The organism is Burkholderia catarinensis, assembly GCF_001883705.2.
GTDB classification, from domain to species: domain Bacteria; phylum Pseudomonadota; class Gammaproteobacteria; order Burkholderiales; family Burkholderiaceae; genus Burkholderia; species Burkholderia catarinensis.
This window is the reverse complement of record NZ_MDEQ02000004.1, coordinates 1-56,986: the sequence shown is the minus strand read 5'-3', so window position 1 is coordinate 56,986 and position 56,986 is coordinate 1. Positions and strand designations below refer to the sequence as shown.

Here is a 56,986-nt window from a genome sequence, read left to right as displayed (position 1 = left end):
ATCTCGCCGTGCGTCGAGTACGACGTCGCCGCTGCGATCCAGTCGCACATGCCGCCCGCTTCGTTGATGCCTTCCTGCAGGATCTGGCCGGTTTCCGATTCCTTGTAGAACATCAGCTGGTCGGAATCTTCCGGCACGTACTTCTGGCCTTCCTGGTTCCAGATGCCGATCTGGCGGAACAGGCCTTCCATGCCGAACGTACGCGATTCGTCCGGGACGATCGGCACGACGCGCTTGCCGAGCGCCTTGTCCTTCAGCAGGATGTTCAGGACCCGCACGAACGCCATCGTCGTCGAGATCTCGCGGCCTTCGCCCGTGCCCTTCAAGAGCGGCTCGAACGCGTCGAGCGCCGGCACCGGCAGCGACGTCGCCTTCTCGCGGCGGTGCGGCAGGTAGCCGCCGAGGTCCATGCGCTTCTGGCGCATGTATTCGAGTTCCTTCGAGCCTTCCTCGAACTTGAGGTACGGCACGTCGGCGATCTGCTCGTCGGTGATCGGCAGGCGGAACTGGTCACGGAACTTCTTCAGTTGCTCGACCGGCAGCTTCTTCTGCTGGTGCGTGATGTTCATCGCCTGGCCCGACTCGCCCATCCCGTAGCCCTTGATGGTCTTCGCGAGGATGACGGTCGGCGCGCCCTTCGTGTTCGTGGCTTCGTGGAAGGCCGCGTAGATCTTGTGCGGATCGTGGCCGCCGCGGTTCAGCGCCCAGATGTCGTCGTCCGACCAGTCGCCAACGAGCGCCTTCAGTTCAGGCGTGTTGAAGAAGTGCTCGCGAACGAACGCGCCCGACTCCGACTTGTACGTCTGGTATTCGCCGTCGACGACTTCCATCATGCGGCGCATCAGCGCGCCCGACTGGTCGCGTGCGAACAGCGCATCCCAGCGGCTGCCCCAGATGACCTTGATCACGTTCCAGCCGGCACCCCGGAATTCCGATTCGAGTTCCTGGATGATCTTGCCGTTGCCGCGCACCGGGCCGTCGAGACGCTGCAGGTTGCAGTTGATCACGAACACGAGGTTGTCGAGCTTCTCGCGGCTCGCCATCCCGATCGCGCCGAGCGATTCCGGTTCGTCCGTCTCGCCGTCGCCGAGGAACGCCCACACCTTGCGGCCGTCCGTCTTCGCGATGCCGCGCGCCTGCAGGTACTTCATGAAGCGCGCCTGGTAGATCGCCATGATCGGGCCGAGACCCATCGACACGGTCGGGAACTGCCAGAAGTCCGGCATCAGCCACGGGTGCGGGTACGACGAAATGCCCTTGCCGTCGACTTCCTGGCGGAAGTTGTCGAGCTGCTCCTCCTTCAGGCGGCCGAGCAGGAACGCACGCGAGTACACGCCCGGCGACGAGTGGCCCTGCACGAACACGAGATCGCCGCCGTGCTGGTCGGACGCTGCGTGCCAGAAGTGGTTGTAGCCGACGTCATAGAGCGTCGCGGCCGATGCGAACGATGCGATGTGGCCGCCGACGTTCGTGTCCTTGCCTGCGCGCAGCACCATCGCCAGCGCGTTCCAGCGCGTGTACGAACGGATGCGGTGCTCGAGGTCCTGGTCGCCCGGAATCTTCGCCTGGGCGGAGACCGGAATCGTGTTGATGTACGGGGTGTTGGCGGAGAACGGCAGGTGTTCGCCATGCATGCGGGCGAACTCGATCTGCTTTTCGATCAGGTAATGCGCACGGCCGGTGCCCACGGAGGAGATCACGCCGTCGAGCGACTCGAGCCATTCAACGGTTTCTTGCGGGTCGTCGTCACGTTCGGCGGCGACATATTTCATCACTTCATTCGGTACAGCGGACATTCTCGTCTCCTGGGTCCTGGAATGTGAGGATCGCTCTCATGCAGACGACGCGACGCGACCGGCTGCGGGCAAGCTCAGCGGATTGTAATGAGCGTGCACGGGCCTGCGCAACAAAATTTTCGAATCGTGAGATCTTTTCTCACTATACGGAATATTGCTGCGCCGCACCCATATTTCAGGGCTCTCGGGCACGTCCCGGCTGAACAAATCCGTTTCCGTTCAACATATCCGGTATAGGTTTTCCATGTATTGCGCTGCGCTACAATCCTGCCATGTTGACCGATCGGCTTTTCGCACGCTCGGCGCGACCGTCGGGCCCGCCGGCGGAGTCGCAGCCGTCCCGTTGGCACCACGGACCGTGGTGGTCCAATTCCTATTTGCTGACGCCGCTGCTGTCGATCCTCGTGTTCCTCGTGGTGATGAGCCTCATTTTGTGGAGCCTCAATCGCCGCGAACAGCAGCAGCAGGAAGACACCCTCTTTCGTAACGTCGCGTGGGCGCAGCAGCAGATCCGCCTGTCGATGACGGGCGCGCAGGAGCAGCTCCAGGCGCTGTCGCGCGATCTGGCGTCCGGCCGCCTCGACCAGAACGCGTTCCAGATGGCCGTCGCGGACGTGATGCAGACGCATCCGGAAATCCTCTACCTGAACTGGTACACGGCGCCCGGCGTGCAGCGCTGGCCGGCCGTGCATCCGCCGCTGCTCGGCCAGCGGCTCGCGAAGCCCGGCGACGCGCAGCTGCAGGACGCCGTGCGCGGCGCCTACGGCGAAGCGCGCGGCACGCGCCGCCAGGCCTATTCGCCGCTGATCTACGACGACTTCGGCAACGGCTTCATCACGCTGCAGACGCCCGTGATGCGCGGCGACCGCGAATATCTCGGCTCGATCGCCGCGGTGTTCTCGGTCGAAGGCATCCTGAAGCACGACATCCCGCAAGAGCTGTCGTCGAAGTACAAGATCTCGATCACCGACGCGAACAACCGCGAGCTGTCGTCCACGTCGACGCGCCCGCGCCTGCCGCGCGACTCGCACTACGACCTGCCGCTCGATCCGCCCGGCCAGGGGCTGACCGTGCGCGTGTACGCGTTCCCGCAGCTCACGAACCTGACCAACAACACGCTCGTGTGGCTCGTGGCAGGCCTGTCGTGCTTCGTGCTGTGGAGCCTCTGGAGTCTGTGGAAGCACACGCGCCAGCGCTTCGAGGCGCAGCAGGCGCTGTACGCGGAAGCGTTCTTCCGCCGCGCGATGGAAAACTCGGTGCTGATCGGCATGCGCGTGCTCGACATGCACGGCCGCATCACGCACGTGAACCCCGCGTTCTGCCGGATGACCGGCTGGGACGAAACCGACCTCGTCGGCAAGGTCGCGCCGTTCCCGTACTGGCCGCGCGACGCTTACCCGGAAATGCAGCGCCAGCTCGACATGACGCTGCGCGGCAAGGCGCCGAGCTCGGGCTTCGAGCTGCGCGTGCGGCGCAAGAACGGCACGCTGTTCCACGCGCGCCTGTACGTGTCGCCGCTGATCGACAGCTCCGGCCGTCAGACCGGCTGGATGTCGTCGATGACCGACATCACCGAGCCGAAGCGCGCGCGCGAGGAGCTCGCGGCCGCCCACGAGCGCTTCACGACCGTGCTCGAAAGCCTCGACGCCGCGGTGTCGGTGCTGGCCGCCGACGAGGCCGAGCTGCTGTTCGCGAACCGCTACTACCGCCACTTGTTCGGCATCCGCCCGGACGGCCATCTCGAGCTGTCGGGCGGCGGCTTCGACCACGCTCAGGCATCGTCCGACTCGATCGACATGGTCGACGCGTTCGCCGGCCTCCCGGCCGCCGCGCTGACGAGCAGCAGCACCGCGGATGCGCAGGAGGTGTACGTCGAGAGCATCCAGAAGTGGTTTGAGGTGCGGCGCCAGTACATCCAGTGGGTGGACGGCCACCTCGCGCAGATGCAGATCGCGACCGACATCACGACCCGCAAGAAGGCGCAGGAACTCGCGCACCAGCAGGAAGAGAAGCTGCAGTTCACGAGCCGATTGATGACGATGGGTGAAATGGCGTCGTCGATTGCTCACGAACTGAATCAGCCGCTCGCCGCGATCAACAACTACTGCTCGGGTACGCTCGCGCTCGTCAAGAGCGGCCGCGGCACGCCCGAGACGCTGCAGCCCGCGCTGGAAAAGACCGCGCAGCAGGCGCTGCGCGCGGGGATGATCGTCAAGCGGATCCGCGAATTCGTGAAACGCAGCGAGCCGAAGCGCCAGCCGGCGCGGGTCGCGGACATCGTCGCCGACGCGGTCGGGCTCGCCGAAATCGAGGCCAGGAAGCGCAGGATCCGGATCGTCACGGAAATCCTCGCAAGAATGCCTATTATTTATGTCGACCCCGTGCTGATCGAGCAGGTGCTGATGAACCTGATGAAAAACGCGGCCGAGGCGATGGCCGACGTGAAGCCGGCGTCGGCGGACGGCGTGATCCGCGTCGTCGCCGACATCGATGCGGGCTTCGTCGACATCCGCGTGATCGACCAGGGCCCGGGCGTCGACGAAGCGACCGCCGAGCGCCTGTTCGAACCGTTTTACAGCACCAAGTCCGATGGTATGGGCATGGGGCTGAACATTTGCCGTTCGATCATCGAATCGCATCGGGGGCGTCTGTGGGTGGTCAACAACGTCGAGCCGGATGGCCGCATTTCCGGCGCGACGTTCCACTGCAGCCTGCCCATTGGGGAACCCGCTGATCTCGGCCAAGGGGGGCGCGAGGCATCGGCATCACATACCGTTACGGGAGAACTATGAATAGCCCTGTCACCACCACTCAGGAAACCGTCTTTGTCGTCGACGACGACGAGGCCGTACGGGACTCGCTGCGCTGGCTGCTGGAGGCGAACGGCTATCGCGTGCAATGCTTCTCGAGCGCCGAGCAATTCCTCGATGCGTACCAGCCTGCCCAGCAGGCCGGTCAGATTGCGTGCCTGATCCTCGACGTGCGGATGTCGGGCATGAGCGGCCTCGAACTGCAGGAACGCCTGATTGCCGACAATGCCGCGCTGCCGATCATCTTCGTCACGGGTCACGGCGACGTGCCGATGGCCGTATCGACGATGAAAAAGGGTGCGATGGACTTTATCGAGAAACCGTTCGACGAAGCCGAGTTGCGCAAGCTCGTCGAGCGGATGCTCGACAAGGCCCGAAGCGAAAGCAAGAGCGTCCAGGAACAGCGTGCGGCGACCGAACGCCTGTCGAAGCTGACCGCGCGCGAGCAGCAGGTGCTCGAACGGATCATCGCGGGCCGCCTGAACAAGCAGATCGCCGACGATCTCGGCATCAGCATCAAGACGGTCGAGGCGCACCGCGCGAACATCATGGAAAAGCTCAACGTCAACACGGTGGCCGACCTGCTGCGCCTCGCGCTGTCCAAGAAGCAGGCCTGAGCGTTCGCCGGCCGCGGCGGCGCTGCCCGCCAGGCCCCCGGGGCCCGTGCATGCTGATAGCGTGCCGGCCCTCGCCGCCCCGCGCGATGCGGCCCACTCGCGCGGCGGCGGCCTTCCTCCCGGCGCGCGAGCGCCGCGGCCATGACGCTTCTCGCTGATTCGCTGTCGGACGGCAGCAGGCGAACGGTATAATTGCGTGCTTTGCTGCGGCGCTTCGCGCGCCGCACGCCCGCATTCCAACTTCCCGGCAGGACCCACCACCATGACAGCCCTCCTCATCGACGGCAACGCCCTTTCGAAGACCCTGCGCGCGCAAGCTGCCGAACGTGCCGCCGCCCTGACCGCTCGCGGCCACCAGCCCGGTCTCGCGGTGATCCTCGTCGGCGAAAACCCGGCGAGCGAAGTCTATGTGCGCAACAAGATCAAGGCTTGCGAGGACAACGGTTTCTTCTCGCTGAAGGATGTGTACCCGGCAACGCTGTCGGAGGCCGACCTGCTCGCGCGCATCGACGAGCTGAACCGCGACCCGAAGATCCACGGCATCCTCGTCCAGCTGCCGCTGCCCGCCCACATCGACAGCCACAAGGTGATCGAGGCGATCGCGCCGGAGAAGGACGTCGACGGTTTTCACGTCGCGAACGCCGGCGCGCTGATGACCGGCAAGCCGCTGTTCCGTCCGTGCACGCCGTACGGCGTGATGAAGATGTTCGAGGCGCACGACATCGCGCTGCAGGGTGCGAACGCAGTCGTGATCGGTCGCTCGAACATCGTCGGCAAGCCGATGGCGATGCTGCTGCTCGAAGCCGGCGCGACCGTGACGATCTGCCACAGCAAGACGCGCGACCTCGCCGCGCACACGCGTGAGGCCGACATCGTGGTCGCCGCGGTCGGCAAGCGCAACATCCTGACCGCCGACATGGTGAAGCCCGGCGCGACGGTGATCGACGTCGGCATGAACCGCGACGACGCGGGCAAGCTGTGCGGCGACGTCGACTTCGCGGGCGTGAAGGAAGTGGCCGGCCACATCACGCCGGTGCCGGGTGGCGTCGGCCCGATGACCATCACGATGCTGCTGATCAACACGATCGAAGCCGCCGAGCGCGCCGCCGCCGCGGCCGCCTGACCGCCTGCCCGTTCAGCCGGCGCGCGGTTCCGTGCGCCGGCGCCTCGCCGGCCTCGCTGCGCCGGCCGCACGTCGCCCCGCATCCGCCCCTGCGTCAATCGCGCCGTTAGAAACTAACGATTGGAAAGCGCACGATGCGCCCCAATAATGTCGGTATCGGGCGCCGTCGCGCCTCGCCGCCGTTACCCTTTTCATCCCGGTTCATCCGGCAACAGACAGGGAGTCTTATGTCCGCCAGCGCCAATACCAATCCGCTCCTCGACTTCTCCGGCCTGCCCCGCTTCGGCGAGATCCGCCCGGAGCACGTCACGCCCGCGCTCGATACGCTGCTCGATGCCGCCGGCCGCGCGGTCGAGGCCGCGAGCGCGCCCGCGACGCCGGCGACCTGGGCCGCCGTCGTCGAGACGGTCGAGTACGCGACGGAGCCGCTCGGCCGCGCGTGGGGCATCGTCGGCCACCTGAATGCGGTCGCCGATACGCCCGAACTGCGGGCCGCATACGGCGAGAACCTGCCGCGCGTGACCGAGTTCTGGTCGAGCGTCGGCCAGAATCTCGCGCTGTACGAGAAATACAAGGCGATCGCCGCCAGCGCCGAATACGCAACGCTGTCCGCCGAGCGCAAGAAGATCCTCGACAACGCGCTGCGCGACTTCCGCCTGTCGGGCGCCGAGCTGCCGGAGGACCGCAAGCCACGCTTCGCGGAACTGCAGGAACAGCAGGCCGCGCTGTCGAAGGCGTTCTCCGACCACGTGCTCGACGCGACCAACGCGTACGCGTACTTCGTGCAGGACGAAGCCGAGCTGGCCGGCCTGCCCGGCGACGCAATCGAGGGCGCCCGCGAAGCCGCGCAGAAGGACGGCAAGGACGGCTGGAAATTCACGCTGCACTTCCCGTCGTACTTCCCGGTGCTGCAGTACGCGGACAACCGCGCGCTGCGCGAGACGCTCTACCGCGCCTATGCAACGCGCGCGTCGGAACTCGGGCCGCAGTACGGCGACGGCAAGGCCGAATGGGACAACACGGCGATCGTCGCCGACGAGCTGAAGCTGCGCCGCGAAGAGGCGCAGATGCTCGGCTACCGCAACTTTGCCGAAGTGTCGCTCGCGCCGAAGATGGCCGAATCGCCGCAGCAGGTGATCGCGTTCCTCGAGGATCTCGCGACGCGCGCGCGCCCGCACGCGGACAAGGACTGGGACGAACTGCGCACGTTCGCCGCGAAGGAACTCGGCCTCGCGGAACTCGCGCCGTGGGACGTCGCGTACGCGGCCGAAAAGCTGCGCCAGCAGCGCTATGCGTTCTCGGAAAACGAGGTCAAGCAGTACTTCCCGGAACCGGCCGCGCTGAAGGGCCTGTTCACCGTCACCGAGACGCTGTTCGGCGTGCGGATCAAGCCGGACGACGCGCCGGTGTGGCACAAGGACGTGCGCTTCTTCCGCGTCGAGAACCGCGACGGCTCGCTCGTCGCGCAGTTCTATCTCGACCTGTACGCACGCGAAGGCAAGCGCGGCGGCGCATGGATGGACGACGCGCGTTCGCGCGCGAAACGCGGCAGCGACGTGCAGACGCCCGTTGCCTATCTCACCTGCAACTTCTCGGCGCCGATCGGTGGCAAGCCCGCATGCTTCACGCACGACGAAGTCATCACGCTGTTCCATGAGTTCGGCCACGGGCTGCACCACATGCTCACGCGCGTCGACGAGCTCGGCGTGTCGGGCATCAACGGCGTCGAATGGGATGCGGTCGAGCTGCCGTCGCAGTTTATGGAAAACTTCTGCTGGGAGTGGGACGTGCTGTCGTCGATGTCGTCGCATATCGATACGGGCGCCACGCTGCCGCGCGCGCTGTTCGACAAGATGATCGCCGCGAAGAATTTCCAGAGCGGCCTCGGCACGCTGCGCCAGATCGTGTTCTCGATGTTCGACATGCTGCTGCACGTCGACTTCGACCCGGCGGGCGCCACCGGCGTGACCGCGTTCGCGCGCGAGATCAACGAGCGCTACCACGTGATCCCGCAGGCGGCGTTCTCGCGCTGGCCGAACACGTTCAGCCACATCTTCGCGGGCGGCTACGCGGCCGGCTACTACAGCTACAAGTGGGCCGAGGTGCTGTCGGCCGACGCGTACGCGGCGTTCGAGGAAGCCGCCGCCGCGAGCGGCAGCGTGCTCGACGCGGCGACCGGCACGCGCTATCGCCGCGAAATCCTCGAGGTCGGCGGCAGCCGCCCGGCGATGGAATCGTTCAAGGCGTTCCGCGGCCGCGAGCCGCAGATCGATGCACTGCTGCGCCACAACGGGATGGCCGCGCCCACGCACTGAGCGCGCCGCCCAGCCCAGCCCGGCCCTTCCGGGCGCATCGAAAGGCACCGCTTCGGCGGTGCTTTTTTCATGGCGCCGACGGTTCGTCGTCGAACAGCGAGAACTGCCCGTGGCGCTCGGCCGTATCCTCGTCGATGCGCACGCCGACGCCGAGCAGCCGCACGGGCTGCGCGCGCCGTTGCAGCCCCTTCGCGAGCAGCGTGACGGCCGTGTCCGCATTCGTCGCGTCGGCCACGCACTCGACCGTCGTGCGCTGGAAATCGGCGAAGCGGATCTTCACGTACAGCTTGCGGACCGACCGCGCGGCGCCCGCGCGCGCGATCCGCGCGTCGAGCTGCACGACGAGGCGGCGGATTTCCTCCGCGCATTGCTCGAGCGTCGTCAGGTCGGTCACATAGGTCGTCTCGACGCTGACCGACTTGCGCTCCTGGTCGGCCTGCACGGGCCGGTCGTCAATTCCGCGCGACAGTTCGTACAGCCGCCGCCCGAACGCGCCGAACTCGCGGTGCAGGTCGATCAGCGGCCAGTCGCGCAATTGCGCGCAGGTCTGGATGCCGAGCCGGTCGAGCCGCGTGGCCGTCACCTTGCCCACGCCATGCAGCTTGCGCACCGGCAGCGCCGCGACGAACGCGTCGATCTCGTGCGGCCGCACGACGAACAGGCCGTCCGGCTTGTTCCAGTCGGACGCGATCTTCGCGATGAACTTGTTCGGCGCGACGCCGGCCGACACGGTCACGCCGACCGTGTCGTGCACGCGCTGGCGGATCTCGCGCGCAATCAGCGTCGCGCTGCCCTGGCACCGCTCCGACCCGCTGACGTCAAGGTACGCCTCGTCGAGCGACAGCGGCTCGACGTCGGGCGTGTAGTCGCGATAGATCGCCATGATCTGCCGCGACGCCGCACGGTACTTGTCCATCGCGGACGGCAGGATCAGCAGGTCCGGGCACTTGCGCATCGCCAGCGCCGACGACATCGCCGAATGCACGCCGTAGCGGCGCGCCTCGTAGTTGCAGGTCGCGATCACGCCGCGCTGGTCGGGCCGGCCGCCGACCGCGAGCGGCCGGTTGCGCAGCGACGGGTCGTCGCGCATCTCGACCGACGCGTAGAAACAGTCGCAGTCGCAGTGAATGATCTTGCGCATGCGCGGCAGCGCGTCGGCCGGCGGCGGCACGTGCGGATCGGCAGGCGGAATGATGGTCGGGTTCACGGTGCCGATACTGTACAAAAACACAGTGCCGGTTTCAACTGTCGCGTGCGACCCCGCCCGGCTGCGCCGTACCGGTCCGCTTCGCGCGGATCGTACCGCCGTGCGCACGCACCGGCCCCTATACTCGACTGTCACGACATACGAAACGCAAAGGTGACGGATGAAGACGATCGGACTGATCGGTGGAATGAGCTGGGAATCGTCGGCCGAGTACTACCGGATGATCAACCGCCACTCGAAAGCGCTGCACGGCGGACACCACAACGCGAAGAGCGTGCTCGTGACGGTCGATTTCGCGGAGATCGAAGCGCTGCAGCGCACGCACGACTGGGCCGCGCTCGGCGAACGGATGGCCGGTGCCGCGCGACAGCTCGAAGCGGCCGGCGCCGATCTCGTCGTGCTGACGACCAACACGATGCACCGCGTGCACGACGCGATCGAAGCCGCGGTGGCGCTGCCGTTCCTGCACATCGCCGATCCGACCGGCGCCGCGCTGCGCGAAGCGGGCGTCGAGCGCGTCGCGCTGCTCGGCACGCGCTACACGATGGAGTTGCCGTTCTATGCGGAGCGGCTGCGCGGGAAATTCGGCATGGAGGTGCTCGTGCCTGACGAACGCGGGCGCGACGACGTGCACCGGATCATCTACGACGAGCTGTGCCACGGCGTCATCTCGCCGGAATCGCGCGCGACGTATGTGACAATCATCGAGGAACTGGCGCAGCGCGGCGCGCAGGCCGTGATCCTCGGCTGCACGGAAATCACGCTGCTGATCGGCGCGGACGACTCGCCTCTGCCGGTGTTCGACACGACCGCGTTGCATGCGAAGGCGGCAGTCGAATGGGCGGCGCGCTGATTGCGCACGCAGAAAACAAAAAACCCGGCACGGGGCCGGGTTCTTGTCGACGAAGCGCGCATCGGTCAACTGCGCTGCACATCGTCAGGTGTGCTTGGTTGCGGGGGTAGGATTTGAACCTACGACCTTCGGGTTATGAGCCCGACGAGCTGCCAGACTGCTCCACCCCGCGTCAGAGAAATAAATTATAGGGTGAGGGAGTACTCACGTCAATACCTTTGTCACAATTTCTTCGCGGGTCGTCGATATCGCGATGCGCGGCGCGTGCTTCGCATCGCGTATCGCGCGCGTTCGCGCCCCGTGCTCGCGGTAAGATGGCGGCCTTCGCATTCACCCCGCACGCACTCCCGTTCATGAAAATCGCCACCTGGAACGTCAACTCGCTCAACGTCCGCAAGCAGCACGTGCTCGACTGGATCGCGCAAAGCGGAACCGACGTGCTGTGCCTGCAGGAACTGAAGCTGCCGGACGAGAAGTATCCGCGCGCCGATCTCGAGGCCATCGGCTACCGCAGCTGGTTCACGGGCCAGAAGACCTACAACGGCGTCGCGATCCTCGTGCGCGACACGCTCGCCGTCGACGAATCGGACATCGTGCGCAACATCCCCGGCTTCGACGATCCGCAGCAGCGCGTGGTCGCCGTGACGGTCGAAGGCGTGCGCATCGTATCCGCGTATTTCCCGAACGGCCAGGCGCCCGACTCCGACAAGTTCGTCTACAAGATGCAATGGCTCGACGCACTGCATGCGTGGCTGAGCGCCGAGATGCAGCGCTATCCGAAGCTCGCGCTGCTCGGCGACTACAACATCGCGCCGGAAGACCGCGACGTGCACGACCCCGCGAAATGGGAAGGCCAGAACCTCGTGTCGCCGCAGGAGCGCGCGCACTTCGCGAAGCTGATCGAGCTCGGCTTCGTCGATGCGTTCCGCCGCTTCGAGCAGCCCGAGAAGACCTTCACGTGGTGGGACTACCGGATGATGGCGTTCCGCCGCAACGCGGGGCTGCGCATCGACCACATCCTGCTGTCGCCGGCGCTCGCGCAAACCTGCACGTCGTGCGAGGTCGACCGTACGCCGCGCACGTGGGAACAGCCGTCCGACCACACGCCCGTCATCGCGGTCGTCGGCTGATCGTTCGATCGGCCCGCGCGCGATCAGCGCCGCGCGGGCGCCGGCCCGAGATGGGCCCACAGGAACCCGAATTCGGCCGCGTCGGCTTCCGCACGCTCCAGATCGTCGGCACTGCCGTGGCCGCCGTCGGTGTTCTCCCAGTACCACACCCGTTCGTGACCGAGCGCATGCATGCGCGCGGCCATCTTGCGCGCATGCGCGGGATGCACGCGGTCGTCGCGCGTCGACGTCGTCAGCAGTAAAGGCGGATACGCGACGCCTTCGCGCACGCGGTGATACGGCGAATACGCGGCCAGCGCCGCGCCTTCGCGCGGATCGTCCGGGTCGCCGTATTCGTCGAGCCACGCGGCGCCCGCATGCAGCTTCGGATAGCGCCGCATGTCGAGCAGCGGCACGCGGCAGAGCACCGCGCCGAACAGCTCCGGCCGTTGCGCCATGCACGCGGCGACCAGCAGCCCGCCGTTGCTGCCGCCCTCGATCCCGAGCTGCGCGGCCGTGGTCACGCCGGTCGCGGCCAGATCCTCGGCCACCGCGATGAAATCGTCGAACGAACGCTGCCGGTGTTCGCGCTGTGCGTCGACGTGCCAGCGCGGCCCGAACTCGCCGCCGCCGCGGATATGCGCGAACGCCATGACGCCGCCGCGCTCGAGCCACGCGATGCCGAACGCGTCGCTGTAGCCCGGCAGGTTCGGGATCGCAAAGCCGCCATAGCCCGACAGCAGGCACGGCCGAGCGACGCGTGCGGCGCCTTCCGGTGCATCGAGCGCATCGCGCGGCCCGATCAGCGTGTACGGCACCGCCGTGCCGTCTTGCGAGCGCGCGCTCGCGCGCCGCACGACGAGCCCCGCCGCATCGAACTGCACCGGCGGCCGGTCGAGCAACACGCGGCGCGACGGCGCATCGTCCGCGCGATCGGCAAGATCGGCCAGCCAGCATTCGGGCGGATCGAGATAGGTATCGACGTCCACGTAAATCTCGTCGTTCAGCGTCGCTTCGACGGGCTCGACGTCGATCTGCGCGTCGCCCGGCCAGTCGAACGGCCGCGCGTCCCACGTCCAGGTGCCGTCGTCGGCCTGCCGCGGCTGCCATAGCATCGTGCGGTTGTGCACGTCGTCGAGCCAGCTCGCGATCAGCGTCGTGCGCGTGTGCGTCCACGTGCACGCGGACGTCGACGGCTGCGGCGCGAACAGCGTCGTGAATTCGCGCGCCCCGGCCAGGAATGCCTGTTCGCGGATCGCGAGCAGCGAGCCGCCCGCGTGGTGCACGCCATCGCAATCCCAGTCGAGGCGCGGCTCCAGCACGAGCCAGCCTTCCCAGAACCCGACCTCGACATGCGTCGGCACGTCGTAGCGCGCCCACTCGCCCGTGTCGGTCAGCCGGTACGCATGCGCGTCGAAGAAGTCGACGCTGCGCCACGCGACGTGGCGGTTGTCGATCGGATCGAACCCTGCGCCCGCGCTGATGTCGTCGGGTTCGCCGCGAAATACGACGGGTGCATCGGCGAGCGGCGTGCCGCGCACCCAGCGCCGCGCTTCATACGGATACCCGGCGGCGGTCGCATGCGCTTCGCCGCGATCCCAGCTCACGTAGACGGTGTCGCGGTCGATCCAGCCGACCGTGTGATGCCCCGGCTCGTCGATCGTGAAACCGCCGTCGACGAAACGGCGCTCGACAAGATCGAATTCGCGCACGACGACCGCATCGGCGCCGCCCGGCGACAGCGACAGCAGCGCGCGATCGCCGTCCGGATACAGGATCGCATCCTGCTCGAACACCCACGACTCGCCCTCTTCGGCACCGAGCGCGTCGACGTCGAGCAGCGTTTCCCACGCCGGCCGGCCGGCGCGCCAGTCATCCCAGCGCGTGCGGCGCCACAGCCCCTTCGGATGGAGATCGTCCTGCCACAGGTCGTAGGCCCAGTCGCGCCAGCGGGTCGGGATCACCGGGCGTTCGCGCGGCAGATACGCTTTCGCGAGACGCGCCGTGAGCGCGCGATACGCGTCGTCGTCACGCAGCGCGGCGCGCGTGCGCGCATTCTGCTCGTCGACCCACGTGCGGGCGCGCTTGCTGTCGAGCGCTTCGAGAAAACGGAACGGGTCGGCCCCGGCGGGCCAGCGGAAGGAATCGGACATTGCGGATCGGCGGAATGGAAAACTACGGGCAAACCGCGATTATGTCCGATCGCGGCATGTGCGATGTCCGCGCATGCCGCGAATCGTGCTCAGGGCTCCAGATGGAGTTCCTGGATCTTGCGCGTGATCGTGTTGCGGCCGATGCCGAGCCGCTCCGCGGCCTCGACCTTGCGGCCCCGCGTGAAGTCGAGCGCCTCGCGGATCACGGCCGCCTCGAAGCGGCGCGCGAGCTCGTCCATCACGTCGGCCGAGTTCTCGCGCAACAGCCGCGCGACTTCGGTACGCAGGCCATGCTCCCACAGCGGATAGCCGGCCGGCGCGCCGTTCGGTGCGGCTGCGGCAGGCGCGGACACCGCCGACGTCACACCGATCGACGGCTGTGCGGTTGCCGCACCGCCGCCGCTGCCATGCGCGTCCGCGCCGTCGCCCGTCGCGACGATCGGCGCACCGGCCGGCACGAGGTCGGGCGGCAGGTCCTTGATCTCGACCGTCTGCGCGGGCGCCATCACGGTCAGCCAGTTCGCGAGGTTCTCGAGCTGCCGCACGTTGCCGGGAAACGCCAGCGACGTCAGGTACGCCAGCGCGTCGTCGGACACGCGCTTCGGCTCGACGCCGAGATCGCGCGCGCTCTTCTGCAGGAAGTGGCGCGTGAGCAGCGCGATGTCCTCGCTGCGTTCGCGCAATGCCGGCAGGCGCAGCCGGATCACGTTGAGCCGGTGGTAAAGGTCCTCGCGGAACAATCCCTGCCGCACGCGCGATTCGAGATTCTGGTGCGTCGCGGCGATCACGCGCACGTTCGCGCGCAGCGGGTTGTGGCCGCCGACACGATAGAACTGCCCGTCCGACAGCACGCGCAACAGGCGCGTCTGCAGGTCGAACGGCATGTCGCCGATTTCGTCGAGGAACAGCGTGCCGTTCTCGGCCTGCTCGAAGCGGCCCTGCCGCGTCGTCTGCGCGCCGGTGAACGCGCCGCGCTCGTGGCCGAACAGCTCGGATTCGAGCAGGTCTTTCGGAATCGCCGCGGTGTTCAGCGCGATGAACGGCCCGTTCGCGCGCGGGCTGTGACGATGCAGCGCACGCGCGACGAGCTCCTTGCCGGTGCCCGACTCGCCCGTGATCAGCACGGTCGCGGCCGAGTGCGACAGGCGGCCGATCGCGCGGAACATGTCCTGCATCGCGGGCGCCTGGCCGAGCATCTCGGGCGCCTCGGCGACGCGTTCGTCCTGAGGCGCGCCGCCGCGCAGGCTTTCCTCGACCGCGCGACGGATCAGCTCGACCGCCTTGTCGACGTCGAACGGCTTCGCGAGATATTCGAACGCGCCGCCCTGGAACGCCGCGACGGCGCTGTCGAGATCGGAGAACGCCGTCATGATGATGACGGGCAGGCCCGGCAGGCGCTCGTGCATCGCCTGCAGCAACTCGAGGCCCGAGCCGCCCGGCATCCGGATGTCGGACACGAGCACCTGCGGCGTCTCGTGGTCGAGCGCGGCCAGCGCGTCGCGCACGTTCGCGAAGCTCTTCGTCGCGAAGCTGTCCCGGGCAAGCGCCTTTTCGAGCACCCAGCGGATCGATTGGTCGTCGTCTACTATCCAGATCGGCTTCATAGGTCGGTCAGATATTGGTGAATCTGGTGAATTGCAATGCCGCCGCTCAATGGTCGAGCGGCAGCAGGATCTGGAATTCGGTACGTCCGGGCCGGCTTTCGACCTCGATCATCCCGTCATGCTGCTGCACGAACGTCTGCGCGAGCGTGAGGCCGAGACCGCTGCCGTCGTCGCGCCCGGATACGAGCGGGTAGAAGATCCGGTCGCGGATTTCTTCCGGAATGCCGGGCCCGTTGTCGATCACGTGCAAGTCCAGTGCCAGCCGGTACAGGCGCTTCCCGATCGTCACCTTGCGCGCGATGCGCGTGCGCAGTTCGATCTTCGCGTCGCCCTGCGCGATCCGTTCGCGCAGTGCCTGCGCGGCGTTGCGCACGATGTTGAGCAGCGCCTGGATCAGTTGCTCCTTGTCGCCGCGCAGATCCGGCACGCTCACGTCGTAGTCGCGCTCGATCGTGAGCCCGCGCGGAAATTCCGCGAGCATCACCGCGCGCACGCGTTCGCATACTTCATGAATGTTCACGTCGCCGACGATATGCGGATGCCGGTGCGGCTCCAGCAATCGATCGACGAGCGTCTGCAGGCGGTCGGACTCCTTGATGATCACCTGCGTGTATTCGCGCAACTCGCCGCGCTCGCGCTCGCCGAGCTCGAATTCGAGCAACTGGGCTGCGCCGCGAATGCCGCCGAGCGGGTTCTTGATCTCGTGCGCGAGGTTGCGGATCAGCTGCTTGTTGACCGCGGTCAGATCGTGAATGCGCTCCTCGCGATCGGTGCGCGACTGCCGTTCGTTCTCGAACAGCTCGACGAGCACGAAATCGGGCGACGTCTCGATAAAGCCGACGATCGCATGCACATGCAGCGGTTCGCGGCCGGGCCGGTCGAGCACGGTATCGAGGTGCGTCGCGTGAAAGCGCTCCTCGCCGATCGCGGTGATCGTCGACGCGAGCTCGTTCGCGTTCGGAAAAATCTCGCCCCACGGCCGCTGCGCGAGCTGCCGGCGCGAGATGTCGAGCATCGCCTCCGCGGACGGGTTCGCGAACGCGATCCGCAGCGTCTTGCGGTCGAGCACGATCACGACCGTCGGCAGCGCCTCCAGACCCGCAAGCAGGCCCGAGCGCGCGAGCCGCTCGTCGTCCGTCAGTCGCTCGGGCTGCCCCGTTTTCGCCTTGATCAGATTCTTCAGAACCATCTGCGTGCTTGTCGCGCCTCACCGGGCCAGAAAATGAAAATCGTCGGAACAAAAAAGGGACGGCTGGACGCCGTCCCCTTTCAGACTCCGCCGCTCCCGCCGCAGGCCGCGCGACAGGAACGAACCGGCATGACGGCGCTGAATCGAAGCGCCATCGCCGATTACAGCGAGTAGTACATCTCGAACTCGATCGGGTGCGTCGTCATGCGGAACTTCGCCAGCTCCTGCTCCTTCAGCGCAAGGTACGCGTCCAGCATGCCGTCCGTGAACACGCCGCCGCGCGTCAGGAACTCGCGATCCTTGTCGAGCGCTTCGAGTGCCTGGTCGAGGCCCGCGCAAACGGTCGGGATCTTTGCATCCTCTTCCGGCGGCAGGTCGTACAGGTTCTTGTCCGCAGCTTCGCCCGGGTGGATCTTGTTCTGGATCCCGTCGAGGCCGGCCATCATCAGCGCCGTGAAGCACAAGTACGGGTTCGCCATCGGATCCGGGAAGCGCGTTTCGATACGGCGGCCCTTCGGGCTCGACACGTGCGGAATGCGGATCGATGCCGAACGGTTGCGCGCCGAGTAAGCGAGCTTGACCGGTGCTTCGAAGTGCGGGACCAGACGCTTGTACGAGTTCGTCGTCGGGTTCGTGATCGCGTTCAGGGCACGGGCGTGCTTGATGATGCCGCCGATGTAGAACAGCGCCAGTTCCGACAGGCCGGCGTAGCCGTTGCCCGCGAACAGGTTCTGGCCGTCCTTCCAGATCGACTGGTGAACGTGCATGCCCGAACCGTTGTCGCCGACGACCGGCTTCGGCATGAACGTCGCCGTCTTGCCGTACGAGTGCGCGACGTTATGGATGATGTACTTCGACCATTGCGTCCAGTCCGCACGCTGTACGAGCGTCGAGAACTTCGTGCCGATTTCGTTCTGGCCCTGGCCCGCCACTTCGTGGTGGTGCACTTCGACCGGGATGCCGAGTTGTTCGAGCAGCAGGCACATTTCCGAACGCATGTCCTGGAACGTGTCGACCGGCGCGACCGGGAAGTAGCCGCCCTTCGTGCCCGGACGGTGGCCCGTGTTGCCGCCTTCGAATTCCTTGGCCGACGACCACGGTGCTTCTTCCGAGTTGATCTTCACGAAGCAGCCCGACATGTCCGTGTTCCACTGGACCGAGTCGAAAATGAAGAATTCCGGCTCCGGACCGAAGAAGGCCGTGTCGCCGATGCCCGTGCTCTTCAGGTACGCTTCGCCGCGCTTCGCGAGCGAACGCGGATCGCGCTCGTAGCCCTTGCCGTCGGCCGGCTCGACCACGTCGCAGGTCAGCACGAGGGTCGACTCTTCATAGAACGGGTCGACGAAGGCAGCGTTCGGGTCCGGCATGAGCAGCATGTCCGACGCCTCGATGCCCTTCCAGCCCGCGATCGACGAACCGTCGAATGCATGGCCGCTTTCGAACTTGTCTTCGTCAAACGCCGAAACCGGCACCGACACGTGCTGTTCCTTGCCGCGCGTATCCGTGAAGCGGAAATCGACAAACTTGCAGTCCTCGTCCTTCACAAGTTGCATGACGTCGGCGACGGTTTTACTCATAACCTCTTCTCCTGATTGAACAATTCCGGCGGACTGGGAACCGCCTCGTTTATCGAGCTGATCGGGGTCTTGCTTTGGCGCAGCGCGCCCCGATTCGACCGAATCCTATAAAGCAGCTTCCGTGCCACCCATGCGCAAGATTGGCGCGAATCGCGCCGGTGCTCGCCGCGACGGGGCTGTGCCGCGCGATTCCGGGGCCCGGCGTCGCACCGGCCACCACCCGAAAGCACCGAGCTGGTGCAATCGTCGCGACACGCATCGCCCGGCGAATCATTCTGGTGCAATCGCTCCATTTTGCACTTTTTTGGTGAACGCGTGCGTGATGCACGCACCGTGCCGCATGCGGCGCCCGTGCCGCGACGCCGCGCTAGAATGTTTGTTTGACCGATAGGAGACTCCCTGCCATGAGTACGCTCGACCAGCTTTACGCGAAGGCCGACGAACGCCGCGCACAAGGCGCGCTCAACTACGCCGGCGCGCTGCTGCCGGTCGAGGCATTCGAACTGCTGCAGCTCGACCCGTCGGCGCGCCTCGTCGACGTGCGCACCCGCGCCGAGCTCGACTGGATCGGCCGCCCGCTCGTCGGCGACGGCCAGTACGTGCACCTCGAATGGACGCGCTACCCGGGCGGCGTGCCGAATGCCGAATTCGTCAACGAACTGAAGGCGGCCCTTCCGGCCGATACGCCCATCCTGTTCCTGTGCCGCAGCGCCGCGCGCTCGAAGCTCGCCGCGGTCGCGTCGTCGCAGGCCGGCTTCACGAAGGCGTTCGACCTGCTCGAAGGCTTCGAGGGCGCCAAGGACGCCGAAGGCCACCGCAAGACGGTCGACGGCTGGTGCTTCCGGAAACTGCCGTGGATCGGTGCCTGACGGCGCGCCGCGGCCGCCGGTTGCGACTGCATCATCGTCGAGCCGGGCGATGACATGCCGATGACGGGCCGCGTTGCGCGGCCCGTGGTTTTTGTGCGGCCGGTTTGCGGGCCGCTCGGGCGCGCACTCAGGTGCGCAGCGTGTCGGGCTCGACGACGTCGCCGCCGAGCAGGTGCACGCCTTCGCGCAGCTTCACGAACGCGACCGCGACCGCCTCCGGCTCGCCCTTCACGCCCAGGTCGATGTGACGGCGCGCGTAGATCCCGCCGCGCTCCGCGTCGCCGACGCTCGGCAGGCTGAACACGCGCACGCCCGGGAAGTCGCGCTCGATGCGCTCCATCAGCGGCGTGAGCGTCGATTCCGGCAGTTCGAACACGTACAGCGAGCGCTCCGCGTGCGGCGTCGCGTGATGCAGATGTGCGTATTTCGTATCGAGCACCCATTCGATCATCGGCCACGCCATCACCGGGAAGCCCGGCACGAAGTGCAGATCGCCGGCCGAGAAGCCGGGAATCCGGTTATAGCCGTTCGGGATGATCGTCGCGCCCACCGGGAACACGCCCATGTTGAAGCGGTGCTGGTTCTCCGGCGAGTCGAAGTCGACCGGCGTGGCAGGATCGGCATGCGTTTCCCGGATCCGCTCCGAAATCAGCACCTTCGCTTCCGGATGCAGTTCGAGCGGCACGCCGAGCGCGGCGGCCGCGCACTGGCGCGTGTGGTCGTCCGGCGTCGCGCCGATCCCGCCCGTCGAGAACACGATGTCGCCCGACGCGATCGCACGCGCGAGCGTCGCCGTGATGCGCGCCGGATCGTCGCCGACGTATTCGGCCCAGTCGAGCGTGAGGCCGCGCGCGCCGAGCAGCTCGATGACCTTCGCCAGATGCTTGTCCTGCCGGCGGCCCGAAAGAATCTCGTCGCCGATGATGATGATGCCGATGCTCATGCCTGCCCCATGTCGATTGCGGTGGCGCGCGACGCCGCGCGCAGGTCCTCCAGCGCGCGCAGGCAATAGTGCCCGAACCACAGCGCCGAGAAGACGAGGATGAAAGCGTAAACCCAGATCATGGCCGCCGCGACGAACGGAAACAGCACCATCATCCAGACCGACGAGACCCACACGAAGGTCGGCACGGTGCCGAGCAGCCCGGTCGCCACGCCGATACCGATCAGCGGCCAGCGGTGCTGACGCACGAGCGCACGGCGCTCGTCGCGGCTCGCGTGCAGCGAGAGCGCGTCGTAGGTCATCACGCGGTACGTGAGCCAGCCCCAGATCACGGGCGGCAGCAGCGCGAAGAACGGCGGGATCAGCCACAGCGGGATCGTGACGACCAGCACGACGACGCCGGCCAGTGCCGCCCACAGCGAATTGAACACGCTGCCGAGGAAGGTGCCGCCCCGCTTCGGCTCGAGCGCCGCGAACTGCCGGTTCGTCAGGTGCTTGATCACGACCGGCATCGAAATCGTCGCGATCAGCAGCAGCACGGTCAGCACGATCAGCGGGATCGCGAGCGACACGACCACGAACGGCGCGACGACCGCGTGCAGTTGCGACATGCCGATCGCGTCGAACGCGCGATACAGCGCGGCCGTCAGCACGAAGCCGTCGAGCGCGCCGCGCGCGAGGTCCAGCAGCGTCTGCCACGAGAACCACAGCACGACGCCCCACAGGACGGCCGAGACGAGAAACGGCATCAGGGTGAGCCAGAGCATGCGCGGGTGCAATGCGCTCGCCAATGCCCGGACGAAGGAACGCAGCAAGTCGTTCATGCCAGCCTGTATGGACGGAGAAAAACGGGGAAAGGATAAACCACGCGGCCCGCATGCGCCAAAGCGCATGCGGGCCGCGTGGGAGAGCCGCTCAACGGGAAAGTGACCGGGTCAGGCCGACGCCGCGCCGCGCTTCGCGGGGAACAGGCGCCGGAAGATCCGCACGAACGCGAGGCCGTGCTGCGCCCAGAAGCCTTCGCCGTAGGACACGCCCTCGATCTGGTCGCGGATGCCGGTCGGCTCGACCGTGCGGTTCCACGACGCGGTGCCGAACATCATGTCCCACCACGGGAACAGCACGCCGAAGTTGCAGCCGTACTTGGTGCCTTCGTGACCGTAGCCGACCGCGTGGTGGCGCCGGTGGAAGATCGGGCTCACGAGCAGGCGCTCGCCGAGCCGGCCGAACGGCAGCCGCGCATTCGTGTGCTGAATGCTCTGCATGAAGTTCGTGAACGCGGTCAGCACCACGAACTGCGACGGCGTCACGCCGATCACGAGCGCAATCGCCGCGAAGAAGCACGACTGGATCACGTCGTCGAGCACGTGGTTGCGGTCATCGCACCACAGCGACATCTGGCGCTGGCTGTGATGCACGGCGTGCAGCTCCCACCAGATGCCGAACTTGTGCTGCCAGCGGTGATACCAGTAGCCGGCGAAATCGAGCACGACGAGATAGATCGCGAACGTGACGATCGGCTGCGAGGTCACGCCCGGCCACAGGTAGTCGAGATTGAAGTTCGCGATGCCGTGCAGCCGCAGCCACGCCTGGAAGTTGTCGAACACCGGCTGCAGCGCGAAGAAGAAGAACATCGAATAGATGCCGAGCTTCGCGATCGCCGTGTAGATCACATCGACCCGCACCGCCTTGCGGTTGGTCCAGCGCTCGACCGGCAGCAGCGCCTCGAGCGGGCGCAGCAGCGCGAACATCAGCACCATCTGCAGCGCGCCGACAATCACCCAGTAAAGCGCGTCGTAGGTGTCCTCGTCATAGCCCATCAGGTTGAACTTGAAGAGGAGCGGCTGCACGACGTCGACGTACAGCCAGGTCTGGATGTCCGACACGAACGCATCGATCAGGTGCAGCATCGTTCCGCCTCCGACCGTTACGCGCCGTTCGCCGCGCGCCACGGCGCGCGGTCGTAGAAGTAGATGCCGTGCGGCGAGCGGCCGACGGAGATCGTCTGCACCAGCTTGCGCGAGCCCAGGTCGATGATCCCGACCTTCTTCGCGAAGCGGAACGTCACCCACAGCGTCTTCTTGTCGGCGGACAGCTCCATGTCGTCGGGGCCCGGCAGCAGGCCGGTGATGTCGCCGACGTTGGTGAGCGTGTTCTCGTCGATGATGCTGATCGTGTTCGCGACCCGGTTCGTCACCGCGACGTGCGTGCCGTCGGCGAGCGAGCGGAAGTTGTGCGCGCCGTTGCCCGTGACGATCTGCTTGACGACCTTCTGGTTGCGCCAGTCGACCACCGCGACGTAATCCGAGCCCGTCATCCCGATGAGCAGGTACTTGTCGTCCGGCGTGAGCCACAGGCCGGCCGGCACCTTGCCGACCTTCATCTTCCACTTGACCGTCTGCGTCGGCAGATCGATCGCCGCGATTTCGCCGGAAACCTGCAGCGACACGAGCAGCGTCTTGCTGTCCTTCGTGAATGCGAGGTGGCTCGGCATCACCGCGAGCGGCACGCGCTTCACGAGGCGCAGGTCGCGGCCGTCGTAGCCGTAGATGTCGACGCGGTCGAGCCGCAGGCCGGCCGCCGCGAACCACTTGCGGTCGGGCGAGAAGCCGAGCTGGTAAGGATCGTCGATCCCTTCGACGGTGCGCTGCAGCTTGCCCGTCTTCGGATCGAGGAACATCAGGCTGTTCGAGACCGAATTTGCGACGATCAGCGACGAATTGTCGGGCGTCGCCATCAGGTGGTGCGGCTCCTTGCCGGTCGGCATCGTGCTGACGACCTCGCGGGTCTGCTGGTCGATCAGGGAAAGCGTCGCTTCGGCCGAATTGAGGACGATCACGTTATTCGCGTGTGCGGCGGGCGCCAGCACGGCGGCGGCCAGCGCGAGCGTGCGGCCGAGGGAAAGGAAAGAGGGCATGAAGACTCACGTCGTGGAACAACCGTCATTGTAAAACGTTCAACCGGCCCCTCCGGTTGACGGCGGCCGGCATTGCGCCACTTCGACACACGCCGCGGCGGCCAGACAGGCCGGCGCGGCAAGCACCGCGCGGCCGGCCGGGGCCGGCCGCCGGTGCGGGCCCGGGAAACCGATGTTGCGCTAGCGCTGCATCGACTCCCAGACCTTGTGCAGACGCTTGACAGAGACCGGCATCGGCGTGCGCAGTTCCTGGGCGAACAGCGAAATCCGCAATTCCTCGAGCAGCCAGCGGAATTCCGCGAGCCGCGGGTCGGCGACGCCGCCGCGCTGCGACACCGCGCGCTGGTACTGCTGCGCGAGCGGCAACAGGTCGCCGGACTGCTTCGCGTCGCGCGCCGGATCGGCCTTCAGCTTGTCGATCCGCAGCGCGATGCCCTTCAGGTAGCGCGGGAAGTGCGCAAGCTGACCGTAAGGCGTGTCGAGCACGAAGCGCTTGCCGACCAGCGCGGCGAGCTGCTGCTGCAGATCCGCGTGCGCCTGCGCGAACGGCTTCGCCTGCGCGAGTTTCTTCACGAGACCCGCGTATTCGGCCAGGATCTGCCCGACGAGCCGCGCGATTTCCTGCGCGAGCAGGTTCAGGCGGCTCCTGCCCTCGTCGCGGCGCGCGTGGAAGCTCGCGTCGTCGTCGGGCAGCGGGTCCTGCAGGCACGCGCGGTCGAGCGCCGTGTCGATCAGCTGGTCGCGCAGCTCGTCCTGCGTGCCGAGCGACATGTACTGCATCGCCATCTCGCGCAGCCCCGGCAGGTTCTTCTCGAGGAACTTGATCGGCTCCTTCAGCTGCAGCGCGAACAGCCGCCGCAATCCGGCCCGGTGGATGCGCGCGGCCTCCTCCGGCGAATCGAACACCTCGACGTCGCAATGCGTGCCGCGGTCGACGAGCGCCGGGTAGCCGTACAGCGTCTGGCCGCGCCGGCGGATCTCCAGCAGCTCGGGCAGCTTGCCGAAATTCCAGGTCGTCAGGTTCTCGTACAGCGCCGTCGCGCCGGCTTCCGCCGGGGCGGCCGTCTGCGGCGCCGCGCCCTTGCCCGCCTTCGCGCCACGGCCGGCGGCACCGGCCGTCGTGGCCGCCGCCGGCGCGTGGCCGGCTGCCTGACCGGCATCGGCATCGCCGCCGGTCGCGATCGTCGACGCCGCCGCGATCTTCTGGAACTGCTGCTGCGCCTGCGCGCCCAGCTCCTGGCGAAGCTGCGCGAGATTGCGCCCCATCGCGAGCTGGCGGCCGTGCTCGTCGATCACCTTGAAGTTCATGAACAGGTGCGCGGGCAGCACTTCGAGCTTGAAGTCGGCCATCTTCATCGCGACCTGCGTCTCGCCGCGCACGTCGGCGATCAGCGCCTCGACGAGCCCGCCCGCGCCGAAGCGCTCGCGCCCCATCCGCTCGACGAAGCCTGCCGCGTACTCGGGCAGCGGCACGCAGTGCCGGCGCAGCTTCTGCGGCAGCGACTTCAGCAGCAGTTGCACCTTTTCCTTCAGCATCCCCGGCACGAGCCACTCGCAACGGCGCGCGTCGACCTGGTTCAGCGCGTAGAGCGGCACCGCGAGCGTCACGCCGTCGCGCGGCGTGCCGGGCTCGAAGTGATACGTGAGCGCCATCTCGACGCCGGCCATCGTCGCGCGCTTCGGGAACAGCTCGGTCGTCACGCCGGCCGCCTCGTGTCGCATCAGGTCGTCGCGCGACAGGTACAGCAGCCGCAGCTTGTCCTCGGTCTGGCCGCCCTTCTTCACCTCGTCGCGATACCAGCGCTCGAACGCGACGCCCGTGTGGATCCCTTCCGGAATCGCCTGGTCGTAGAACGCGTAGATCAGCTCGTCGTCGACCAGCACGTCCTGGCGGCGCGACTTGTGCTCGAGCTGCTCGATGTCGGCGAGCAGCTTGCGGTTGTGCGCGAAGAACGCGAGCTTCGTGTCGAACTCGCCGTCGACCAGCGCGCCGCGGATGAACAGCTCGCGGGCGCGCGCCGGATCCTGCTTGCCGAACGCGACACGCCGGCGGTGGTAGATCGGCAGCCCGTACAGCGTCGCGCGCTCGTACGCGCTGACCTGCGCCGGACGCTTTTCCCAGTGCGGCTCCGACAGCGATTTCTTCAGCAGGTGCGCGCCGACCTTCTCGACCCACTCCGGTTCGATTTTCGCGAGACAGCGCGCGTACAGCCGGCTCGTCTCGACGAGCTCGGCCGCCATCACCCAGCGGCCAGCCTTCTTCGCGAGCGCGGAGCCCGGCCACAGGTAGAACTTGATCCCGCGCGCGCCGAGGTAATGCGGATCGTCGTCGGCCTTCAGGCCGAGGTTGCCGAGCAGGCCGGTCAACAGGGCCAGATGGACCTGCTCGTGGGTCGCCTCGGTTTCGTTGAGCCGCCAGCCGTGCTCGCGCACGACGGTCAGCAGTTGCGAATGGACGTCGCGCCACTCGCGCAGCCGCAGGTGCGACAGGAAGTTCTGCCGGCACGCGTCGACGAGCTGGCGATTCGACTTCTTGTGCGCGACCGCCTCCTCGAACCACGCCCAGATCTTCAGCCACTGCAGGAATTCGGAACGCTCGTCGGCGAACCGGCGATGCGCCTGGTCGGCCTGCTCCTGCGCTTCGATCGGGCGGTCGCGCGGATCCTGCACGGACAGCGCGCTCGCGATGATCAGCACTTCGCGCAGCGACTGCTGGTCGCGCGCGGCGAGAATCATCCGGCCGACGCGCGGGTCGAGCGGCAGCCGCGCGAGTTCGCGGCCGAGCGGCGTCAGCGCGTTGTCATCGTCGACCGCGCCGAGCTCGTTGAGCAACTGGTAGCCGTCCGCGATCGCGCGGCCGGGCGGCGGTTCGAGGAACGGGAACGATTCGATCGCCGTCAGGTGCAGCGACTTCATCCGCAGGATCACCGACGCGAGCGACGAGCGCAGGATTTCCGGATCGGTGAAGCGCGCACGCGCCTGGTAGTCGCTTTCCTCGTACAAGCGGATGCAGACCCCGTCGGCCACGCGGCCGCAGCGGCCCGCGCGCTGGTTCGCGGCAGCCTGCGAGATCGACTCGACCTGGAGCTGCTCGACCTTGTTCCGGTACGAATAACGCTTCACGCGCGCGAGCCCGGTATCGACGACGTAGCGGATGCCCGGCACCGTCAGCGACGTTTCGGCCACGTTGGTCGCGAGCACGATCCGGCGCGCGTTCGACGCCTTGAACACCTTGTCCTGGTCGGCCGCCGAGAGCCGCGCGAACAACGGCAGGATCTCGGTGTGCGGCGGATGGTGCTTGCGCAGCGCCTCGGCCGCTTCGCGGATCTCGCGCTCGCCGGGCAGGAACACGAGCACGTCGCCGGAGCCTTCGCGGCACAGCTCGTCGACCGCGTCGACGATCGCATCCATCAGGTCGCGCTCGGCTTCGCGCGCGGTCTTCACGCGATCGCGGCCCGCCGTGCCTTCGGCATTTTTCACGGCCGGGCGATCCTCGGCCACCGGCCGGTAGCGCATCTCGACCGGATACAGCCGCCCGCTCACTTCGATCACGGGCGCGGGGCGCTCGTCGGTGCCGAAATGGCGCGCGAAGCGATCGGCGTCGATCGTCGCGGACGTGACGATCAGCTTCAGGTCCGGCCGCCGGGGCAGGATTTCCTTCAGGTAGCCGAGCAGGAAGTCGATGTTCAGGCTGCGCTCGTGCGCCTCGTCGATGATCAGCGTGTCGTACGCCTTCAGCAGCGGGTCGGTCTGCGTCTCGGCGAGCAGGATGCCGTCCGTCATCAGCTTCACGGACGCGCCCGGCGCGAGATTGTCGGTAAAGCGCACCTTGTAGCCGACCACCTCGCCGAACGGGGTGCCGAGTTCCTCGGCGATCCGGCGGCCGGTCGACGATGCGGCGAGGCGGCGCGGCTGCGTATGGCCGATCAGGCCCGTGCCGCCGGCGCCGAGGCCGCGACCGAGATCGAGACAGATCTTCGGCAACTGCGTGGTCTTGCCCGAGCCGGTTTCGCCGCAGACGATGACAACCTGATGACCGGCGATCGCGCGCGCGATTTCGTCGCGCTTGCCCGACACGGGCAGGCTTTCGGGGTACGTGATCGGCGGGACGGGATTCGGCGTGGCCAGCTTCCTGGGCGCGACGGCGGCGCGCGGCGCACGCTCGCGGCGCGGGGTGCTCGCATCCGTTGCATGGGGCGCGTCCGTCGCGGCCGGCTGGCGCGCATCGCCGCGCCGTTCGTCGCCGCGCGGCCCGCGCGACGGCTGGCCCGCCTGCTTTTCCTGCTGCTGGCGCGGCGGCTGGCCCTGCTGCTGGCGCGCATCGGCCGCACCATCCGGGTGCCGGGCCGACGGCGCTTTGGCCCGCGTCGGCGCGGGACTTTTAGGTACATTCGACATGGGGGCGCATTATAATCCCGCCCATGAATTCCCAAACCGACCTCCCCTCCGCCCAGACCGGTGCCGCGACGCCGCCGGCCGCCGACGATTCGGCCGCCAGCCACGCGCAGTTCGTCGACTGGATGCGCTCCGTCGCGCCCTATATCCACAAGTTCCGCAACAGCACGTTCGTCGTGGGGTTCGGCGGCGAGGTGGTGCAGCAGGGGCTGCTGAACGCGCTCGTGTCCGACATCGCGCTGCTGCAGGCGATGGGCATCCAGATCGTGCTCGTGCACGGCTCGCGCCCGCAGGTCGAGGAGCAGTTGAGCCTGCATGGTGTCGAATCCGAGTTTTCGCACGGCCTGCGCATCACCGATGCGCGTGCGCTCGAATCCGCGAAGGAAGCGGCCGGCGAAGTGCGCCTCGACATCGAAGCCGCGATCAGCCAGGGGCTGCCGAACTCGCCGATGGCGCACGCGCACATCAGCGTCGTGTCGGGCAACTTCGTGACCGCGCGGCCGGTGGGGATTCTCGACGGGGTCGATTTCGCGCATACGGGCATCGTGCGCAAGATCGACGCCGAATCGATCCGCCATTCGCTCGCGAGCCGCAAGCTCGTGCTGCTGTCGCCGCTCGGTTTCTCGCCGACCGGCGAGGCGTTCAACCTGTCGATGGAAGACGTCGCGTCGGCCGCCGCGATCGCGCTGCGCGCCGACAAGATCGTGTTCCTGACCGATGGCCCGGGCATCGTCGACGACGAAGGCGAGCTGATCCGCGAAATGTCGCTCGACTCGGCCGCCGACCTGCTCGACTCCGGTGACCTGCAAGGCGACGACGCATTCTTCCTGAAGCATGCGATCCGCGCTTGCCGTGGCGGCGTGACCCGTGCGCACCTGATTCCGCAATCGCTCGACGGCAGCATGCTGCTCGAACTGTTCCTGCACGACGGCGTCGGCACGATGATCTCGTACGAGAACCTCGAGAGCCTGCGCGAAGCGACGCCGGACGACGTCGGCGGCATCCTGTCGCTGATCGAGCCGCTCGAGTCGGACGGCACACTGGTGCGGCGCGACCGCCACCAGATCGAGCGCGACATCGACCACTTCTCGGTGATCGAGCACGATGGCGTGCTGTTCGGCTGCGCGGCGCTCTATCCGTATCCGCTGGAGAAGATCGGCGAGATGGCGTGCCTGACGGTCGCGCCGGAAGCGCAGGGCTCGGGCGACGGCGAACGCCTGCTCAAGCGCATCGAGCAGCGCGCGCGCGCGCGCGGCCTCACGCACATCTTCGTGCTCACGACGCGCACCGAGCACTGGTTCCTGAAGCGCGGCTTCGTCAAGGTCAGCGTCGACGACCTGCCGGAAGACCGCCGCAAACTCTATAACTGGCAGCGCAAGTCGCTCGTGCTGATGAAGCAGCTCTGAGCGCAGGCACGACTGCCCTCCCCCAGACCGATTACAGGAGAAGTACACGATGGCTCGAATGATTCAATGCGCAAAGCTCGGCAAGGAAGCCGAAGGCCTCGATTTCCCGCCGCTGCCGGGCGAACTCGGCAAGCGCATTTACGAGAGCGTCTCGAAGGAAGCGTGGCAAGGCTGGCTCAAGCAGCAGACGATGCTGATCAACGAAAACCGCCTGAACATGGCCGACCCGCGCGCGCGCCAGTACCTGATGAAGCAGACCGAGAAGTACTTCTTCGGCGACGGCGCGGACCAGGCGTCCGGCTACGTGCCGCCGACGGAAGGCTGATGACGTGACGCGCGCAGCAGGCAGCCTGCCGGCCGCGTGATCCGAAAAAACGGCACCGCGTATCGCACGCGGTGCCGTTTTTCTTTGGGGCTCGGGGCGCGCGATCGGTGCGACTCAACCCGCCGGTTTCAGCGCGCCGCCATCGCCCGGCTGCGCCTTCCCGCCGGCAGCGCTTTCCGCACTTGCGCCTTCGGCGCCCCATTCGGCCGCGTCGCTGCGCTCGGCCGTCGACAGTTCGTCCGCGCGGTACCCGGTGCGATTCAGCAGCACCAGCATGCAGACGAGCGACACGAACGCGTAAAGCCCCGACGCGACCGCGACGCCGACGATGCTGCCCGTCGCGTTGAGGATCGCCTGCGCAAGCACGGGCGTGCCGCCGCCGACGACGAGCGCGCTCAGTTGATACGCGAGCGACAGGCCCGTATAGCGGATGTTCGCCGGAAACACGCGCGCGAGTATGCCGCCGACCGCGCCGTAGAACATCGCCGACGGAATCGTCGAGATGCACATCCCCGCGACGGCCACCCAGTACGAACGCGTCGCGAGCGCATGGAACATCACGGGCATCAGCACGATTTCCGGAATCAGGATCCAGCACATCGCGCGACGCATGTCGACCTTCGACACGAGCCACGCGCCGACCGGCTGCATCAGGAACTGCACGACGAGCGAGATCGACAGGATGCCGAGGAACGTGCCCTGCGCGTAGCCGAGCTCCTTCGTCGCCCACGACAGCGCGAACGTGCTGCGGAAGTACGTGACGTTGATCACCGGCAGCGTGCCGGCCGCAAGCAGCACGACCACCCAGTGATCGCGCACGACGTCGCGCAGCGGCAGCTTCACCGTGCGCTTGCGCGCGAGCACGCGCTGCATGTCGGCCGACTCCTCGAGCTTCAGCCGGATCACCATGCCGATGATCACGAGCACGGCCGACAGCAGGAACGGAATGCGCCAGCCCCACATCAGGAACGACGGCGTCGGCAGCGCGCTCAGCGCGAAGAACGCGGCCGTCGCGAGCAGGTTGCCGGTGGGCGAGCCCTGCTGCGCGAACGCCGCATACAGGATGCTGCGGTGCTTCGGCGCGTTCTCGCTCGCGATCAGCACCGCGCCGCCCCACTCGCCGCCGACCGCGATGCCCTGCAGCACGCGCAGCACGACGAGACCGGCCGGCGCCCATACGCCGATCTGCGCATAGCCGGGCAACAGGCCGATGCCGGTCGTGGCAAGCCCCATCATCACCAGCGTGATCACGAGTGCGGTCTTGCGGCCGACGCGATCGCCGAGATGCCCGAATATGATCCCGCCGAGCGGCCGCGCGGCGAAGCCGGCCCAGAACGTGACGAACGCGAGCAGCGTCGCGACGCCGGGATCCATCGTGCTGGAAAAGAACACCTTGCCGAACACGAGCGCCGCGGCCGTGCCGTAGATGTAAAAGTCGTACCACTCGATCGTGGTGCCGACGAACGCCGCGAAAGCGGCGCGGCCGGGCCGCGGCGGCGCGGCGGGCGGGGATTGCGGATGGCTCATCGATGTCTCCATGTCTGTGATCGGGGGCGCGACTGGCGCGCGCCTTTCCCGGGTGGCCGGCATGGCGCCGCCGGCCGGCGGCGTCGTATCCGTCGGGGGCGCCTAGCCGGGTGCCGGTCCGGGTGCCGTTTTCAGCACGCCGGCGTCGAGCAGTTGCTGCTGAAGCGCGCGATCGACGCCGAGCCGGTCGAGCACCGCGCGCGTGTCGCGGCCGAGCGCGGGCGGCGGCGAACGGTAGGTGGCCGGCGTACGCGACAGCTTCACCGGCGATGCGGTGCCGCGATACGCGCCGATCTCGACGAACAGGTTCCGGTGCAGCGCATGCGGATCGTGCGCGACGTCGGCCACCGTCCGCACCGGCCCGCACGGCACGCCGGCCGCCATCAGGTCGCGCGCGAGCGGCTCGCATGCGTGCGCGGCGAGCCGTGCCTCCAGTTCGGCCTTCAGCTCGGGCCGGTGCGCGCAGCGGCTGCGGTTGTCGACGAAGCGCGGATCGCCCGCGAGCGCCGGCGCACCGAGATGCGCGACGAGCCGTGCGAACTGCCGGTCGTTGCCGACCGCGAGGAAGATCGGCACGGTCGCCGTGCGGTAGCTGTCGTACGGCGCGATGTTCGGATGCGCGTTGCCGCTGCGCTCCGGCACACGCGCCGAGCCGAAGAAGTTCGGCAGGTGCGGATGCAGCAACGACACGCCGCAGTCGTACAAAGCGATGTCGATCGACTGCCCGAGCCCGCTCTTCTCGCGCTCCGCGAGCGCCAGCAGGATGCCGGCAAGCGCGTTGAGCCCCGTGACCATGTCGACGATCGGCAAACCGATGCGCGTCGCATCGCCGTCGCGCTCGCCGTTGACGCTCATCAAGCCCGCCATCGCCTGGATCACCGCGTCGTAGCCGGGCAGCCCGCCGAGCGGGCCGTCCTCGCCGAAGCCCGTCACCGCGCAGTGGATCAGGCGCGGAAAGCGCGGCTGCAGGTCGCGCGCATAGTCCATCCCCCAGCGAGCCAGCGTGCCGGGCTTGAAGTTCTCGACGAGCACGTCGGCCTCGTCCAGCAGGCGCCACAGGATCGCGCGCCCTTCGTCGCGCGACAGGTCGAGCGCGAGCCCTTCCTTGTTGCGGTTGACGCCCATGAAGTACCAGGCCGTATCGCCGAGGAACGGCGGCCCCCAGCCGCGCGTCTCGTCGCCGTCCGGCGGCTCGATCTTGATCACCGTCGCGCCGTGATCGGCGAGCGCCTGCGTGCAGTACGGGCCGCCGAGCACTCGGCTCAGGTCGACGACCTTCAGGCCGTCCAGTGCACCACGCGTCGCGTTCATCGTTCGACCTCCGGCAGCAGGTCGAGCGCCGTGTCGAGCGCGATCGGCGTGCCGCGCAGCAGCGCATCGAACGCGACCGATTCGTCGTCGCGCGACGCCGGCGCGAGCGGATCGACCGACAGCAGCTTGTGACGCACGATCAGGTGCGCGAGCGCAAGACGCCGGTAGTCGGGCGCGAGCCGCACGCCTTCGCACGCCATCAGCACCGCCGCGCTCGCGTAGTACAGCGCCGACGCGGCCTGTCGCACGCATGCGTCGTCGCCCTCCGCCGCGACCCGTGCGAGTGCATCGCACGCGCGCGCGAGAATGCGCCGCAGCGCGGTGCGGCTCGCGTCGGGTAGCGGTGCGGTACCGAGCCGGTCGCCGAGGAACGTGCGCAGCGCGTCGAGCGCATGCTCGCGCTGCACGGCCCGCGCGACGTCGAGCGCGACGATGTTGCTCGTGCCTTCCCAGATCGAGCCGAGATGCGCATCGCGCAAGACACGCGCGTCGCTCCATTCCTCGATGTAGCCGGTGCCGCCGCGCACCTCCATCGCATCGCCCGTCACGCGGCGCGCATCGCGGCACGCGCGGAACTTGATCAGCGGCGTCAGGATCCGCACGCAGCGCGCGGCCTGCTCGTCGCCCGCATCGGCCTGCGGCAGCAGCAGCGCGATCTGCATGAACATCGCGCGCGCGGCCTCGGCCGGCAGCAGCATCTTCATCAGCTGGCGCTGCATCAGCGGCATCTCGATCAGCTTGCGGCCGAAGGCCTCGCGATGCGCGGCGACGTGCAGCGCTTCGTTCAGCGCGCGCCGCATCAGCCCCGCCGCGCGCACGCCGTTCGACAGCCGCGACATGTTGATCATGTCGGCCATCTGGTGGAAGCCGCGGCCGATCTCGCCGATCAAATAGGCCTGCGCGCCTTCGAGCGCGATCTCGCCGCTCGCCATCGACCGGCTGCCGAGCTTGTCCTTCAATCGCACGATCCGGTAGCGGTTGCGCGTGCCGTCCGGCAACGTCTTCGGCAGCAGGAACAGCGCGAGGCCCTTGATGCCTTCCGGCGCCCCGTCGGGCCGCGCGAGCACCATGGCCAGGTCGGCGTCCGCATTCGAGCAGAACCATTTGTCGCCGGTCAGGCGCCAGACGGTCTCGCCGTGCGCGTCGGTCTCCCGCGCGGCGCGCGTCGCGATGCGGCCGACGTCGGAGCCGGCCGCCTGCTCGGTCATGAACATCGCGCCCTGGTACAGCGTGTCGAAATCGCGCGACGCGAGCATCGGCAGGTAATGCGCGACGAGCGCCGGATCGCCGAAGCGGCGCAGCGTGCGCGTCAGCGAATCGGTCATGCTGACCGGGCAGCACAGCCCGAATTCCGCCTGCACGAACAGGAACGTCAGCGCGTACTTGACGAGCGGCGGGACGGATTCCGGCCCGTGGCTCAGCGATGCGAGCCCCAGCTCCGAATAGGCGACGCGTTCGAGCGCGACATACGCGGGATCCTTGTCGATGTGCTGCACGGCCTCGCCGCGCCGGTTGCGGTGTTCGAGCACGGGTGGGTGCTTGTCCGCGCGCGATGCCCATTCGTCCAGCTCGCCGGACACGCGTGCGCCGAGCGCGCGAAGCCGCGGCTCGAGTTCGGCATAGTGCCGTTCGCCGAGATGCAGCTTCAGCAACGCGCCGAGATCGGGATCGGCCGTGAAGAAATCGATGCCCCGGCTGTCGGGGATGTTGTTGGATGCGCCGGCGTCCGGCGTGCGAGCGGTGTCGTTCATGCGTGCGTCTCCGTAGTTCCCCGGCGGCCGGCCGGCGCCCGCGTCGCGGCGGCGCGGCCGGCCTCTGCCAAGCGTTCAGCAGAGCGTAGGCGCGCGATCGATAAGCGTCCAATACAGGATTTATCCGGTACGATAGATATCGCTTATCGATGCCGACGCCGCGAGGAGACACCATGGAACTGAGGCAGTTGCGCTACTTCGTGGCGGTCGCCGAGGAGCTGCATTTCGGGCGCGCGGCGAAGCGCCTGTTCATCTCGCAGCCGGCGCTGAGCTTCGACATCCGCAAGTTCGAGGAAGCGCTCGGCGTGCAGCTGTTCTCGCGCACCAACAAGGCGGTCGCGCTGACCAACGCGGGTGCGGTGCTGCTCGGCGAAGCGCGCCGGCTGCTGCTGCAGGCGGCCGAGGCCGAGCGTCTCACGGTGCGCTCGGCGTCCGGTCTCGCGGGCCGGCTGCGGATCGGCTTCGTCCATTCGATGCTGTATCGCGGGCTGCCCGATGCGGTGCGGCGCTTCGAGGCCGACTACCCGGGCGTCGAGGTCGTGCTGAGCGAGATGAACACGCAGGCGCAGGTGCAGGCGATCCAGCGCGGCCAGATCGATCTCGGCTACGCGCACTGGGGCCACTGCCCGCCCGAGGTCGAGTCGGCGCCCGTCTACGCGGAACCGTTCGTGTGCTGCCTGCCGGCCGCGCATCCGCTCGCGCGGCGCCGGCAGGTCGCGCTCGCCGCGCTGGCCGCGGAACCGTTCATCCTGTTTCCGCGCGAAGCGGCGCCGCACTATCACGACCTGATCATCGCGCAGTGCGTGAACGCGGGATTCAGCCCGCTGATCCGCCACGAGGCGCGTCTGTGGCAGACGATCCTGTCGATGATCGAATTCGGGATGGGCATCGCGCTGGTGCCGCGCGTGCTGCAGCAGGTGAAAAGCGACCGGCTCGCGTTCCGGCCGCTGAAGGATGCGTCGCTCCAGTCGCGCACGCTCGAGCTGAAGCGCAGCGGCACCGCCGAACCGGTCGCGCTGCGCTTCGCCGACTACGTGCGCGCGTCGATCGACGCGCTGCCCGCGCTCGCGGGCTGAACGGGCGCCGCTACTTCGCTTCCGGCTGCAGCACCGGCCGCGCGCGCCGGTACCACACCGCGTACACGACGGACAGCGCGATCAGGAACGGGATGCCGAAGATCAGCGTCATGTGGAACTCGGCCGTGAAGTAAGTCGTCACCATCACCGCGAGCATCAGCGCCGCGCCGAGCAGCGTCAGCAGCGGAAAGCCGCGCATCCGGAACGCGGGCGCCGGCAGGCCGAGCGCCGCGCGGCGACGCCGGAAGCAGTAGTGCGTGACGAAGATCATCATCCACGTAAACAACGCGCCGAACATCGACACCGCCATCATGATCGTGAACGACGCGTCCGGGTACAGCACGCTCAGGACCGTCGCGAGCGCGATGCCGACGGTCGACAACATCAGCGCGTCGAACGGCACGCCGCGCGCGTTCACTTCGCCGAGCGCCTTCGGCGCATGGCCCGCGCGCGACAGGCTGAACATCATCCGCGTCGTGATGTAGAGCTGGCTGTTCATCGCCGACAGCGCGGCGATCAGCACGACGAAGTTGATCAGCCCGGCCGCGCCCGGCACGCGAATCGCCTCCATCACCTTCACGAACGGGCTCTCGTCGCGCCCCGCCGCCGTCCACGGAACGATCGCGAGCATCAGCGCGAGCGTGACGAGGTAGAACAGCACGAGCCGCACGATCGTCGAGCGGAACGCGCGCGTCACCGCGTGCTCGGGATCTTCCGCCTCGCCCGCCGCGACCGCGATCATCTCGATGCTCAGGTAGCTGAAGATCGACACGATCACGGCGACCCACATTCCCCACATGCCCTTCGGAAAGAAGCCGCCGTGATCGATGTAATGGTGGAAGCCCGCGCGTGCCGAGCCGCCGCCGACCAATCCCGGATCGCCGAACACGACATACGCGCCGAGCACGATGAAGCCGACGATCGCCGCGATCTTCACGATCGAGAAGCCGTATTCGACCGCGCCGAACACGTCGACGCTGCGCGCGTTGACGAACACGAGCAGCGCCGAGAAGCCGACGATCCACAGCCAGCCCGGCACGCCCGGGAACCAGTACTTCATGTACAGCGCGATCGCGGTGACCTCGGTGCCGACCGCGAGCACGATGCACGCCCAGTACGCATAGCGCACGAGGAACCCGGCCCACGGGCTCACGTAATGTTCGGCGTACGCGCCGAACGACCCGGAGGTCGGGTGCGCGACCGTCATCTCGGCGAGACAGCCCATCAGCAACAGCGAGATGAATGCCCCGATCGCGTAGCTGACGAGCACGCTCGGGCCCGCGAAGCCGATCGCGAACCCGCTGCCGAGAAACAGGCCCGTGCCGATCGCGCCGCCGATCGCGATCATCGCCATCTGCCGTGCGGAAAGCGTGCGGCGCAGACCGTGCTCGCGCGCCGCGATATGCTGGAATTGCCCTTCTGATTGCATCGAATGACCTCGTTCGAAAAGCGATTGTCCGGCCGAAACCTCGACGGCGCGCGGGCCGGCGCCGGACTGCGCCGGCCCGCGCGCCGCGTGCTCAGAACAGGTGGCGCAAGCCGGCCGCGATGCCCGTCTGGTTGCCGCGTCCGGGCATTTCGGTGAACGCGCCGCCGGTCACCCTGTTGTAGTCGACCGTCGCATAGACCTGGGTTGCTTTCGACAGAGCGTACTCAGCCTCGATCACGCCCGTATAGCGCTTTCCGCCGTTGCCTGCCGTCCCGTTGACGTTGCGGATGTCGTCGTAGTACGCGACGCCCGTCACCGTCACCGCGGGCGTGACCTTCACGCTCGCGCCGGTGTAGAAGATCGCGTCGCGGCGCGGGTTGTCCGCGAACGACCCGTAGGCCACGTCGCGGCCCGGCGCATTCAGCAGTTGCCGGTCGAGCAAGCCCGTGCGGTCGATGCCGCCGAGATAGCCCGCGTACAGCGTCGCCGCGCCGAACGCGTAGCTTGCGCCCGCGCCCCACGCCTGCTGCGCGCGGCTGTTCAGGTCGCGCACCTGCTGGTACGTCGCGCCGACCATCAGCCCGCCGAGCGTGTACGACACGTGCGTGCCCCAGTACGCATTCGCGCCGAGGCTGCCCGCGACGCCGCCGAAGCCGTAGCTCGCGCCGACGTTCAGCCCGCCGAACGTGCCGTCGTAGCTGACGACGTTGCTCGCGCGGCCCTGCGTGAGGAAGTACGGCCACATGTTGGCCGTGTAGTTGCCGACCGTTAGCGGATCGAGATCGCCGAACAGGTTGAACGCCTCGGTCGCCTGCCGGCCGAGCTTCACGGTGCCCCAGTCGCTGGCGAGGCCGACATACGCGTAGCGGCCGAACAATGCGCCGTCGAGCTGCCCGTTCTGCGGCTCGAAGCCGCTCTCGAGCCGGAAGATCGCCTTCAGCCCGCCGCCGAGCGCTTCGCTGCCCTTCAGGCCCCAGCGGCTGTTGGTGATCGCGCCGTTGGCCATCTGCACGCTCGCGTCGTTCGACGCGTCCGCATGCGTCGTGTAGCGGATGCTCTGGTCGACGATGCCGTACAGCGTCACGCTGCCCTGCGCCATCGCGCCGCTCGCGGCGAGCAGGCCCGCCATCGTTGGCAGTGCCAATCGACTGATGCTTCTCATGTTCATCTCCATCCTTGTCTCGCTTCCTGATGTTTGTTGTTGATCGTGGGTACTGCAATCCGCGCGAAGCGGCATGCCTGCTAGTCGCGCGCTGCCGGCAGAGCGACATACGCGACGAGTTCGACGCGCATGTCCGGATGCGCGAAGCCCTGCACGCCGACGCACGTGCGGTTCGGGTACGGCTCGCGGAAGTGACGCCGGTATTCGGCATCGAATTCCGGCATCGCCTTCACGTCGGACAGGTAGACGAGCACCTGTGCGACGTCGTCCATCGTCGCGCCGGCCGCCGCGACGGCCTTCGCGAGATTGCCGAGCGTGATGCGTGCCTGCTCGGCCATCGTGTCGCCGGCGATCGCGCCGGACGCATCGACCGGCCCGTGGCCGGTAAACATCAGCCCGCCCGCGCGGGTCGCCCACGAGAACGGCTGCGCGAGCTGCGGCAAGTCGACCGGAATCGTGTCTGCCATCGTGTCCTCCTTCGGGTCGAGACGGAAAGTTCAGGCGGCCTGGCGCGATGTGCCGCCGAGCACGTCCGCGATCGCGTTCGCGACGTGGTCGACGTTCGCGTCGTTCAGGCCGGCGATGCACATGCGGCCCGAACGCAGCAGGTAGACGCCGTGCGACGCGCGCAGCCGCTCCACGTCGGCCGCGGCGATGCCTGTGTAGCTGAACATCCCGCGCTGCGTGACGAGCGCATCGAATGCCGGTCCGGGCAGGCGCGCGTCGAGCCGTTCCTTCAGCGCGACGCGCATGCGCTTGATGCGCGCACGCACCTGCGCGACCTCGTCTTCCCAGCGCGCGCGCAATGCGGCGTCGTTCAGCACCGTCGACACGAGCTGCGCGCCGAACAACGGCGGGCTCGAATAGGTGCGGCGTACGCCGGCCTGCAACTGGCTCAGCACCGTCGTCGCTTCGCCCGCGCTCGCGCATACGATCGACAGGCCACCTGCGCGCTCGCCGTACAGCGAGAAGTTCTTCGAGAACGAGTTGCCGACGATCGCCGGCAAGCCCGCTTCGACGATCGCGCGCACGGCCCAGGCATCGTCGTCGAGACCGTCGCCGAAGCCCTGATACGCCATGTCGAGGAACGGGATCAGCCCGCGGCGCGCGAGCACCTCGATCACCGCGCGCCACGCGTCGCGGCCGAGATCGAGGCCCGTCGGGTTGTGGCAGCACGGCTGCAGCAGCACGACGCTGCGCGCGGGCAATGCGTCGAGTGCCGCGAGCATCGCGTCGACGCGCAGGCCGTTGCGCGCTTCGTCGTAGTACGGATACGTGTGCACGTCGAGGCCGGCCGCCGAGAAGATCACGCGATGGTTGTCCCACGTCGGATCGCTGATCCAGATCGCGCTGTCGGGGAAATAGCGCTTCACGAACTCGGCGCCGAGCCGCAGCGCGCCCGAGCCGCCGAGCGTCTGCAGCGTCGCGATGCGCCCCTGCGCGAGCGCCGCGCAGTCGGCACCGAACACGAGACGCTGCACGCCCTGCCGGTACGCGGCGAGCCCTTCCATCGGCAGATACGTGTGCGGCGCACCGGCTTCGTGCAGGCGCTCGGCCGCGAGGCGCGTGCTGTCGAGCACCGGGATGCGGCCCGCATCGTCGTAGTAGAGGCCGATGCTGAGGTTGACCTTGCGCGGATGCGTGTCCTGCTGGAACGCCTGGAACAGCGACAGGATCGGGTCGCCCGGATAGGCGGGAATATGTTCGTACATGGCGGAATGACGGTAGGAGTGGAAGGCGGCGGCGCGACTGGCGGCAGGGCGTCGCGTCAGGCCGTGCGATCGAGGCATGGGGCGCATGTTATCGAGGACGAAATAGAATGAGCTTCATATTTCGATGACGAATCGCCTGGATTGAAGTAGAGTCTGCGACTCCAATCTCAAAATTCACGGGATTCTGCGAAATGACCCTGGATCGAACCGACATGCGGATCCTCCGCCACCTCGAGCGGGACGGACGCATCAGCAATCAGGACCTCGCGAACGCGGTGGCGCTGTCGCCGTCGGCGTGCCTGCGGCGCGTGAAGCTGCTGGAAGAACGCGGCGCCATTGCGGGGTACCACTGCACGATCGAGCCGAAGAAGGTCGGCGTCGCGTTCGAGGCGCTTGTGCACGTGTCGATACGGCCGGACGTGCCCGAGTGGCACGACCGGTTCGTGGAGGCGATCCAGCAGTGGCCGGAAGTCATCGCCGCGCAGATCGTGACGGGCGGATCGAACTACGTGCTGACGGTGCGGGCGCGCGACCTCGACCACTACTCCGACTTCGTGATCAACCATCTGCACCGCGCAACCGGCGTGATGTCGATCAACTCGAGCATCGTGCTCGCGACGCTCAAGCGCGACGGCTCGATCCTCGATCTCGTCGAGCCGTCGACGGCCGGCTGACCGGCTGACTTCTTGCGCGGGTCTGGAAAATATTTGAAGAAAGTACTTTACGAGCCCCAAAAGCTCTGACATAATTTCAGCTTCTTTGGGCGGTTAGCTCAGCGGTAGAGCACTGCCTTCACACGGCAGGGGTCACTGGTTCGATCCCAGTACCGCCCACCAAAGATTCGAAGGGCCGGCAATCGCCGGCCCTTCTTGCTTTCCGGGTCAGCACTTGGCGAAATGTTCGTTAAGTGTCCTCTCGCCCAACCGGATTGTTGGCACATTCTTGTCACACTTCTTCTTCGAGGTGTCTGGTGCCAACCATTCGCAAACGCGGCGACTTCCAATTCCAAGCGATCGTCCGTCGCCAGGGCTTTCCCCCACACTCCAAGACCTTTACCACCCGGAAAGATGCCGAGGCCTGGGCGGCCCGCATCGAGTCGGAGATGCTTGCCGGTTCATTCTCGGACCTCACCGAGGCAAACCGGACGTCCTTCGGCGATCTGCTTGCCAGGTACGGACGCGAAATTTCGCCCCAGAAGAAAGGCGGCGCACTCGAACAACTTCGGATCCAAAAGCTCATAGCCGACCCGATCGCGCAACTGAAGGTGTCTGCGCTCAGCGGCGTCACGTTAGCCCACTACCGCGATAGACGCCTCTCTGGTAGCCCAACGCAGAAAGCCGTCTCCGGATCTACCGTCAACAGGGAATTGACGCTACTGAGCCACGTTATAAGCGTGGCCAGCAAAGAATGGGGAATCCACCTCCCCGTCAATCCCGTCTCCATGATCCGTCGGCCAAAGGAAAACCGAGCCCGAACCCGTCGGCTGTCGCGCGAAGAAGAACAGCGACTGCTCGCGGAATTGGCACCCAGTCCACGCGACGAAAGCGGTCGCTTTGAACGCGGCGGCAGCCGAAACGATTGGGTAAGACCGATCGTCATTATCGCCGTCGAGACCGCGATGCGGCGAAGCGAGATCCTGTCACTGCGCTGGCCAGACGTGTTTCTGGAGGATCAGTACGTCCGGCTACACGATACGAAGAACGGTGAATCGAGGGACGTCCCACTATCGAGCCGCGCTGTTGCCACGTTGTCCGCCCTACCTCGCCACACCGCCGACCGTGTTTTCCCTATCTCCGCCGACGCGCTGAAGAAAGCGTTTGTGCGCGCTTGCGATCGCGCTCAGTTGAACGACCTTCACTTCCATGATCTTCGTCGCGAGGCCACCACACGCATGGCTGATCTTGTGGGCAGCGTCCTGGAATTGGCCGCAATCACCGGACACCGCACCCTCAACGTACTGCACCGGGTCTACTACAAGCCGCGCGCCAGTGATTTGGCGCGAAAACTAGGCTGATCGCATCAAAAGCGGCGCGCTGTCCGGCTGCTACCGGCCAGCACGCCTGACCACAACCGATCTGATAGGAGATCGATCATGGCTACAGCCATTGTCGCCGCTCGCCGGCACCCTCTGCAAACCCTCTCGATGAACAGCAACCTCGGGCTCGTGCTGGAGCTTGAAGACCCGATGCTCATGAGCGAGGAACGGCTCGAGGACCTGCTACAGGCGTCCAGACCGGGCGATAGTGTCGAGCCGGAAGTGTGGGGCTACCTCTTTGGGCTGCTCGATCAGCGGCGCTACGGGAAGCGCGCATGAAAGCCACCATTGCGTTCGCTGTGCTGCTCGCGGCGTCGCCGCTGGCAATGGCCCAGACATCGCCATCCGACCCGCTCGGCGTCGAGCCGCCCGGCACGCCCCTGGACATCGCGGCGGTCTGGGAGGAGTACTACAACGAGCAGGCCACAGAGGTGCAGGTTGTCAACGGCATCTGCGTGGAAATTCCTATGACGCGGCGGCAATGGCTGACGCTGCATCGTGCGAGGTAACCGATGAGCTTGAACCACTTGCTGGACGTAACCGCACGGTTGGCCCCCGGCACGCACCAAACTCACTGTGCACGGGAGAAAGGCCTGCTCACCAGAATGCTGATCGGCTCTCGTGCTCGGCAACGGGGCTATTACGACCTGTTGTCGCTAGGCATTGGAGCGAGCATAGCAATTGCGTTCGCGACCGTTGGCCTGTGGCAGAAGCGCGAAGAAATGCTGTCGCAGCAAATGGCCGCGCAAGGCAATGTACTTGCCGACATCGGCAACAGCATTAACGGCAAATACCTGTCCATCTACTACTCGAATCTGGTCAATGGCACAGCCATTCCAGGCGTTGTGAACGAGTACGCGCCGACGATCGCAGAGCTTGAAGCGATCAATGTCGTCCCCGCCGGCTATTCGACGACGAGCGCGTATGGGACACCGTACGTCATATCCCTTGCGAAAACGCCCGCCGGTTGCGTCGCACCCCGTTGTGACATCGCAGGAATGGTGTATATCGACGGCGCCATTACTGACCCGTCGACCGGCCATCCATTGACTCTCGATGACGGAGCGGCTGCGATCGGAGGTGACGGGGGTTATTCCGATCTCGTGACGCCAGGCACCATAGCGGGCCTAGACGGTGGCTGGTCACTGCCAAATCCCAATGGCAACGTCGCAGGCGTGCTTGCGATGCGCGTCGGTTACGGGTCGAGCGGATGGTCAGCGTTTGTCCGCCGCGATGGATCGCTTCCAATGGAAGGCGACCTGAACTTCAAGGGCACGACCGGAACGCTGCACAACATCACCAACGGGAACTCGATTACGTCCCAAAGCCTGCAGACTCTCGCGGACGGTGCGTTCGGCGCGCCTTCCGTGTCCTTGGCCAATGGCAAGGTGATCGCCTTCAACCAAGTGCCGGAGGGCGGAGTGCTCGGCCTCGTAGGTGCCAATGGTCAAACCGCTTATTTGCAGAGTTCGAACGGCAGATTCCGTCTAGTAAACGGCTCGTGGAACGGGGAGCTGTTTTCCGTTGATCAGGCAGGCAACGTGATTGCCAACGGGAACGTACAGATCAACGGCAACACTACGATGGGTGCCAACACCCAAATCTACAACCCCGGCACTCAGTACATTGAGACAGGCGGCGGAAACCTGTATCTGAAGCCATGGAACGGCTCGGGAGCGACAATTGTCGGCGGAGGTGGCGGAAGCGGCCAACTGATCACAACGGGGCGGTTTACCTCGAACGAATATATCCAGCCGAACGGATGGGCGGCACCGGGCGGAGCCTGTTCTCCTAACGGGTTGATCGCCAATTCTGGAACTGGCCCACTGTTTTGCCAATCCGGTGTCTGGATAACGCCCGGCGAGGGCCTGGCCTGGAGGTGCATTCAGTACGATTCGTTCTGGGCTTCCGGCATCTTGCAGAACCACTACTTCAACGTCTTCAACTCTCCTTCCGATGTTTCGGGCGGCAGCGAGGGCAACGGGTGGGTCACTGTTTGCCGACAAAGCTAGACGCGATGCTATGAAACGCAACCTCCGTCATTTCACACACGTGATCGCGGCCGCTCCCCGTGCGATCCGGCGTCGCCGTGCACGGGGTCGACTAACCCGTGAACAATTTAAAGACGCGTGCCTGATCGTCCAGATCTGCGTACTCCTGCATTGCTTCGTGCTCGCCTCTTTGTGGTGGGCGCGTAGCCACTACGGTGAGGCCGGAAGCTGGATGAATTGGGTCGGTGTCGCGATGGCCGTCGCGTGGGTCGTCTTCTTCTGGTGGTTCCTCTTGAAACAGGCATACATAACGGTCGAGAACGCAACCGAGCGAGAGATCCAACGATGAGCATCACATCGAAGAAAACGTTGACCGGTCGCCGCCTGGCTCGGACCGGCATATGCTTCAGCGACGCCATTTCGCGGGGCCGAGGCAGGCAAACCACCATCGGATTGGTGATCTTGCTTGCATCAGCAACGTCGTTTGCACAGTCGCCCGTGTCCATGGGCGACATTCAAAACGCGGCGAACCGCGGCGGCGACAAGTCTATGTCGCTGCTGGAACTCGTCTATGGGTCGGTGGTACACAACCCGCTCGCAGCTGGCGGTGGATCAGGCGGCATGATTGCGCAACTGTTCCTGGTGCTGAACGCGTGCATGCTCGCTGTCGGTGCGATATGGGCCATGTATCACTTTGGCTCTGCAATGATCGCAACCGGGCAGGATGGCGAATTCATGGGACAGAAAAAGTCCTCGCCGTGGTTCATCATACGCATGAGCGTCGGCTTCGCCGGTCTCGTTCCAGTCTTCGGCGGTTACTGTGGCGCGCAGATGGCGATGCTCTGGGGAACGATGCTCGGCGTGGGGATTGCGAACCTGTCGCTCGACGCTGCGGTGTCCGTGCTCAACAGCGGCGGATCGATGATCGCAACGCCAGCCTCGCCGCAGGCGACCACACTCGCGAAGGCTCTCTTTGAAGCGAATCTCTGCGCGCAAGCAGCTAACACGGCGATCGCCAACATGCCGAACGACAGCGGCGTATCTGTCGATGCGGGCGAAAATTTCAACGCGATCACGACGCGCAACAAGGTCGTGCTCATGAACCAGCGGGGACTTTCGTGCGGCGGAGCCGAGATCAACATTACGCAACCGCCGACGCTACCGTCGTATGACGGTATGGCCGTCTATTCACTCGACCCCGGATCGATCTACTCGCAGATGCTCAGCGCGCATCAGGGCGCGCTGACCACGCTCCAGTCCACGTTGTCTTCCGCGGCGCAAGCTTACGTGTCGGCCGTGAACGGGCAGAGTCAGCCGGCAGATCCACAGAACACAATTAACCAGGCCGCGCTCCAGTACGAGAAGACAATTTCCGATGCGATATCGAATTCCTCGAATGCGATCAGCGGATTGGCGAGCGTGATCCAGTCGAACCTCCAACGCGATGGCTGGATCATGATGGGCGCGTGGTATCAAACTTTTGCCCAGGCGAACTCGCAGGTAACCACCCTCGCAAACGCGACGGCCGCCGCGGTACCTGGTACCGATCCCGACAACATGCCCTACCCGCAGCTATACCGTAGAGTAAGTGCGGCGTATTTGCAGCAATACCAGCAGGACGCGTCGACATCCACAGCGCAAAATGCCAACGGTATGTTCGGAAGCGGCGTTAGCGGCCTGACGGATGCGAAGAGCATTCTCGGGAAGATCTTCAACGGCCAAGGCATAGTGAAATGGGCGGTCAGCCTCAACTCCGGCCAAGGCCCTGGAAGCACGACTAATCCACTGATCGGCATGAAGAATCTGGGCGACTATATCCTTGACGCCGGTTGGACAGGTCTCGCCGGGTATGCAGCGTTGGAGGGGATAGCTGAGGCGAAGGAGACCACCGCAGGCAAGATCGCGTCGGCCGCTGCTGATGTCGCCACCTTGGGCATGTTCGATGTCGTTGCAGGTGCAGCGAAAGGGATTCTGAAAGCGCTCGCGCCCTTCGTGGTTATCACAATCATCTCGCTATTTTTCTTCGGCGCGATGCTGTCGATCTACATCCCGATGCTTCCGTTCATCATTTGGTTCAGTGGCGTCGTGTCGTGGTACGCCGTCGTCGGGGAGTCGATGGTCGCTTCGCCGTTATGGGCGATGACACACCTTGATGGCGAAGGTGAAGGGTTGGGGCAAAGGCCAACACATGGCTACATCTTTCTGCTGAACGTCATGTTCCGACCGGTCTTCATGGAAATCGGCTTCGTCCTCGCGGGAGCGGGCATTGTGGTGCTCGGAACGCTGCTCAACTCGATGTTCGGTGTTGCCATGCAAAACGCCCAATATGACTCCACGACGGGCCTCGTGAGCATTGTCGGCTACATCGTTCTCTACGTTGGTATGTGCCAGACGTTGTGCAACAGTACGTTCAGTTTGATACACATCGTGCCTGACCAGGTGTTCTCATGGGTAGGCGGTCAGATGGCGTCGCGAATGCCGGAATTGGAGGATCGCGTGAATCGCTTGTTCGGCGCGGGTATCGGGCACGGCGGCAGCATTGGTCGGAGCCAAGTTCCTTCTGTACTTGGGCGTGGCGATGGAGACCCGCCGAAGTCGACCGGCCCAGGTGGAGGCGTAGGTCGAGACTTGGGCTAATTGACAGCCAGTTTGCACGCGCTTTTCGTATGCGCTACGCGGCACGACGATTGCCAGAGATCACAGCATCGAACTGCTCATCAAACAGCCGTTGTCGGTTATGTTGAGCAGTCAAAAAATGGGAGGGATCAGCCTTTGCCAGCTCACGAATTGCGATTTCCTTGAGCACTTTGTGACCGGCAAGGTTGGCCTGGGCAACCAAAAGTTGCTGCTCAAGTTTTTTCGCATACGATTTCCAGTCTGCCGCATTCCGCTCAGCAGCAATCGCTCTGCCAAGCGCGGCCCCGTTGTCGCTCATTCTCCCCCCTCCTTTGGGCTTGCTTCGCGCTTCAATATATCGGTAACGCATCGCCCCTCACAAGAGCCGTTTTTGCGCGATGCGTCTGCACCCACAATACGACCCGCGTCTCGATCGAAATACACGGGCCTGATACCTTTCATTTCCAGTTCGCGCACAGACTTGGCGATAGCAGCGTTCGCGCGCGCCAGAAACTCGGGGCTTGCCATGAAACGACCTAGCTTGTCAGCGGACATCGCGTGCTCTCCTTCGCTATAAGCATACGCCGACTGCCTGGACACTCGAAAGCGACGTTTTCACCGCCGGCATCGCGCGGGGCGCGACCAAATAACCTCACTGCTGGCGCACCCCGAACGAAATTTGCCACGGCGTCGGCATCGCTTGACACAACACCCGTCTCGGGCGACTGTAGCCGAGCGGAATATGCAGGACCAGCGGGCACGCCACGAGGAGCTTAGCGTCGAATCCCGGCGCTTCTATTTCTCGGCGTTCGGTGCCGGAGCCATGATGGATATCTACTTGTGCCCGCAGAGTGTGCGGGACACGTCGGGGCCGTGGGTAGCCGACAGCAAGCGCGACCAAATAACCCCGCCAAGCGGCCGCCGTCTGCTGCGCTCGACACCGCGGGCCTTTCGCGATTCGCCACCGTGGTCCGATTCATCATTACGCACAACGTCATCTCTATGACGATCAAGCCACGAAATCTGACATAAGCGCTGTTATGCCGCGTCAGTAATGTAGTGGCTACGCCGTATTGCTCGCCGACCAGCGTTCGCGAGAGAAATTTGTAACGGGCGCGCACCTTTGTAGCAGCTATGCTAATGTTCGCCTGCATAACCGCTCAAGCATAGACCCCATGACCTCGAACCCCAAAGAAATATTTTCCTCTGATGCCACGACAGACGGCGAAGAAATTGCCCAAAATTCTGCAATGGTAGGAAAAAATCCTGCCGCGGTGGCATTGGGGCGGTTGGGAGGTATGCGAGGTGGACATGCACGAGCCAAGACCCTCACATCGGAGCGCCGCTCCGAAATCGCCAAGAAGGCGGCGCATGCTCGCTGGGCGAAAAATCAGAAAGGAGAGGAATAAATGGCCGACAACGGGGCAAAAACCGGCAAGCCACTGCGTGAGCGTGAAGACCTATATATAGCCGCACGCGCGGTTGCTCAGAGGTTAGATTGTGACATCGCCGTCATCAACAGCGATATCGAGCGGAATGTCGACAATGACTTCATCCTGAAGGTTCGCACGTTCAAGAAAGCGAAGAATCTGCTTCTGTTTATTGTTACGCCTGGCGGAGATGCTGACGCAGCCTATCGAATTGCGCGTTGCGCACAAGATAACTATGAGCGGTTCATTGCATTCGTGTCGGGCTACTGTAAGTCTGCCGGGACCTTGTGTGTGCTCGGGGCCAATGAGATCGTTATGTCGGACCAAGGAGAACTTGGTCCGTTGGATGTACAGCTCTTCAAGAAAGACGAACTCGGAGAAATGCATTCAGGCCTCGTCATTGGCGAGGCGCTGAAGACTCTGCAAGACCAAGCATTCTCGATGTTCGAGAACTATTTTCTGTCTATCAAGCGGCGCAGTGGCGGTATTGTCACCTTCAAGACTGCCACCGAAACCGCTGCCAAGATCGTCAGCGGCCTTTTTCAGCCTATCTATGCCCAAATCGATCCGACTCAAATCGGCGACATCGGCAGATCTATGACCATTGCGAAGGACTACGGTCAAAGACTGCATGCAAAAGGCCAGAATTTCGATACAGATACGCTCAATATGCTTGTTGAGTCGTACTCTGCCCATGGCTTCGTCATTGATCGACGTGAGGCGAAGGAGCTATTCAATGAAGTGCGGGCGCCTGAAGCCGACGAAGAGCTGCTTGCGAGACGACTGGCGCCGGCGTCTCGTTTCCCGAGTCCGGAGCCAATTATTGAATTCGTTTACCCAAACGAGGATATGGAACAGATTTTAAAGGAGAAGGAAAATGTCGATAACTCTCAAACCGGTCCCGAAGCCGCCGACGACGCGGTTGACAGAGGAGACGGAGCGGGAAGCAATGACGGCAATCCTCGAGAAGCAGAAAACCCGACGCAATCTGATACCGCAACGAATGACCCTGCCCCCCTTACCGGCACTGACGGACAAGCCTAAAAGCAAACGATAGTGCGTTTCACGAGCGATAGCCCGCGAGAGCGGGCTCTAATGAGATGGTCAGCCTGACCGAAACAGCCCGATCAGCTTACGCTGATCGGGCTGTTTCCTTTTCGGATGATCGTCATGGACGTCATTTCGTTTATCGGAATCGATCTTGGCACGCATCGCTTTCACCTGCACGCCCTGTGAGCATCGGGCGCATCGTGTTTCGCAAGAAACTGACGCGCACGCAGATGTGCACGCTGCTCGGCAATGTTCCGAGCTGCGCCGTAATCATGAAGGCATCTGCTGGCGCTCACTGGATCGCCCTTGGTCGTTCGCCGCGACAGCATGCCACCAATCCCGGCGATACCGTGCGGACGAATGAGGCCGACCGGGTCGGGGAAGCGCTGCTTGCAAGTTCGCTGACATTGACCGGAAACGGCGTGCCGCTCAGCATCCATAGCTTCGAAAGCTGGCCCCAACCAGACGGTGTCTGGGGTCACTCGTCCTCGATGGCTTTGAGAAAGTTTTCCAGTTGCTTACGCTTGACGGAGTCGAGTCGGCCGATCTTGCGGAAGAACACTTCATCCTCGTCGGACCTCGTCATTTCCGTTTTGTCCGCGTCGATCAAGAACTCAACGGTTACGCTGAGCGCGTCGGCAACGCGCTTGATCTTGTCGGCGGACGGCCGCACGACAGGCCGGTTTTCGAGCTCCCAGATGTAGGACTTGCTGGAGTCGGTGCGCTCTGCGAGCTGGTCCATCGTCAGTTTGAGGCGCTTGCGTTCAGCGCGAATCTTGTCGCCTAGAGGGGTGGGCAACGCTTGAACTCCTGAGTTGACAATATGCATGTTGTTCAGAGTAGACGCACTTTCTGTGCTTGACAAGAGAGTTCTAATTCGCCATATTGAAAGTGCGCCTACACCGAACTTGGTGGGTGAACGGTGGAAGACAAACTCTGCGTGTCTCCGTCCGGCAGCGTCGCAGAGCGAAGAAAGTTCAAACATGAACCAAACGGGTACTGAGGCGGCCGAGACCCTCCGGCCAGAGCAGCACAAGGTGTACGTCAACACCGAGGAAAAGATAGTCGAAGGCAAGTTCTTGGCCTTCCAAGAGGTCGTCAAATTGGCATTCCCAGACGGCCCATTCGGCGACCGCATCGTCTATAGCGTGCTGTACCACTACGAACACGAGACGCAGGAGTACACGCTAGATAAGGGCCAAAAGGTTGAAGTCCGCAACGGGATGGTGTTCGATGTCGACAACGCTGATCGCTCGTAACGAGGACCTGGCGCGTCTGCGCCGGGAGGGCTACACAGTCGAGGTCGTCCGTGGCGTCGGCACGCACCTGCTGGTGCATGACATTCCCTACGTGAATTCGCAAAGGCAAGTCTGCCGCGGCACGTTATACGCGCCGCTGGAACTCGACGGCGAACGAACGATAAGTCCTGTCGCGAACCATCAGACTTGGTTCATCGGCGAGCACCCTTGCAACTCGGACGGCTCCATCCTTACGGACGTCCAGCACGGGTCGGCGACGCAGTCCAAGGGTGACAACATCACGGTGAATCACGACTTCTCCGTTAAGCCGCGCAATTCTGTCCCGTACAAGGACAACCACGAGAAGTTCGTGCGCTATATCAACCTGATTAGTGCGCCGGCCGCTGCAGTCGATGCAACCGCGACCGCAAGGGTCTACAAGGCCGTACCCGAAGAGTCAGATAATTCGGTGTTTCACTACTCAAACACCGCCACGTCGCGAGCCGGCATCGCCGGCGTGTCGGATAAGCTCGCTATGAAGCGCGTGGCGATCGTGGGGCTGGGTGGTACGGGGTCCTATGTGCTGGACGCTATCGCCAAGACGCCAGTTCGCGAGATTCACTTGTTCGATGGTGACCGTTTCATCCAGCACAACGCCTTTCGCTCGCCCGGCGCGCCCGGCCTAGCCGATCTCACCGCGCCGATGAAAGTCGAGTACTTTGGCAGCATCTACTCGAGGATGCATCGGCACATCATCCAGCATCCCTACTACCTCGACGACACCTCAGTAGGCGAGCTTGCCGGCTTTGACTTTGTATTCATCTGCGTCGACCGCGGCAGCGTGCGCAAGATGATCACCGACGCGCTGCACGAGCTGCGCGTGCCGTACATCGACACAGGCATCGGCGTCCGTAAGGGCAAGAGCGATCAACTGGGCGGCCAAGTTCGGGTGACGGTCGGTACGCCGGATCATCATGACCATTTGCCGGACCGCGCGTCGCTCGCAGACCGGCCGCCGGAGGAGGACCTCTATGCAACGAATATCCAGATAGCCGAGCTAAATGCACTGAACGCGCTCATGGCAGTGATCCGTTGGAAGAAGTTCTGCGGCTTCTACGTTGATGATGGGAGCGAGTACCATGCGGTCTACCGCATTGCCACCGGTACCATCACACGCACGGACCTCGCTTGAAGCACTACGCCATTGTCCCAAAGTACGTGGAGCGTTTCCCCCCTCACCTTGAGGAGGGCGTGCTCTACATCGCCGAGCCGTTCTCAACGGCAGCGCATCTCTGCTGTTGCGGTTGCGGCGCCAAAATTGTCACACCGCTGAAGGCAGCCAAATGGAGTCTAACGAAGCAAGGCGCCTATGTATCGCTCTGGCCTTCGATCGGCAATTCGAACGCGCCCTGCAGGTCCCACTACGTTATCAGCAAAAATCGCGTTGAGTGGGAAGGCGCCATGACGCCCGAGTTGACGGCGAAGGCGCGAGCACGCGACCGCGCCGACCTTCGGGCCGCGTATGAATCATCGCCAAAGATCGGCTGGATTGAGCGGCTGTGGCGCTGGCTGATTTCAAGGCTGTGGTAATCCGGCGGGCATCCCTGCTGTTAGACGAGAGGTGGCGGCGCTCCGCATCCGTCGTGTACAGGATAAATCCAGCGTACGAGACACTTTCGCAATCGCGTCGGCGAAACAGTGTCGACGATTCATTGAGCTATGCCGCATGCAGCGGCCCATGATACTCAAGCAACGCGGACGGCCGTTTCTATGAAGAGGAATACGTCGAAAACGACGCAATTTTGACGCGTTTCTCCAATGCATCGCGCCTCCCAGCGCTTGACGGGACCGAAAACAACGCAGAATTGACGCACAAACGACCCATCCGGCACCCGGATATAGGGAATTCAATCTGCTTTGTGTTCGCGCCGCTTCGCGCTCGCCATCTTGAATCGGGTGAGGCGATCTACTTTCGGCGAATGCTTGATCGGACGCGCAGTGCTTACAAAAGGTACTTTGACCCGTCCGCCACGGCCTCTCCGACCGTGGACCGCGTGCCCGTAGGCACCTATAGAGTAATCGCTGAGGTGGCCCATGACCTTAGCTGCCTGCTCGAGAGTTATTTCGCGGTCGGAGGTGGCAGCCTTCAAATCGGACGCTACTTGATGGCGGAAACAATATGGACTGATCCTCGTCCGCAACGTTGGGAATGCGCTTCTGCCGAGGGCCACCACGCTGTTGTACAGGTAATCTTTGTTGTGCGCGATCGTGTATTTGCCGATCCCGTCGACGGCGTTCCGGCCTGCCAAGGCGTGTAGAAAGCGTAATGCAGGGTTGGCGTTGGCATCCACGCTAAACCCGATGTGTCGCGTCGGTTGGCCACGCTCTCGGCCACCAGCGTCTACACATTTCGCGCCCATGATCTTGACTACAAGGTGGTCGCGTCCCGTGACAAGCTCGATGCCTTGCTCGAGTTCGGCTGGGCGGCATCCAGTGACCCACAGCACGGCAAGTGCAGGCAATAGCTGCGGCCTTGATTGCTGCCATTCTGGTGTCGATGCCATCGCCCATATGGATTCGCGCCAATCTGGCGGAAGCAGCCTAAGTGCGGGTTTCTTAAACCGGCCCTCCCCCCCCCCCGGGGCCGCTCCGCGCCTCGCCCCCTGAGGGGTGGGGGCTTGGCGTTTTTGGGGCGTAACCCGCCATGCCTTCGCATGTCGGTGTTACGCCCCAAAACCGCCAAGCCCCCTCTTGTCCGACATGCCGTCCGGACAAGAGACCGACACGATTTCGGCACGTTGGAAATCAGGATCAGTATGTGTTCGGTTGAGAAGAATTCGCACGAATCGTGGCCTCCGCAGTTGGGTCCCGTGAGTGCCGTTCGCTGCCCACAAACCGGTGTTGTGCTGCTTCTATCGTCGTTCCCGCGCCCGCCCGTGGACGGCTGCGCTGCCCACACCACGAGGGTATGGACAGCGCCGGCTCGTTGGCCGGCGTTCCGCAGCCGACCACCGGCTCCCCGCGACGCTTTGCCTTCGGCCTGACGCGCCCCAATGGGGCTTGCCCTAGCGATAATGACAATCCGACCGCAGCCCCATCCCTGCAAGCTATAGCGGTTGGTGATCCAATCACGCACCTTGCGAGCACCGCGAGCCCGGATCGAGCCGCACGGGGACCCGCGCCGTAGGCGTGGGGAGAGCGGCGGCCCGGAGGGACGATCCGGCTGAGCGCTAATTCGACCGGCGAGGGGGCCCTCAAGGCGCGAAGCGCCGTTTCCGCCCCCGCTTGCGGGGGCGGGTTCAAAACTTATACACGCGGGCATGCTGGTATCTCGTCGTTGGCACATTGGGGCGAGTCCGCAGAACGCCCCCAAGGCTCCCGACTTGTCCACAAGGGGCCGAGGTAGGAAAAAGGTAGAAGAAAGGTAGAGGGCAAAAATGCGTCAGAAAATCCAATCGCAACAATGGGTTGCAAACGTGGTGTGCGACGTAACCCCGAAAAAGCGCGATGTAACCCCGATGAGCCACGACGTAACCCCGACGATGAAGCGATGTAACCCCGATGGTTTTCATAGCCTTGTCCACACCGTCTGAGGTCGCCCCTTCGTGCTCGTCTCGATCCGGCCGCCGACGATAATTTCTAAGCGCTCAAGCTCGCGCATGGCGCGATCAAGCGCGTCAACAAAATCACGCATCCTCCCTGTGTATTCCAGCTTGCGTTTTAGCCACTCGACGGGGTTCCTTTGCACCGAGTCATTAGACGTGGCAACAAGCCGTTGAAGCGCCTTCGCCATGTCCTGTCTCGCCCCGAACCGCAGCCGCTTATCCCAATCGATCAAAGCGAACTCGCGATTCTCGAACATCAACCGCCAACGTGGATCGACTCGCAGCGTGTACGATTCGGTTTCTTCGTCGTAGTCGAATCCATCAATCAGGTGCAAAGCGCGCTTCTTGCCGATCTCGTATTTCGGTCGGCCGTCTTTTGTCACGTCGATCACGAGCATGGCAAACGTCAGCGCCTCGAATGTGCGAAGTAGCCATTTGTACTCGTAGTTCCCGACGTGTCGCCCGATGGAGCGCAGGAACCGGGCGCGCTTGACAATCACGGGGGCGCCTAACTGGTGGCTGCTCGCCTCGTGGATTGCCTGCATCCAAACGTCAGCCTGCGCCTCGTCCAACTGTTCACCCCAAAACTTGATGACGGCATCGGCACGGCTGACGAGCACTGCGTCCTTGAGTATCTTTTTGCGACCTCGTGCCACGGGTGCGAACAGACTAGACCGGGCAATATGATTCGGCATCGCGCGCATGAATTCGTCTATGCCTGGCAGGAAAAGCTGCGTCGGCCCCTCCTGCGCACGTCGCACCTCTGTACGCGCCAGCGCCTCCGCCTCACGTTGCCGAAGGAGGTCGAGCGTGCTGATCGGCATACAAAGGTCCGCGCGGGGCGTATTGCCAAATTCATCGGCGAGGAGCGGCTCAGCCATAGTCGGCGATCAAGACTGCGCACGACCAAGTCGCACCATTTCTTCCGCCTTGGTCGGCCGACCGCGCCGCGTGGGTCTAGCGGTTGCATTCGAATCGGCGCTGTCGGCAGCCGGACCGCGCATCCACCGCCTGATATCGCCGAGTCGCCACCGCAACCTGCGTACGCCCGGCATCGGCGAAGGCATGGACGCCACTTTTCGCTTGCCGATAGTCGCTGCGCTCAGGCCGGACAGCGCAGCGACTTCCTCAGGTCCCACCAACAAATCGTCACCCGCTTTGCTCAACTTGGCTGCGAGTTCGTAGTTTCGCTCTTCCATGTCTCGGTTCCCCCGAAGTTCCTGTAGTGACCTGATCATCCTTCTCAGGCCGTCAGACAGGTGAGGACACTTAGCGCGCAGTTCCGTCGTTTTCAAATCGCTCTTGCGAGGTGGAGTACGGACTCCGTATCATCAATAGGGGAACCAAAACGCAGATAGGGGAAGAAGGATGGCTCTCGACTACGCGAAAATGCCCGAACACGCGTTAGCAATGCTTTTTACGGCCGCAGTACGCGACATCCGGAAAGACGAACTGAGAAAGCTGGATGAGGAAAACCCGTGCGAGCGAATTCGCGATTTGCCGCTGCATGTATCCCAGGAACTAGCCGTACGACTGTGGCTCATCGCAGGAACACAGAAAGAAGTCGAACGACTGTTCTACGGTTACGAGGATACGGGCGACACCGCGGCGGAAGGACGAAAACAGCGCGAGTACGAATATTCCCGCCCAATGCCCATGCGGCGAGCGAGAAGCGCCATATCCTCTTGGGCGTGGGGCGCACTCCTCACTGATAACGATGACTGGTGGCTTGAGATCGGTACCTGGCGCACCCGCCTCGACGCTATCGAGGCCGCGAGACCCATCCTAAAGGGGCTAAAGAGGCGTACCGTCACGTTGACACATGAGAGCGTAGAGAAAGTCTCGACGAAAGTCTTGGCCACGTTCCGTGCGACGCTGGAACGCGCTGCCGAAATTGAGGATGCAGAGAACCAGCTCAGACTGACCCGCTTCATCGCAGGTGATCGCTGCCGCATCCAACGTCACCTCAAGCAGTTCAACCTTACGGTCACGGATCTGGAACGCGCCACGGGTCTCTCCCATGGCACAAATCTGGCACACTAAGCATGGGAGCCACGGTTATCGACAGGGAACTCAAGGGTGCAGCGGTCTTGAGTTTTCAAGGGAAGCCAAGTACAGTCCAGCGTAGTTAGTGCCAACTTTCCGATTCACACGGCAGGGGTCACTGGTTCGATCCCAGTACCGCCCACCAAAGAATTCAAGGGCCTGCGTCTCACGACGCAGGCCCTTTTCGTTTTATGCATCGCTTTCTTTCGATGCCCTTTTCATCATGGCAATCTGCCAGTCGCACGCAAAGTGCCCACGTCCAGTCAATGACGCGTTACCTCCCCTGCCGGCGCCACCTCACCGGGCATCCATCACGCATTGCTCGTGTCCAGCCGAAATGCGCCGGTAATATTTCGTAAATTTTTCGTAACGACCGTCTGATTGCCGATTGAATAAAATCAGTTCCCAATAAGCAAGCAGCCGGCCGAGCGGCGCTGATTCCACTCCAGAAGAAACGGGGAATTCCAATCGCGATCCGTCGCGACCGGTTCATCACCGTGCTGACAGACCCATGACACTACCCGCCTCCCATACGCTGTGGATGACCGGCCTGAGTGGCGCCGGCAAATCCACGCTTTCGACCGAAATCGCCGCGCACTTTCGCGCGCGCAACATGCCGGTCTGCATTCTCGACGGCGACGAACTGCGTACCGGCGTCTCGCCCGACCTCGGATTCAAGCGCGAGGATCGCGCGGAGAACTGTCGCCGTACGGCTGAAATCGCGAAACTGCTCAACGCGCAGGGCATCACGGTGATCGTCGCGCTGATCTCGCCTTACGAGGCGGACCGCCAGATGGCACGCCGGATCGTCGGCGACAAGCACTTCGTCGAGGTCTATCTGAAAACGGACATCGCCACTTGTTCTGCGCGCGACCCCAAGCGCCTCTATGCGAAGGCCATGACCGGCCAGACGCGTCAGTTCACCGGCATCTCCGATCCGTACGAAGTCCCTGACTGGCCTGATCTCGTCGTCGAAACCAGCACGATGAGTATCGAAGAATCCGTCGCCTGCATCGTCGAGTTCGACCAGCACCGTTTCGAATACGCGTAAGCGCGACGCACCCGTTCGGCGGGCGCCGTTCGTGCTGCGGCGCCCGCTCGCCGTGCCGCGCCCTTACGCGCCGCTGCCCACCCGCTCCGCAGTTGCGTCAAACGCGCGCCGCGCCTTGTCGACGATCTCGTCGATCTCCGCCTCGCGGATCACGAGCGGCGGCGACAGCAGCATCCGGTCGCCGGTCGCACGCATGATCAGGTTGCCGTTGAAGCAGAAGTCGCGGCAGATCGTGCCGATATCGACTCTGCCGTCGAAACGCACGCGCCGCGCGCGGTCGCGCGCAAGCTGAACGCCCGCGACCAGCCCCGTTCCCGCTATCTCCCCGACGATCGGATGGTCGCCCAGCGCATCGCGCAGCCGGCGCTGGAAATACGGCCCGATGTCGGTCTTCACGCGCTCGACGATCCCTTCGTCGCGCAGCAGCTTCAGGTTCGCGACCGCGACGGCCGCCGCGACCGGGTGACCCGAGTACGTGAGGCCGTGGTTGAATTCGCCATTGTCGATGATCGGCCGCGCCACCCGCTCGTGAATGCCGACCGCCCCCATCGGCACATAGCCCGACGTGAGGCCCTTGGCCATCGTGATCAGGTCCGGCTCGAAGCCGAAGTGCTGGTGTGCGAACCATTCGCCGGTGCGGCCGAAGCCGCCGATCACTTCGTCGGCGACGAGCAGGATGTCGTACTTGCGGCAGATCCGCTGGATTTCCGGCCAGTACGTCGACGGCGGGAAGATCACGCCGCCCGCG

48 protein-coding genes, 2 tRNA genes and 2 pseudogenes (1 of these 52 cut by a window edge) are annotated in these 56,986 nt (G+C 65.0%); 26 read left to right on the top strand and 26 right to left on the bottom strand.

Going from position 1 to position 56,986, the window contains the following annotated elements; all coding sequences use genetic code 11:
* Together aceE and BFF94_RS38290 are read right to left on the bottom strand one after the other, a co-directional pair.
* Positions 1–1,796, bottom strand: partial view of a pyruvate dehydrogenase (acetyl-transferring), homodimeric type gene (aceE, locus tag BFF94_RS07450; protein WP_128844688.1) — the 5' portion only. 901 nt of this gene lie to the left of the window's left edge; only the first 1,796 of its 2,697 coding nucleotides appear in the window; it begins with the start codon at positions 1,794–1,796; its stop codon lies off the left edge, out of view.
* A 135-nt stretch (positions 1,797–1,931) separates the two neighbouring features.
* A pseudogene (locus BFF94_RS38290) lies at positions 1,932–2,149 on the bottom strand (hypothetical protein); the annotation flags it as partial.
* Here BFF94_RS38290 and fixL point away from each other — a divergent pair.
* The 4 genes from fixL (at position 2,069) to BFF94_RS07430 (ending at position 8,661) form a co-directional block, all read left to right on the top strand.
* Positions 2,069–4,588 (top strand): oxygen sensor histidine kinase FixL, encoded by a 2,520-nt coding sequence (gene fixL, locus BFF94_RS07445; RefSeq protein ID WP_219139173.1) that lies wholly within the window; start codon positions 2,069–2,071, stop codon positions 4,586–4,588. The pseudogene BFF94_RS38290 and the gene fixL sit on opposite strands and share 81 nt — an antisense overlap.
* Positions 4,585–5,223 (top strand): oxygen response regulator transcription factor FixJ, encoded by a 639-nt coding sequence (gene fixJ / locus BFF94_RS07440; protein ID WP_085039245.1) that lies wholly within the window; start codon positions 4,585–4,587, stop codon positions 5,221–5,223. Before fixL ends, fixJ begins: the two co-directional genes overlap by 4 nt.
* Positions 5,224–5,485: 262 nt before the next feature.
* A complete protein-coding gene (gene folD / locus BFF94_RS07435) occupies positions 5,486–6,346 on the top strand; it encodes a bifunctional methylenetetrahydrofolate dehydrogenase/methenyltetrahydrofolate cyclohydrolase FolD (protein ID WP_128844685.1) in 861 nt (286 codons plus the stop codon).
* 227 nt (positions 6,347–6,573) lie between these two features.
* A complete protein-coding gene (locus BFF94_RS07430) occupies positions 6,574–8,661 on the top strand; it encodes a M3 family metallopeptidase (protein WP_219139172.1) in 2,088 nt (695 codons plus the stop codon).
* Positions 8,662–8,728: 67 nt separating this feature from the next.
* On the opposite strand, the gene dinB is transcribed toward BFF94_RS07430, so the two are convergent.
* The gene (gene dinB, locus BFF94_RS07425) at positions 8,729–9,892 is read right to left on the bottom strand and encodes a DNA polymerase IV (protein ID WP_128841695.1); all 1,164 of its coding nucleotides are present in this window, start codon (positions 9,890–9,892) and stop codon (positions 8,729–8,731) included.
* A 136-nt stretch (positions 9,893–10,028) separates the two neighbouring features.
* Here dinB and BFF94_RS07420 point away from each other — a divergent pair, with 136 nt between their 5' ends.
* Entirely contained in the window at positions 10,029–10,721 is a 693-nt protein-coding gene (locus BFF94_RS07420) for an aspartate/glutamate racemase family protein (RefSeq protein WP_128841696.1), read from the top strand.
* Positions 10,722–10,816: 95 nt separating this feature from the next.
* Here BFF94_RS07420 and BFF94_RS07415 read toward each other — a convergent pair.
* Positions 10,817–10,893, bottom strand: a tRNA-Met gene (locus BFF94_RS07415).
* A 181-nt stretch (positions 10,894–11,074) separates the two neighbouring features.
* On the opposite strand from BFF94_RS07415, the gene xth reads away from it, so the two are divergent.
* Positions 11,075–11,851 carry an exodeoxyribonuclease III gene (gene xth / locus BFF94_RS07410; protein WP_128841697.1) on the top strand — a complete coding sequence of 259 codons (777 nt, stop codon included), beginning with the start codon at positions 11,075–11,077 and terminating at the stop codon, positions 11,849–11,851.
* A 23-nt stretch (positions 11,852–11,874) separates the two neighbouring features.
* On the opposite strand, the gene BFF94_RS07405 is transcribed toward xth, so the two are convergent.
* The 4 genes from BFF94_RS07405 to glnA all read right to left on the bottom strand — a co-directional run bounded on the left by BFF94_RS07405 (position 11,875) and on the right by glnA (position 18,353).
* Positions 11,875–13,983, bottom strand: coding sequence for a prolyl oligopeptidase family serine peptidase (locus BFF94_RS07405; RefSeq protein ID WP_219139171.1), 2,109 nt, complete (start codon positions 13,981–13,983; stop codon positions 11,875–11,877).
* Between the two features lie 89 nt (positions 13,984–14,072).
* Positions 14,073–15,587: a nitrogen regulation protein NR(I) gene (gene ntrC, locus BFF94_RS07400; RefSeq protein WP_219139170.1), complete on the bottom strand. Its 1,515-nt coding sequence runs from the start codon at positions 15,585–15,587 to the stop codon at positions 14,073–14,075.
* Positions 15,588–15,633: 46 nt separating this feature from the next.
* The gene (glnL, locus tag BFF94_RS07395; RefSeq protein ID WP_162285527.1) at positions 15,634–16,776 is read right to left on the bottom strand and encodes a nitrogen regulation protein NR(II); all 1,143 of its coding nucleotides are present in this window, start codon (positions 16,774–16,776) and stop codon (positions 15,634–15,636) included.
* Between the two features lie 161 nt (positions 16,777–16,937).
* Positions 16,938–18,353: a type I glutamate--ammonia ligase gene (glnA, locus tag BFF94_RS07390; protein ID WP_128841698.1), complete on the bottom strand. Its 1,416-nt coding sequence runs from the start codon at positions 18,351–18,353 to the stop codon at positions 16,938–16,940.
* A 404-nt stretch (positions 18,354–18,757) separates the two neighbouring features.
* Between glnA and BFF94_RS07385 the strand changes: the two genes are divergently transcribed.
* On the top strand, positions 18,758–19,222 hold the full coding sequence (locus BFF94_RS07385) for a rhodanese-like domain-containing protein (RefSeq protein WP_128841699.1): 465 nt from the start codon (positions 18,758–18,760) through the stop codon (positions 19,220–19,222).
* 127 nt (positions 19,223–19,349) lie between these two features.
* Here BFF94_RS07385 and BFF94_RS07380 read toward each other — a convergent pair whose 3' ends face one another.
* From BFF94_RS07380 to hrpA, 5 genes are all read right to left on the bottom strand, one after another.
* Positions 19,350–20,165 carry a competence/damage-inducible protein A gene (locus BFF94_RS07380; RefSeq protein WP_128841700.1) on the bottom strand — a complete coding sequence of 272 codons (816 nt, stop codon included), beginning with the start codon at positions 20,163–20,165 and terminating at the stop codon, positions 19,350–19,352.
* The gene (locus tag BFF94_RS07375; protein WP_128841701.1) at positions 20,162–20,989 is read right to left on the bottom strand and encodes an EI24 domain-containing protein; all 828 of its coding nucleotides are present in this window, start codon (positions 20,987–20,989) and stop codon (positions 20,162–20,164) included. The genes BFF94_RS07380 and BFF94_RS07375 overlap by 4 nt, the downstream gene beginning before the upstream one ends.
* A gap of 111 nt (positions 20,990–21,100) precedes the next feature.
* Complete coding sequence (locus BFF94_RS07370) at positions 21,101–22,075, bottom strand: sterol desaturase family protein (protein WP_128841702.1); 975 nt, start codon at positions 22,073–22,075, stop codon at positions 21,101–21,103.
* A 17-nt stretch (positions 22,076–22,092) separates the two neighbouring features.
* Positions 22,093–23,082 (bottom strand): YVTN family beta-propeller repeat protein, encoded by a 990-nt coding sequence (locus tag BFF94_RS07365; RefSeq protein ID WP_128841703.1) that lies wholly within the window; start codon positions 23,080–23,082, stop codon positions 22,093–22,095.
* Between the two features lie 180 nt (positions 23,083–23,262).
* On the bottom strand, positions 23,263–27,480 hold the full coding sequence (hrpA, locus tag BFF94_RS07360) for an ATP-dependent RNA helicase HrpA (protein ID WP_219139169.1): 4,218 nt from the start codon (positions 27,478–27,480) through the stop codon (positions 23,263–23,265).
* Positions 27,481–27,503: 23 nt separating this feature from the next.
* On the opposite strand from hrpA, the gene argA reads away from it, so the two are divergent.
* Entirely contained in the window at positions 27,504–28,883 is a 1,380-nt protein-coding gene (gene argA, locus BFF94_RS07355) for an amino-acid N-acetyltransferase (RefSeq protein ID WP_128843858.1), read from the top strand.
* 49 nt (positions 28,884–28,932) lie between these two features.
* Positions 28,933–29,208, top strand: a complete 276-nt coding sequence (locus BFF94_RS07350) for an oxidative damage protection protein (RefSeq protein ID WP_006478357.1) — start codon at positions 28,933–28,935, stop codon at positions 29,206–29,208.
* A 114-nt stretch (positions 29,209–29,322) separates the two neighbouring features.
* On the opposite strand, the gene BFF94_RS07345 is transcribed toward BFF94_RS07350, so the two are convergent.
* The 3 genes from BFF94_RS07345 to BFF94_RS07335 form a co-directional block, all read right to left on the bottom strand.
* Complete coding sequence (locus BFF94_RS07345) at positions 29,323–30,735, bottom strand: MFS transporter (RefSeq protein WP_128843857.1); 1,413 nt, start codon at positions 30,733–30,735, stop codon at positions 29,323–29,325.
* Positions 30,736–30,837: 102 nt separating this feature from the next.
* Positions 30,838–32,046, bottom strand: coding sequence for a CaiB/BaiF CoA transferase family protein (locus BFF94_RS07340; RefSeq protein WP_219139168.1), 1,209 nt, complete (start codon positions 32,044–32,046; stop codon positions 30,838–30,840).
* Positions 32,043–33,797 carry an acyl-CoA dehydrogenase family protein gene (locus tag BFF94_RS07335; RefSeq protein ID WP_128843855.1) on the bottom strand — a complete coding sequence of 585 codons (1,755 nt, stop codon included), beginning with the start codon at positions 33,795–33,797 and terminating at the stop codon, positions 32,043–32,045. The genes BFF94_RS07340 and BFF94_RS07335 overlap by 4 nt, the downstream gene beginning before the upstream one ends.
* 173 nt (positions 33,798–33,970) lie before the next feature.
* Between BFF94_RS07335 and BFF94_RS07330 the strand changes: the two genes are divergently transcribed.
* Entirely contained in the window at positions 33,971–34,873 is a 903-nt protein-coding gene (locus tag BFF94_RS07330; RefSeq protein ID WP_128843854.1) for a LysR family transcriptional regulator, read from the top strand.
* A 10-nt stretch (positions 34,874–34,883) separates the two neighbouring features.
* On the opposite strand, the gene BFF94_RS07325 is transcribed toward BFF94_RS07330, so the two are convergent.
* The 4 genes from BFF94_RS07325 to BFF94_RS07310 form a co-directional block, all read right to left on the bottom strand.
* A complete protein-coding gene (locus BFF94_RS07325) occupies positions 34,884–36,302 on the bottom strand; it encodes an amino acid permease (protein ID WP_128843853.1) in 1,419 nt (472 codons plus the stop codon).
* A 91-nt stretch (positions 36,303–36,393) separates the two neighbouring features.
* Positions 36,394–37,464 (bottom strand): porin, encoded by a 1,071-nt coding sequence (locus BFF94_RS07320; protein WP_372454155.1) that lies wholly within the window; start codon positions 37,462–37,464, stop codon positions 36,394–36,396.
* An 80-nt stretch (positions 37,465–37,544) separates the two neighbouring features.
* Positions 37,545–37,931 (bottom strand): RidA family protein, encoded by a 387-nt coding sequence (locus tag BFF94_RS07315; RefSeq protein ID WP_128841254.1) that lies wholly within the window; start codon positions 37,929–37,931, stop codon positions 37,545–37,547.
* Positions 37,932–37,961: 30 nt separating this feature from the next.
* Positions 37,962–39,176 carry an amino acid aminotransferase gene (locus BFF94_RS07310; protein ID WP_219139167.1) on the bottom strand — a complete coding sequence of 405 codons (1,215 nt, stop codon included), beginning with the start codon at positions 39,174–39,176 and terminating at the stop codon, positions 37,962–37,964.
* A gap of 191 nt (positions 39,177–39,367) precedes the next feature.
* Between BFF94_RS07310 and BFF94_RS07305 the strand changes: the two genes are divergently transcribed.
* The 8 genes from BFF94_RS07305 (at position 39,368) to BFF94_RS07270 (ending at position 45,839) form a co-directional block, all read left to right on the top strand.
* Positions 39,368–39,850, top strand: a complete 483-nt coding sequence (locus BFF94_RS07305) for an Lrp/AsnC family transcriptional regulator (protein WP_128841255.1) — start codon at positions 39,368–39,370, stop codon at positions 39,848–39,850.
* 87 nt (positions 39,851–39,937) lie between these two features.
* A tRNA-Val gene (locus BFF94_RS07300) sits at positions 39,938–40,012 on the top strand.
* A 134-nt stretch (positions 40,013–40,146) separates the two neighbouring features.
* Positions 40,147–41,190, top strand: coding sequence for a site-specific integrase (locus BFF94_RS07295; protein WP_128841256.1), 1,044 nt, complete (start codon positions 40,147–40,149; stop codon positions 41,188–41,190).
* A 78-nt stretch (positions 41,191–41,268) separates the two neighbouring features.
* On the top strand, positions 41,269–41,490 hold the full coding sequence (locus BFF94_RS07290) for a hypothetical protein (protein ID WP_128841257.1): 222 nt from the start codon (positions 41,269–41,271) through the stop codon (positions 41,488–41,490).
* Entirely contained in the window at positions 41,487–41,720 is a 234-nt protein-coding gene (locus BFF94_RS07285; protein WP_128841258.1) for a hypothetical protein, read from the top strand. Before BFF94_RS07290 ends, BFF94_RS07285 begins: the two co-directional genes overlap by 4 nt.
* Positions 41,721–41,723: 3 nt before the next feature.
* Complete coding sequence (locus BFF94_RS38545) at positions 41,724–43,223, top strand: hypothetical protein (RefSeq protein WP_128841259.1); 1,500 nt, start codon at positions 41,724–41,726, stop codon at positions 43,221–43,223.
* 10 nt (positions 43,224–43,233) lie between these two features.
* The gene (locus BFF94_RS07275; RefSeq protein ID WP_128841260.1) at positions 43,234–43,551 is read left to right on the top strand and encodes a hypothetical protein; all 318 of its coding nucleotides are present in this window, start codon (positions 43,234–43,236) and stop codon (positions 43,549–43,551) included.
* Positions 43,548–45,839, top strand: coding sequence for a DotA/TraY family protein (locus BFF94_RS07270; protein WP_246637246.1), 2,292 nt, complete (start codon positions 43,548–43,550; stop codon positions 45,837–45,839). The genes BFF94_RS07275 and BFF94_RS07270 overlap by 4 nt, the downstream gene beginning before the upstream one ends.
* A gap of 34 nt (positions 45,840–45,873) precedes the next feature.
* Here BFF94_RS07270 and BFF94_RS07265 read toward each other — a convergent pair whose 3' ends face one another.
* Positions 45,874–46,137 (bottom strand): hypothetical protein, encoded by a 264-nt coding sequence (locus BFF94_RS07265; RefSeq protein ID WP_128841262.1) that lies wholly within the window; start codon positions 46,135–46,137, stop codon positions 45,874–45,876.
* The gene (locus BFF94_RS07260; protein ID WP_128841263.1) at positions 46,134–46,373 is read right to left on the bottom strand and encodes a hypothetical protein; all 240 of its coding nucleotides are present in this window, start codon (positions 46,371–46,373) and stop codon (positions 46,134–46,136) included. Before BFF94_RS07260 ends, BFF94_RS07265 begins: the two co-directional genes overlap by 4 nt.
* 620 nt (positions 46,374–46,993) lie before the next feature.
* Between BFF94_RS07260 and BFF94_RS07255 the strand changes: the two genes are divergently transcribed.
* The 3 genes and pseudogenes from BFF94_RS07255 to BFF94_RS07245 all read left to right on the top strand — a co-directional run.
* The gene (locus BFF94_RS07255; protein ID WP_128841264.1) at positions 46,994–47,227 is read left to right on the top strand and encodes a histone H1; all 234 of its coding nucleotides are present in this window, start codon (positions 46,994–46,996) and stop codon (positions 47,225–47,227) included.
* Complete coding sequence (locus BFF94_RS07250) at positions 47,228–48,292, top strand: SDH family Clp fold serine proteinase (RefSeq protein ID WP_128841265.1); 1,065 nt, start codon at positions 47,228–47,230, stop codon at positions 48,290–48,292.
* Positions 48,293–48,418: 126 nt separating this feature from the next.
* Positions 48,419–48,603: pseudogene (locus BFF94_RS07245) on the top strand (IS110 family transposase); the annotation flags it as partial.
* Between the two features lie 173 nt (positions 48,604–48,776).
* Here the strand turns inward: BFF94_RS07245 and BFF94_RS07240 are convergent.
* Positions 48,777–49,097, bottom strand: coding sequence for a helix-turn-helix domain-containing protein (locus BFF94_RS07240; RefSeq protein WP_128841272.1), 321 nt, complete (start codon positions 49,095–49,097; stop codon positions 48,777–48,779).
* A 184-nt stretch (positions 49,098–49,281) separates the two neighbouring features.
* Between BFF94_RS07240 and BFF94_RS07235 the strand changes: the two genes are divergently transcribed.
* The 3 genes from BFF94_RS07235 to BFF94_RS07225 are packed head-to-tail and all read left to right on the top strand — an operon-like array spanning position 49,282 to position 51,126.
* Positions 49,282–49,557, top strand: a complete 276-nt coding sequence (locus tag BFF94_RS07235) for a multiubiquitin domain-containing protein (RefSeq protein ID WP_158061877.1) — start codon at positions 49,282–49,284, stop codon at positions 49,555–49,557.
* Positions 49,532–50,728, top strand: a complete 1,197-nt coding sequence (locus BFF94_RS07230) for a ThiF family adenylyltransferase (RefSeq protein ID WP_128841267.1) — start codon at positions 49,532–49,534, stop codon at positions 50,726–50,728. The genes BFF94_RS07235 and BFF94_RS07230 overlap by 26 nt, the downstream gene beginning before the upstream one ends.
* Complete coding sequence (locus BFF94_RS07225; RefSeq protein WP_158061878.1) at positions 50,725–51,126, top strand: ubiquitination-like system serine protease family protein; 402 nt, start codon at positions 50,725–50,727, stop codon at positions 51,124–51,126. The genes BFF94_RS07230 and BFF94_RS07225 overlap by 4 nt, the downstream gene beginning before the upstream one ends.
* Positions 51,127–51,443: 317 nt before the next feature.
* On the opposite strand, the gene BFF94_RS07220 is transcribed toward BFF94_RS07225, so the two are convergent.
* Positions 51,444–52,100: a site-specific integrase gene (locus BFF94_RS07220; RefSeq protein ID WP_246637245.1), complete on the bottom strand. Its 657-nt coding sequence runs from the start codon at positions 52,098–52,100 to the stop codon at positions 51,444–51,446.
* 1,004 nt (positions 52,101–53,104) lie between these two features.
* Positions 53,105–54,022, bottom strand: coding sequence for a protein kinase family protein (locus BFF94_RS07215; RefSeq protein ID WP_246637244.1), 918 nt, complete (start codon positions 54,020–54,022; stop codon positions 53,105–53,107).
* A 487-nt stretch (positions 54,023–54,509) separates the two neighbouring features.
* Here BFF94_RS07215 and BFF94_RS07210 point away from each other — a divergent pair, with 487 nt between their 5' ends.
* Entirely contained in the window at positions 54,510–55,184 is a 675-nt protein-coding gene (locus BFF94_RS07210) for a hypothetical protein (RefSeq protein WP_128841269.1), read from the top strand.
* A gap of 514 nt (positions 55,185–55,698) precedes the next feature.
* Positions 55,699–56,238 (top strand): adenylyl-sulfate kinase, encoded by a 540-nt coding sequence (cysC, locus tag BFF94_RS07205; RefSeq protein WP_128841270.1) that lies wholly within the window; start codon positions 55,699–55,701, stop codon positions 56,236–56,238.
* A gap of 63 nt (positions 56,239–56,301) precedes the next feature.
* On the opposite strand, the gene BFF94_RS07200 is transcribed toward cysC, so the two are convergent.
* A partial coding sequence (locus BFF94_RS07200) for an aminotransferase class III-fold pyridoxal phosphate-dependent enzyme (protein WP_219139166.1) occupies positions 56,302–56,986 on the bottom strand: 685 nt, incomplete at its 5' end.

Excerpts from the sequence above, each read along its gene's own strand:
- fixJ (WP_085039245.1), top strand. The coding sequence starts at position 4,585 with ATGAATAGCCCTGTCACCACCACTCAGGAAACCGTCTTTGTCGTCGAC.
- BFF94_RS07215 (WP_246637244.1), bottom strand. The coding sequence starts at position 54,022 with ATGGCTGAGCCGCTCCTCGCCGATGAATTTGGCAATACGCCCCGCGCG.
- BFF94_RS07265 (WP_128841262.1), bottom strand. The coding sequence starts at position 46,137 with ATGAGCGACAACGGGGCCGCGCTTGGCAGAGCGATTGCTGCTGAGCGG.
- BFF94_RS07405 (WP_219139171.1), bottom strand. The coding sequence starts at position 13,983 with ATGTCCGATTCCTTCCGCTGGCCCGCCGGGGCCGACCCGTTCCGTTTT.
- BFF94_RS07210 (WP_128841269.1), top strand. The coding sequence starts at position 54,510 with ATGGCTCTCGACTACGCGAAAATGCCCGAACACGCGTTAGCAATGCTT.
- BFF94_RS07260 (WP_128841263.1), bottom strand. The coding sequence starts at position 46,373 with ATGTCCGCTGACAAGCTAGGTCGTTTCATGGCAAGCCCCGAGTTTCTG.
- BFF94_RS07290 (WP_128841257.1), top strand. The coding sequence starts at position 41,269 with ATGGCTACAGCCATTGTCGCCGCTCGCCGGCACCCTCTGCAAACCCTC.
- argA (WP_128843858.1), top strand. The coding sequence starts at position 27,504 with ATGAATTCCCAAACCGACCTCCCCTCCGCCCAGACCGGTGCCGCGACG.
- BFF94_RS07420 (WP_128841696.1), top strand. The coding sequence starts at position 10,029 with ATGAAGACGATCGGACTGATCGGTGGAATGAGCTGGGAATCGTCGGCC.
- BFF94_RS07275 (WP_128841260.1), top strand. The coding sequence starts at position 43,234 with ATGAAACGCAACCTCCGTCATTTCACACACGTGATCGCGGCCGCTCCC.
- BFF94_RS38545 (WP_128841259.1), top strand. The coding sequence starts at position 41,724 with ATGAGCTTGAACCACTTGCTGGACGTAACCGCACGGTTGGCCCCCGGC.
- BFF94_RS07230 (WP_128841267.1), top strand. The coding sequence starts at position 49,532 with ATGTCGACAACGCTGATCGCTCGTAACGAGGACCTGGCGCGTCTGCGC.
- BFF94_RS07370 (WP_128841702.1), bottom strand. The coding sequence starts at position 22,075 with ATGCTGCACCTGATCGATGCGTTCGTGTCGGACATCCAGACCTGGCTG.
- BFF94_RS07250 (WP_128841265.1), top strand. The coding sequence starts at position 47,228 with ATGGCCGACAACGGGGCAAAAACCGGCAAGCCACTGCGTGAGCGTGAA.
- hrpA (WP_219139169.1), bottom strand. The coding sequence starts at position 27,480 with ATGTCGAATGTACCTAAAAGTCCCGCGCCGACGCGGGCCAAAGCGCCG.
- BFF94_RS07235 (WP_158061877.1), top strand. The coding sequence starts at position 49,282 with ATGAACCAAACGGGTACTGAGGCGGCCGAGACCCTCCGGCCAGAGCAG.
- BFF94_RS07335 (WP_128843855.1), bottom strand. The coding sequence starts at position 33,797 with ATGAACGACACCGCTCGCACGCCGGACGCCGGCGCATCCAACAACATC.
- BFF94_RS07270 (WP_246637246.1), top strand. The coding sequence starts at position 43,548 with ATGAGCATCACATCGAAGAAAACGTTGACCGGTCGCCGCCTGGCTCGG.
- BFF94_RS07330 (WP_128843854.1), top strand. The coding sequence starts at position 33,971 with ATGGAACTGAGGCAGTTGCGCTACTTCGTGGCGGTCGCCGAGGAGCTG.
- BFF94_RS07255 (WP_128841264.1), top strand. The coding sequence starts at position 46,994 with ATGACCTCGAACCCCAAAGAAATATTTTCCTCTGATGCCACGACAGAC.
- glnA (WP_128841698.1), bottom strand. The coding sequence starts at position 18,353 with ATGAGTAAAACCGTCGCCGACGTCATGCAACTTGTGAAGGACGAGGAC.
- BFF94_RS07375 (WP_128841701.1), bottom strand. The coding sequence starts at position 20,989 with ATGAACGACTTGCTGCGTTCCTTCGTCCGGGCATTGGCGAGCGCATTG.
- folD (WP_128844685.1), top strand. The coding sequence starts at position 5,486 with ATGACAGCCCTCCTCATCGACGGCAACGCCCTTTCGAAGACCCTGCGC.
- BFF94_RS07345 (WP_128843857.1), bottom strand. The coding sequence starts at position 30,735 with ATGAGCCATCCGCAATCCCCGCCCGCCGCGCCGCCGCGGCCCGGCCGC.
- BFF94_RS07320 (WP_372454155.1), bottom strand. The coding sequence starts at position 37,464 with ATGAGAAGCATCAGTCGATTGGCACTGCCAACGATGGCGGGCCTGCTC.
- cysC (WP_128841270.1), top strand. The coding sequence starts at position 55,699 with ATGACACTACCCGCCTCCCATACGCTGTGGATGACCGGCCTGAGTGGC.
- BFF94_RS07430 (WP_219139172.1), top strand. The coding sequence starts at position 6,574 with ATGTCCGCCAGCGCCAATACCAATCCGCTCCTCGACTTCTCCGGCCTG.
- BFF94_RS07325 (WP_128843853.1), bottom strand. The coding sequence starts at position 36,302 with ATGCAATCAGAAGGGCAATTCCAGCATATCGCGGCGCGCGAGCACGGT.
- BFF94_RS07380 (WP_128841700.1), bottom strand. The coding sequence starts at position 20,165 with ATGAGCATCGGCATCATCATCATCGGCGACGAGATTCTTTCGGGCCGC.
- BFF94_RS07365 (WP_128841703.1), bottom strand. The coding sequence starts at position 23,082 with ATGCCCTCTTTCCTTTCCCTCGGCCGCACGCTCGCGCTGGCCGCCGCC.
- fixL (WP_219139173.1), top strand. The coding sequence starts at position 2,069 with ATGTTGACCGATCGGCTTTTCGCACGCTCGGCGCGACCGTCGGGCCCG.
- ntrC (WP_219139170.1), bottom strand. The coding sequence starts at position 15,587 with ATGAAGCCGATCTGGATAGTAGACGACGACCAATCGATCCGCTGGGTG.
- BFF94_RS07385 (WP_128841699.1), top strand. The coding sequence starts at position 18,758 with ATGAGTACGCTCGACCAGCTTTACGCGAAGGCCGACGAACGCCGCGCA.
- BFF94_RS07310 (WP_219139167.1), bottom strand. The coding sequence starts at position 39,176 with ATGTACGAACATATTCCCGCCTATCCGGGCGACCCGATCCTGTCGCTG.
- glnL (WP_162285527.1), bottom strand. The coding sequence starts at position 16,776 with ATGGTTCTGAAGAATCTGATCAAGGCGAAAACGGGGCAGCCCGAGCGA.
- BFF94_RS07305 (WP_128841255.1), top strand. The coding sequence starts at position 39,368 with ATGACCCTGGATCGAACCGACATGCGGATCCTCCGCCACCTCGAGCGG.
- xth (WP_128841697.1), top strand. The coding sequence starts at position 11,075 with ATGAAAATCGCCACCTGGAACGTCAACTCGCTCAACGTCCGCAAGCAG.
- BFF94_RS07285 (WP_128841258.1), top strand. The coding sequence starts at position 41,487 with ATGAAAGCCACCATTGCGTTCGCTGTGCTGCTCGCGGCGTCGCCGCTG.
- BFF94_RS07315 (WP_128841254.1), bottom strand. The coding sequence starts at position 37,931 with ATGGCAGACACGATTCCGGTCGACTTGCCGCAGCTCGCGCAGCCGTTC.
- BFF94_RS07350 (WP_006478357.1), top strand. The coding sequence starts at position 28,933 with ATGGCTCGAATGATTCAATGCGCAAAGCTCGGCAAGGAAGCCGAAGGC.
- BFF94_RS07220 (WP_246637245.1), bottom strand. The coding sequence starts at position 52,100 with ATGGCATCGACACCAGAATGGCAGCAATCAAGGCCGCAGCTATTGCCT.
- BFF94_RS07340 (WP_219139168.1), bottom strand. The coding sequence starts at position 32,046 with ATGAACGCGACGCGTGGTGCACTGGACGGCCTGAAGGTCGTCGACCTG.